This window comes from Listeria goaensis (genome assembly GCF_900186125.1).
GTDB lineage: Bacteria > Bacillota > Bacilli > Lactobacillales > Listeriaceae > Listeria > Listeria goaensis.
In genome coordinates, this window is record NZ_FYBQ01000013.1 from 1 (window position 1) to 57671 (window position 57671).

General features: G+C 40.9%; 56 protein-coding genes, 1 rRNA gene and 2 other annotated features (1 of these 59 running past the window's edge). Of the genes, 54 read left to right on the forward strand and 3 right to left on the reverse strand.

The genetic code is table 11. The features are described 5' to 3' along the window. The first annotated feature begins 23 nt into the window (after positions 1–23). The 20 genes from rrf (at position 24) to CFT42_RS12720 (ending at position 19687) form a co-directional block, all read left to right on the forward strand. Positions 24–139, forward strand: a 5S ribosomal RNA gene (gene rrf / locus CFT42_RS12625). A gap of 148 nt (positions 140–287) precedes the next feature. Further along, a complete protein-coding gene (locus CFT42_RS12630; RefSeq protein ID WP_088811022.1) occupies positions 288–746 on the forward strand; it encodes a CtsR family transcriptional regulator in 459 nt (152 codons plus the stop codon). 16 nt (positions 747–762) lie between these two features. Beyond that, on the forward strand, positions 763–1263 hold the full coding sequence (locus CFT42_RS12635) for a UvrB/UvrC motif-containing protein (protein ID WP_088811021.1): 501 nt from the start codon (positions 763–765) through the stop codon (positions 1261–1263). Next, entirely contained in the window at positions 1247–2281 is a 1035-nt protein-coding gene (locus CFT42_RS12640) for a protein arginine kinase (protein WP_088811020.1), read from the forward strand. Before CFT42_RS12635 ends, CFT42_RS12640 begins: the two co-directional genes overlap by 17 nt. A gap of 28 nt (positions 2282–2309) precedes the next feature. Next, positions 2310–4772, forward strand: a complete 2463-nt coding sequence (locus CFT42_RS12645) for an ATP-dependent Clp protease ATP-binding subunit (RefSeq protein WP_088816277.1) — start codon at positions 2310–2312, stop codon at positions 4770–4772. 141 nt (positions 4773–4913) lie between these two features. Continuing rightward, on the forward strand, positions 4914–6293 hold the full coding sequence (gene radA, locus CFT42_RS12650) for a DNA repair protein RadA (protein WP_088816278.1): 1380 nt from the start codon (positions 4914–4916) through the stop codon (positions 6291–6293). Between the two features lie 101 nt (positions 6294–6394). Next, positions 6395–7474: a PIN/TRAM domain-containing protein gene (locus CFT42_RS12655; protein WP_088811017.1), complete on the forward strand. Its 1080-nt coding sequence runs from the start codon at positions 6395–6397 to the stop codon at positions 7472–7474. A 30-nt stretch (positions 7475–7504) separates the two neighbouring features. Next, on the forward strand, positions 7505–8200 hold the full coding sequence (ispD, locus tag CFT42_RS12660; protein ID WP_088811016.1) for a 2-C-methyl-D-erythritol 4-phosphate cytidylyltransferase: 696 nt from the start codon (positions 7505–7507) through the stop codon (positions 8198–8200). After that, positions 8197–8670, forward strand: a complete 474-nt coding sequence (gene ispF, locus CFT42_RS12665; RefSeq protein ID WP_088816279.1) for a 2-C-methyl-D-erythritol 2,4-cyclodiphosphate synthase — start codon at positions 8197–8199, stop codon at positions 8668–8670. The genes ispD and ispF overlap by 4 nt, the downstream gene beginning before the upstream one ends. Positions 8671–8685: 15 nt before the next feature. Then, entirely contained in the window at positions 8686–10158 is a 1473-nt protein-coding gene (gene gltX, locus CFT42_RS12670) for a glutamate--tRNA ligase (protein ID WP_088816280.1), read from the forward strand. A 112-nt stretch (positions 10159–10270) separates the two neighbouring features. Next, positions 10271–10490: a binding site (T-box leader), on the forward strand. Positions 10491–10760: 270 nt separating this feature from the next. Next, a complete protein-coding gene (gene epsC, locus CFT42_RS12675; protein ID WP_088811013.1) occupies positions 10761–11378 on the forward strand; it encodes a serine O-acetyltransferase EpsC in 618 nt (205 codons plus the stop codon). A gap of 1 nt (position 11379) precedes the next feature. Next, entirely contained in the window at positions 11380–12795 is a 1416-nt protein-coding gene (gene cysS / locus CFT42_RS12680; protein WP_088811012.1) for a cysteine--tRNA ligase, read from the forward strand. A 3-nt stretch (positions 12796–12798) separates the two neighbouring features. Next, positions 12799–13200, forward strand: a complete 402-nt coding sequence (locus CFT42_RS12685) for a Mini-ribonuclease 3 (protein WP_088811011.1) — start codon at positions 12799–12801, stop codon at positions 13198–13200. Position 13201: 1 nt separating this feature from the next. Continuing rightward, positions 13202–13948: a 23S rRNA (guanosine(2251)-2'-O)-methyltransferase RlmB gene (gene rlmB / locus CFT42_RS12690; protein ID WP_088811010.1), complete on the forward strand. Its 747-nt coding sequence runs from the start codon at positions 13202–13204 to the stop codon at positions 13946–13948. After that, a complete protein-coding gene (locus tag CFT42_RS12695) occupies positions 13945–14457 on the forward strand; it encodes an NYN domain-containing protein (protein WP_088816281.1) in 513 nt (170 codons plus the stop codon). The genes rlmB and CFT42_RS12695 overlap by 4 nt, the downstream gene beginning before the upstream one ends. 91 nt (positions 14458–14548) lie before the next feature. Further along, positions 14549–15127 carry an RNA polymerase factor sigma-70 gene (locus CFT42_RS12700; protein WP_088811024.1) on the forward strand — a complete coding sequence of 193 codons (579 nt, stop codon included), beginning with the start codon at positions 14549–14551 and terminating at the stop codon, positions 15125–15127. 127 nt (positions 15128–15254) lie between these two features. Continuing rightward, positions 15255–15404, forward strand: a complete 150-nt coding sequence (gene rpmG, locus CFT42_RS12705) for a 50S ribosomal protein L33 (RefSeq protein WP_007471971.1) — start codon at positions 15255–15257, stop codon at positions 15402–15404. A 20-nt stretch (positions 15405–15424) separates the two neighbouring features. Beyond that, positions 15425–15604 carry a preprotein translocase subunit SecE gene (gene secE / locus CFT42_RS12710; RefSeq protein WP_088811008.1) on the forward strand — a complete coding sequence of 60 codons (180 nt, stop codon included), beginning with the start codon at positions 15425–15427 and terminating at the stop codon, positions 15602–15604. A gap of 128 nt (positions 15605–15732) precedes the next feature. Then, positions 15733–16266: a transcription termination/antitermination protein NusG gene (nusG, locus tag CFT42_RS12715; protein WP_088811007.1), complete on the forward strand. Its 534-nt coding sequence runs from the start codon at positions 15733–15735 to the stop codon at positions 16264–16266. Between the two features lie 235 nt (positions 16267–16501). Beyond that, on the forward strand, positions 16502–19687 hold the full coding sequence (locus CFT42_RS12720) for an Ig-like domain-containing protein (protein ID WP_088816282.1): 3186 nt from the start codon (positions 16502–16504) through the stop codon (positions 19685–19687). A 49-nt stretch (positions 19688–19736) separates the two neighbouring features. On the opposite strand, the gene CFT42_RS12725 is transcribed toward CFT42_RS12720, so the two are convergent. Together CFT42_RS12725 and CFT42_RS12730 are read right to left on the reverse strand one after the other, a co-directional pair. Then, positions 19737–21053, reverse strand: a complete 1317-nt coding sequence (locus tag CFT42_RS12725; RefSeq protein WP_088816283.1) for a GHKL domain-containing protein — start codon at positions 21051–21053, stop codon at positions 19737–19739. Positions 21054–21066: 13 nt separating this feature from the next. Continuing rightward, complete coding sequence (locus CFT42_RS12730; protein ID WP_244169973.1) at positions 21067–21819, reverse strand: LytR/AlgR family response regulator transcription factor; 753 nt, start codon at positions 21817–21819, stop codon at positions 21067–21069. 374 nt (positions 21820–22193) lie between these two features. On the opposite strand from CFT42_RS12730, the gene CFT42_RS12735 reads away from it, so the two are divergent. The 24 genes from CFT42_RS12735 (at position 22194) to CFT42_RS12850 (ending at position 43090) form a co-directional block, all read left to right on the forward strand. Continuing rightward, on the forward strand, positions 22194–22844 hold the full coding sequence (locus CFT42_RS12735) for a cyclic nucleotide-binding domain-containing protein (RefSeq protein WP_088816284.1): 651 nt from the start codon (positions 22194–22196) through the stop codon (positions 22842–22844). A gap of 15 nt (positions 22845–22859) precedes the next feature. After that, on the forward strand, positions 22860–23294 hold the full coding sequence (locus CFT42_RS12740; protein ID WP_088816285.1) for a DUF4352 domain-containing protein: 435 nt from the start codon (positions 22860–22862) through the stop codon (positions 23292–23294). A 23-nt stretch (positions 23295–23317) separates the two neighbouring features. Further along, positions 23318–24568: a glycosyltransferase family 4 protein gene (locus CFT42_RS12745; protein WP_159458170.1), complete on the forward strand. Its 1251-nt coding sequence runs from the start codon at positions 23318–23320 to the stop codon at positions 24566–24568. Further along, complete coding sequence (locus tag CFT42_RS12750; RefSeq protein WP_088816287.1) at positions 24565–25878, forward strand: UDP-glucose dehydrogenase family protein; 1314 nt, start codon at positions 24565–24567, stop codon at positions 25876–25878. The genes CFT42_RS12745 and CFT42_RS12750 overlap by 4 nt, the downstream gene beginning before the upstream one ends. 14 nt (positions 25879–25892) lie before the next feature. Beyond that, positions 25893–26495 carry a sugar transferase gene (locus tag CFT42_RS12755; RefSeq protein WP_088816288.1) on the forward strand — a complete coding sequence of 201 codons (603 nt, stop codon included), beginning with the start codon at positions 25893–25895 and terminating at the stop codon, positions 26493–26495. Next, positions 26461–27156 (forward strand): acetyltransferase, encoded by a 696-nt coding sequence (locus CFT42_RS12760; protein ID WP_088816289.1) that lies wholly within the window; start codon positions 26461–26463, stop codon positions 27154–27156. The genes CFT42_RS12755 and CFT42_RS12760 overlap by 35 nt, the downstream gene beginning before the upstream one ends. Before the next feature lie 23 nt (positions 27157–27179). Beyond that, positions 27180–28691: a murein biosynthesis integral membrane protein MurJ gene (gene murJ / locus CFT42_RS12765; RefSeq protein WP_088816290.1), complete on the forward strand. Its 1512-nt coding sequence runs from the start codon at positions 27180–27182 to the stop codon at positions 28689–28691. After that, positions 28692–29327 (forward strand): CatB-related O-acetyltransferase, encoded by a 636-nt coding sequence (locus tag CFT42_RS12770; RefSeq protein WP_244169974.1) that lies wholly within the window; start codon positions 28692–28694, stop codon positions 29325–29327. It begins immediately after the preceding gene. After that, a complete protein-coding gene (locus CFT42_RS12775) occupies positions 29324–30550 on the forward strand; it encodes a glycosyltransferase (protein ID WP_088816291.1) in 1227 nt (408 codons plus the stop codon). The genes CFT42_RS12770 and CFT42_RS12775 overlap by 4 nt, the downstream gene beginning before the upstream one ends. Further along, complete coding sequence (locus CFT42_RS12780) at positions 30547–31695, forward strand: glycosyltransferase family 4 protein (protein WP_088816292.1); 1149 nt, start codon at positions 30547–30549, stop codon at positions 31693–31695. Before CFT42_RS12775 ends, CFT42_RS12780 begins: the two co-directional genes overlap by 4 nt. Before the next feature lie 12 nt (positions 31696–31707). Further along, on the forward strand, positions 31708–32373 hold the full coding sequence (locus CFT42_RS12785; protein WP_088816293.1) for a YveK family protein: 666 nt from the start codon (positions 31708–31710) through the stop codon (positions 32371–32373). A 14-nt stretch (positions 32374–32387) separates the two neighbouring features. Beyond that, a complete protein-coding gene (locus tag CFT42_RS12790) occupies positions 32388–33053 on the forward strand; it encodes a CpsD/CapB family tyrosine-protein kinase (RefSeq protein ID WP_088816294.1) in 666 nt (221 codons plus the stop codon). Then, positions 33010–34395 carry an O-antigen ligase family protein gene (locus CFT42_RS12795; RefSeq protein ID WP_088816295.1) on the forward strand — a complete coding sequence of 462 codons (1386 nt, stop codon included), beginning with the start codon at positions 33010–33012 and terminating at the stop codon, positions 34393–34395. The genes CFT42_RS12790 and CFT42_RS12795 overlap by 44 nt, the downstream gene beginning before the upstream one ends. Next, positions 34392–35150, forward strand: a complete 759-nt coding sequence (locus tag CFT42_RS12800) for an accessory Sec system protein Asp2 (protein WP_088816296.1) — start codon at positions 34392–34394, stop codon at positions 35148–35150. The genes CFT42_RS12795 and CFT42_RS12800 overlap by 4 nt, the downstream gene beginning before the upstream one ends. A 6-nt stretch (positions 35151–35156) precedes the next feature. Beyond that, a complete protein-coding gene (locus CFT42_RS12805) occupies positions 35157–35924 on the forward strand; it encodes a DUF6270 domain-containing protein (RefSeq protein WP_088816297.1) in 768 nt (255 codons plus the stop codon). Next, the gene (locus CFT42_RS12810) at positions 35921–36943 is read left to right on the forward strand and encodes a CgeB family protein (RefSeq protein WP_088816298.1); all 1023 of its coding nucleotides are present in this window, start codon (positions 35921–35923) and stop codon (positions 36941–36943) included. Before CFT42_RS12805 ends, CFT42_RS12810 begins: the two co-directional genes overlap by 4 nt. A gap of 133 nt (positions 36944–37076) precedes the next feature. Further along, positions 37077–37502, forward strand: a complete 426-nt coding sequence (gene rplK / locus CFT42_RS12815) for a 50S ribosomal protein L11 (protein ID WP_007471922.1) — start codon at positions 37077–37079, stop codon at positions 37500–37502. A 35-nt stretch (positions 37503–37537) separates the two neighbouring features. After that, positions 37538–38227 (forward strand): 50S ribosomal protein L1, encoded by a 690-nt coding sequence (gene rplA, locus CFT42_RS12820; protein WP_088811006.1) that lies wholly within the window; start codon positions 37538–37540, stop codon positions 38225–38227. 47 nt (positions 38228–38274) lie between these two features. Next, positions 38275–38415, forward strand: a sequence feature (ribosomal protein L10 leader region). A 35-nt stretch (positions 38416–38450) separates the two neighbouring features. Beyond that, on the forward strand, positions 38451–38951 hold the full coding sequence (gene rplJ, locus CFT42_RS12825) for a 50S ribosomal protein L10 (protein ID WP_088811005.1): 501 nt from the start codon (positions 38451–38453) through the stop codon (positions 38949–38951). A 54-nt stretch (positions 38952–39005) separates the two neighbouring features. After that, positions 39006–39374: a 50S ribosomal protein L7/L12 gene (gene rplL, locus CFT42_RS12830; protein WP_088811004.1), complete on the forward strand. Its 369-nt coding sequence runs from the start codon at positions 39006–39008 to the stop codon at positions 39372–39374. A 132-nt stretch (positions 39375–39506) separates the two neighbouring features. Continuing rightward, positions 39507–39887: a BlaI/MecI/CopY family transcriptional regulator gene (locus CFT42_RS12835; protein ID WP_088816299.1), complete on the forward strand. Its 381-nt coding sequence runs from the start codon at positions 39507–39509 to the stop codon at positions 39885–39887. Then, positions 39884–41815: a M56 family metallopeptidase gene (locus tag CFT42_RS12840; RefSeq protein WP_088816300.1), complete on the forward strand. Its 1932-nt coding sequence runs from the start codon at positions 39884–39886 to the stop codon at positions 41813–41815. The genes CFT42_RS12835 and CFT42_RS12840 overlap by 4 nt, the downstream gene beginning before the upstream one ends. 111 nt (positions 41816–41926) lie before the next feature. Further along, positions 41927–42592: a DUF1266 domain-containing protein gene (locus tag CFT42_RS12845; RefSeq protein ID WP_088811001.1), complete on the forward strand. Its 666-nt coding sequence runs from the start codon at positions 41927–41929 to the stop codon at positions 42590–42592. Positions 42593–42607: 15 nt separating this feature from the next. Further along, positions 42608–43090 carry a DUF1307 domain-containing protein gene (locus CFT42_RS12850; protein ID WP_088811000.1) on the forward strand — a complete coding sequence of 161 codons (483 nt, stop codon included), beginning with the start codon at positions 42608–42610 and terminating at the stop codon, positions 43088–43090. A gap of 65 nt (positions 43091–43155) precedes the next feature. On the opposite strand, the gene CFT42_RS12855 is transcribed toward CFT42_RS12850, so the two are convergent. Then, a complete protein-coding gene (locus CFT42_RS12855; RefSeq protein ID WP_088816301.1) occupies positions 43156–45633 on the reverse strand; it encodes a GH39 family glycosyl hydrolase in 2478 nt (825 codons plus the stop codon). A 205-nt stretch (positions 45634–45838) separates the two neighbouring features. Between CFT42_RS12855 and CFT42_RS12860 the strand changes: the two genes are divergently transcribed. The 10 genes from CFT42_RS12860 to CFT42_RS12905 form a co-directional block, all read left to right on the forward strand. Beyond that, the gene (locus tag CFT42_RS12860; RefSeq protein WP_088810998.1) at positions 45839–47236 is read left to right on the forward strand and encodes a glycoside-pentoside-hexuronide (GPH):cation symporter; all 1398 of its coding nucleotides are present in this window, start codon (positions 45839–45841) and stop codon (positions 47234–47236) included. Continuing rightward, a complete protein-coding gene (locus CFT42_RS12865) occupies positions 47229–48920 on the forward strand; it encodes a glycoside hydrolase family 3 protein (RefSeq protein ID WP_244169975.1) in 1692 nt (563 codons plus the stop codon). The genes CFT42_RS12860 and CFT42_RS12865 overlap by 8 nt, the downstream gene beginning before the upstream one ends. A 14-nt stretch (positions 48921–48934) precedes the next feature. Further along, entirely contained in the window at positions 48935–50053 is a 1119-nt protein-coding gene (locus CFT42_RS12870; RefSeq protein WP_088816302.1) for an alpha/beta hydrolase, read from the forward strand. A gap of 60 nt (positions 50054–50113) precedes the next feature. After that, positions 50114–50713 carry a class I SAM-dependent methyltransferase gene (locus CFT42_RS12875; RefSeq protein WP_088816303.1) on the forward strand — a complete coding sequence of 200 codons (600 nt, stop codon included), beginning with the start codon at positions 50114–50116 and terminating at the stop codon, positions 50711–50713. A gap of 205 nt (positions 50714–50918) precedes the next feature. After that, entirely contained in the window at positions 50919–51848 is a 930-nt protein-coding gene (locus tag CFT42_RS12880; RefSeq protein ID WP_088810995.1) for an ABC transporter permease, read from the forward strand. A gap of 13 nt (positions 51849–51861) precedes the next feature. Continuing rightward, the gene (locus CFT42_RS12885; RefSeq protein WP_088810994.1) at positions 51862–52785 is read left to right on the forward strand and encodes a carbohydrate ABC transporter permease; all 924 of its coding nucleotides are present in this window, start codon (positions 51862–51864) and stop codon (positions 52783–52785) included. A 61-nt stretch (positions 52786–52846) separates the two neighbouring features. Next, positions 52847–53458 carry a YesL family protein gene (locus CFT42_RS12890; RefSeq protein ID WP_088816304.1) on the forward strand — a complete coding sequence of 204 codons (612 nt, stop codon included), beginning with the start codon at positions 52847–52849 and terminating at the stop codon, positions 53456–53458. 17 nt (positions 53459–53475) lie between these two features. Then, on the forward strand, positions 53476–55188 hold the full coding sequence (locus CFT42_RS12895) for a sensor histidine kinase (protein WP_088816305.1): 1713 nt from the start codon (positions 53476–53478) through the stop codon (positions 55186–55188). Then, positions 55188–56672, forward strand: coding sequence for a response regulator transcription factor (locus tag CFT42_RS12900; protein WP_088816306.1), 1485 nt, complete (start codon positions 55188–55190; stop codon positions 56670–56672). Before CFT42_RS12895 ends, CFT42_RS12900 begins: the two co-directional genes overlap by 1 nt. Before the next feature lie 11 nt (positions 56673–56683). Next, on the forward strand, positions 56684–57671 hold the 5' portion of the coding sequence (locus CFT42_RS12905) for a beta-N-acetylglucosaminidase domain-containing protein (protein ID WP_088816307.1). It continues 614 nt past the right edge of the window; 988 of the gene's 1602 nt are visible here — the first part of the coding sequence; its start codon is at positions 56684–56686; its stop codon lies off the right edge, out of view.

The following is a 57671-nucleotide window of genomic DNA, read 5'->3' on the forward strand; positions in this document are numbered from 1 at the left end:
GAACAACGTTCTTTCTTTCATTGTCTGGTAGTTATGGCGAGAAGGTCACACCCGTTCCCATCCCGAACACGGTAGTTAAGCTTCTCTGCGCCGATGGTAGTTGGGGGCTTCCCCCTGTGAGAGTAGGTCGCTGCCGGGCAATTTGGAAGCACTTGGAATTATATTCCAAGTGCTTTTTGTTTGTAAACTTATTTGGGCGTGGAGCTTGCTAGAAGGGGCATTTTTCGTGTATAATTAAAGTCAATTATAGTCAAAGTCAATTTGGACGGCTGGGAAGGAGTATTCGGATGAGAAATATTTCTGATATTATTGAGGCCTACTTGAAGCAAGTTTTAGAATCGAATGAAGCTGTGGAGATTAAGCGGAGTGAAATTGCGAGTAAATTTGAATGTGTTCCTTCGCAAATTAATTATGTTATAAATACGCGTTTTACGATGGAACGTGGCTATATTGTTGAAAGCAAACGTGGCGGAGGCGGCTATATTCGGATTATTAAGGTTCGGATGAATGATAAGGTGCAGCTTTTGGATGCGATTATCGGGATGCTTCGAGATAAGAAGGTGTCACAGGCTTTTTCGGAGGATGTCATTTTACGGCTGTTGGAAGAGGATGTTGTGACGAAAAAAGAAGCGCGTATGATGGTTGCTGCTCTTGATCGCGAGGTTTTAATTATTCCACTACCAGATCGGGATATTTTACGGAGTCGTATTTTGGAAGCGATGCTAGTGGCGTTAAAATACGATTGATTGGGGCGGATGTTGAATGCTATGTGAGAAGTGTGGCAAGAATGAGGCGGTTACGCGAATTCAGGAGTTGCATGCTGATGGGACGATGAGTGTGTATTACTTGTGTGAAGACTGTGCGATTGAAGGTGAAATGGGGCAGTTGGATACTATTAATGATCTTGCATTAGAGTTTTTATCCCTACTGGAGGAAGTTGCTTCTAAGCATTGTGCGCATTGTGGTTTGGAGTATGCGGCTTTTCAGGAGTCGAAACGTCTTGGTTGTGCGGAATGTTATGAGAGTTTTGCGGAACAGTTGGCTCCGACTTTGAGACGGGTGCAAAATGGGCATGTGCGGCATATTGGGAAGGTTCCGAAGATTTTTCAGGAGGAGATGGATACGGCGGCTGTGCTATCTGAACTTTCTGAGCAGCTCCAGAAGATGGTTGAGATGGAACGGTTTGAGGAGGCTGCTAGGCTGCGGGATCAGATTCGAGATTTGAAGTCGAGGAGGGAGAATTTGAATGGGGAAAGCGAATAAGATACTTTTGCCGGTTCTGAGTTCTTGGCTTGACTTGGATGGGGATGATTCGGATGTTGTGATGAGTTCGCGAATTCGAATTGCTCGCAATTTGGCGGAGGAGAAATTTCCTGCTGCGTTTGAAAGTGAGGCGCTTATATCACAGGTTGCTGGTGTTTTAGATGATGATTATGCGCTTTTTAAAATGGCGGACTTGTCGCTTTTGGAACGGGCGCTGCTTGTTGAAAAACATTTGATTAGTCCGTATTTGATGAACAAGAGTAAACTAGGCGCGGTTTTCATAAATGAAGCGGAAAATACAAGTGTGATGATAAATGAGGAGGACCATTTGCGAATTCAATGTATGGAACCGGGGCTTAGGCTTTTTGATGCTCTTGAACGGGCTATGCGTATTGAATCCGAAGTGGAGGACGTGGTGCCCTTTGCGTTTAATCCGGAACTTGGGTTTTTAACCAGTTGTGTGACAAATGTTGGTACTGGGCTGCGTGCTTCGGTTATGGTGCATTTGCCGGGACTTGTTTTGACGAAGCGATTTGGGAAAATGGCGGAAGCGATTAGAAGTGTTGGTTTTGTGGTAAGAGGAATATACGGGGAAGGTAGTGGCTCTCTCGGGCACATTTTTCAGATTTCGAATCAGGTGACACTTGGTAAAACGGAAGAAGAAATTGTGATGGATTTGACGCAGATGATGGAGCAGGTCATTATGCAGGAGCGTGTGAGCAGGACTCATTTGAAGCAGAAATTCCATATTACACTGGAAGACCGTATTTTTAGATCTTTTGGTTTGTTGAAAAATGCGCGTATGCTTACCATGCTGGAAAGTGCGAGTGCCATTTCTGATTTGCATTTAGGTATGGAGCTTGGTATTTTTGAGCATATTACTCGCCAAAAGATAAATGAATTGATACTATTTTCCCAACCAGCTTTCTTACGAAGGGCTGCAGGGCAAGATATGTTAGAGTTAGAAGAAAAAGTTATTCGTGCTTCTGTTATTCGTGACATTTTGCAAGACGTCTAACGGGAAGTGCCTTAAGGAGGAAAACGATATGATGTTTGGCCGGTTTACACAAAGAGCACAAAAAGTACTTGCTTTGTCACAAGAAGAAGCTATGCGTCTAAATCATAACAATTTAGGCACTGAGCATATTTTGCTTGGGCTTGTTCGTGAAGGTGAAGGTATTGCTGCGAAAGCGTTATATGAACTAGGCATTAGTGCTGAAAAGGTTCAACAAGAAGTAGAAGGTTTAATTGGTCAAGGTGAAAAAACAGTGACGACCATTCAATATACACCGCGTGCTAAAAAGGTTATCGAATTATCGATGGATGAAGCGCGCAAACTTGGACACACTTATGTAGGAACAGAACATATTTTACTTGGTTTAATTCGTGAAGGTGAGGGCGTTGCGGCGCGTGTACTTAGCAATTTAGGTGTGAGTTTGAATAAAGCGCGTCAGCAAGTCTTGCAACTTTTAGGCGGCGGGGATAGTGCGGCGTCTGGACGGCAGACGAATACACAGGCGACGCCGACACTTGATAGCTTGGCGCGTGATTTAACAGTGATTGCTCGGGAAGAGAACTTGGATCCGGTTATTGGTCGCGCGAAGGAAATTCAGCGTGTGATTGAAGTATTATCAAGACGGACAAAGAATAATCCCGTTTTAATTGGAGAGCCGGGGGTTGGTAAAACAGCGATTGCTGAGGGGTTGGCGCAGCAAATTGTGCGAAATGAAGTTCCGGAAACACTTCGCGGAAAGCGTGTGATGACGCTTGATATGGGGACTGTTGTTGCGGGTACGAAATATCGTGGTGAGTTTGAAGATCGTTTGAAAAAAGTGATGGATGAGATTCGTCAAGCTGGCAATGTGATTTTATTCATTGATGAGTTGCACACACTGATTGGTGCTGGTGGAGCGGAAGGCGCGATTGATGCTTCGAACATTTTGAAGCCGCCTCTTGCTCGTGGGGAGCTCCAATGTATTGGGGCGACGACACTTGATGAGTATCGTAAATATATTGAAAAGGATGCGGCACTTGAAAGACGTTTCCAACCGATTAAAGTGGATGAGCCGAGTGTTGAAGAATCGATTCAAATTTTACACGGCTTGCGGGACCGTTATGAGGCACACCACCGTGTTGCAATTACGGATGAGGCGCTTGATGCGGCTGTTCGCTTGTCGAATCGCTATATTTCCGACCGTTTCTTGCCGGATAAGGCGATTGACGTGATTGATGAAGCAGGTTCGAAAGTGCGTTTAAAAGCGTATACGACACCTTCTGATTTGAAAGAGATGGAGCTTGAACTTGCGGAGCTGAAGAAGGAGAAAGACGCCGCTGTCCAAGGTCAAGAGTTTGAAAAAGCGGCATCATTCCGCGACCGTGAGCATAAACTTCGGAAAGCTTTGGAAGAAGAAAAGCTTAGTTGGAAGGAAAAACAAGGCCGAGATAACAGTCAAGTAACAGAAGATGTGGTGGCGGAAGTTGTAGCGAGCTGGACTGGAATTCCGGTTATGAAACTAGCGGAAACGGAAACAGATAAGCTGCTAAACATGGAAAAATTACTGCATGAACGTGTGATTGGGCAAGACGAAGCGGTTAAAGCTGTGTCACTTGCGGTTAGACGTGCTCGTGCAGGGTTAAAAGATCCGAAACGCCCAATTGGGTCATTTATTTTCCTAGGTCCGACTGGGGTTGGGAAGACGGAATTAGCACGCGCGCTTGCTGAATCGATGTTTGGTGATGAGGATGCGATGATTCGCGTGGATATGTCGGAATACATGGAGAAATTCTCGACGGCACGATTAGTTGGGGCACCGCCTGGCTATGTCGGCTATGAGGAAGGCGGACAATTGACGGAAAAAGTTCGTCAAAAACCGTATTCTGTTGTTCTTTTAGATGAAATTGAAAAAGCGCATCCAGATGTATTCAATATGTTATTGCAAGTTTTGGATGATGGTCGTTTAACAGATTCGAAAGGTAGAGTTGTTGATTTTCGTAATACGGTTATCATTATGACTTCCAATATTGGAGCGCAAGAAATGAAAGTGGATAAATCGATGGGCTTTAACGTTACTGATGTGACGAAGGATCATAAGGCAATGGAACATCGGGTCTTGCAGGAACTTAAAAAGGCGTTTCGCCCAGAGTTTATTAATAGGATTGATGAAACCATTGTCTTCCATTCGCTAACAGAAAAAGAATTGAAGCAAATTGTAACGCTGTTAACTGGGCAGCTTACAAGCCGGTTAGCGGAGCGTGACATCCACGTAAAACTGACAGACGGTGCGAAGTCTAAGATTGCGAAGGAAGGCTATGATCCGGAATACGGGGCGCGGCCGTTAAAACGTGCGATTCAAAAAAGTATCGAGGACCGCCTTTCAGAAGAGCTTTTGCGCGGCAATGTTCAGGTTGGGGATACAATTGAGATTGGCGTAAAAGATGGTGAGTTTGAGGTTCGTAAAAAGGATGCTAAAAAGCAGAAGGTAACAGCTAAAAAAGCAAAAGTAAAATAAGGCGTAAAGGCTTTTTTCGCGGGGAATCCGTGAGAAAAGCCTTTTTTTGAGGTGTCACAAACTTGAAAATACTTTTTTCACCAAAAAGAATATGCGTTCGTTTGTTCTATGTTACAATGGATTAGGTGGAGGGTGAGAATTATGGCAAAAGCGAGAAGAACAACTAAATTTGTCTGTGGCTCTTGTGGTTACGAGTCGCCAAAATGGATGGGGAAATGCCCAAATTGCGGAGAATGGAACCAAATGGTGGAGGCGCTCGAACCATCGAAGAAAGCGACAAGACAGACGTTTACACATACGGGTGAGGTGTCTAAGGCGACTAAAATTACGGATGTTGTGAGTGAACTGGAGAAACGTGTGCAAACGAATATGCCAGAGCTAAATCGTGTGCTTGGCGGCGGTGTGGTCGTTGGCTCGATGGTTTTAGTTGGCGGGGACCCTGGAATTGGGAAATCAACGCTTCTTTTGCAAGTTTCGGCGGCACTAACTTTGGCTGGAAAACGCGTGCTTTATATTTCTGGTGAGGAATCAGTTAAGCAGACGAAGCTTCGTGCAGAACGGCTCCATGTTTCAGGCGACAATTTATATGTATACGCGGAAACGAACTTGGAAGCTATTCAAGAAACGATTAATTTTATTGAACCGGATTTTGTTATTATTGATTCCATTCAAACGGTGTATCATCCGGATGTTACGAGTGCGGCGGGTAGCGTGTCACAAGTAAGAGAATCAACGGCCGCATTAATGCGGGTTGCGAAATTGCAAAATATTACAGTGTTTATTGTGGGGCACGTTACGAAAGAAGGCGCGATAGCTGGGCCTAGACTTCTTGAACATATGGTAGATACGGTGCTTTATTTTGAAGGTGAACGTCATCACGCTTACCGAATTTTACGCGCGGTCAAAAACCGGTTTGGCTCTACGAATGAAATTGGGATTTTTGAGATGCGTGATGTGGGGCTTGTTGAGGTTCAGAATCCTTCTGAAGTGTTTTTGGAGGAGCGGCTTGAGAATGCTTCTGGCTCTACAGTTGTGGCTTCCATGGAGGGAACAAGGCCGGTTCTTGTGGAAATTCAAGCACTTGTGTCTCCAACGATGTTTGGGAACGCGAAACGAATGGCAACGGGGCTTGATTACAATAAAGTGTCACTTATTATGGCGGTTCTTGAAAAACGAGTTGGTTTGCTTTTGCAAAATCAAGATGCGTATTTAAAAGCGGCGGGTGGCGTTAAATTAGATGAGCCAGCTGTAGATTTAGCTATTGCGGTAAGTATCGCTTCAAGCTATCATGATCGTCCGACAAACAGTACGGACTGCTTTATTGGGGAGCTTGGACTTACGGGTGAAGTGCGCCGTGTTGCACGAATTGAGGAACGTGTGAAGGAAGCGGCGAAGCTTGGATTTAAACGCATTTTTGTGCCAGCGAATAACCGTTTGGAAATTAAAATGCCGAGTGGTGTTTCAATTATTGCAGTTGAAACGATTGCAGAAGCGTTAAAGAAAGCCTTGCCGAAATCTTAAGCTTTCTTTTAAGGAGAAAATTTGCGGGTTGTCTGTTTCATAGTGTAAAATGAAAGGTGTATGAAGCAACGCACAAATATGAAATGAAGGGAGGAAAAAAGATGCTGAAATGGGTAATTAGAGCTTGTTTTGTTTTACTTGGTGGTACAGCGGGTGTTTTTATTTTGCCAGCCGTTTACGCGAAAATGGGTTTGGCAGACCACTTATGGCTTAATAATCCTTATGCCAATGCTTTTGTTGGTGCAATTATATTTTATCTTATTACTTTTTGGGCGGTGAAATATATAGAAGCCGCACTTAATTGGCTTGAGGAAAGATTAACAAAGATTTCGAGTGTGACCATTGTATACGGGGGACTAGGCCTGATTATTGGGCTGGTTATTGCATTTTTTGCAGGCAATGCGTTCAGTCAAACAAGGATTCCAATTATCAATTCGGTTGTGCCGATCGTTTTAACGCTTGTTTTGGGCTACCTTGGTTTTCGTGTGGGGATTAGTCGGCGGAATGAGCTAGGGACGCTGTTTTCTGGGAAAAATGTACGTAAGAAAGCGGCGGATTCGGCTGGTAGAGAAACTCAAAATAGCGACTCGATGGACTATAAAATTCTAGATACGAGTGTTATAATTGATGGGCGCATCGCGGATATTTTAATGACAGGATTTTTAAATGGCGTGATTGTGATACCGCTGTTTGTTTTGGCAGAACTGCAACATATTGCTGACTCTTCGGATACGTTAAAACGGACTCGTGGTCGCCGTGGGCTGGATATTTTAAATCGTATTCAGAAGGAAGATAAGATTAAAGTTGAAATGTATGAAGGCGACTTTGAAGAAATTCCGGAAGTGGACAGTAAACTGGTTAAGCTGGCTAAAATAATGGGTGGCACCGTTGTAACGAATGATTACAATTTGAATAAGGTTTGCGAATTTCAGAATGTACCGGTGTTAAATATTAATGATTTGGCGAATGCGGTTAAACCGGTTGTTTTACCAGGCGAAAAAATGACAGTTCTTGTCGTGAAAGATGGCAAGGAGCATAATCAAGGCGTGGCGTATTTAGATGATGGCACGATGATTGTTGTGGAAGACGGGCGTAAATTTATGAATGAAACGATTGAAGTTGAGGTTACAAGTGTACTTCAGACGTCGGCAGGAAGAATGATTTTTGCAAAACCAAATTGATATTTGGATATTAGGCAGGAGTTAGTGTGAATGAACTATGAACTGATTTTTTTAGCGGCTGGGCAAGGAAAACGGATGAATGCCAAGCGAAATAAAATGTGGCTAGAGTTATTTGATGAGCCGATTTTTGTGCATGCTTTAAAGCCGTTTTTGGCTGATAGCCGCTGTAGTCATATTGTAATTGTTTGTCAGGCGGAGGAAACGGGTTTGGTGAGCGCGGCGCTTGGAAATCTTGAGTTAGCTGATACGTTTGTTGAAGTTGTGGCTGGGGGAACTGAACGGCAGTATAGTGTCAGGAATGGGTTAGCCAAATGTGACGCGGAGCAAATTGTTCTTGTCCATGATGGTGCTAGACCTTTTGTGACGCTTGATATTGTGGACCGGTTGCTTGATGCAGTTTCTGAAAAAGATGCTAGCATTTGTGCGGTGAAGGTGAAAGATACGGTGAAACGTGTTTCGCTTGGCCTAGTTCGAGAGACGGTTGATCGGGAAAATCTTTGGCAAATTCAGACGCCGCAAGCTTTTAAGTCATCGCTTTTAAAAGAGGCGCACGAGAAGGCGTTCGCGGAAGGCTTTCTTGGAACAGATGAAGCGAGTCTTGTTGAGCGTCTTTCTGCCCCGATAAGTGTTGTGGAAGGTAGTTATTACAACATTAAGTTGACAACACCTGAGGATATGCCGCTTGCGAAGGCGATTTTTGGTGAGATGGGAGGGAATGTTAGATGATTCGAATTGGTCAGGGCTATGATGTGCATCAGCTTGTGGCGGGTAGGAAGCTGATTATTGGTGGGATTGAGATTCCATATGAGAAGGGCTTACTTGGGCATAGTGATGCGGATGTGTTGCTTCATACGGTGACGGATGCGATTATTGGTGCTGTGGCTAGGCGTGATATTGGGCATTTCTTCCCGGATACGGATATGGCTTATAAGGATGCGGATTCGGCTGAGCTTTTGCTTAAAGTGTGGCAAGAGGTTAAGGCGGAAGGATACAAGTTATCCAATTTAGATTGTACGATTATTGCTGAGAAGCCAAAAATGGCGCCTTATGTGGATGCTATGAAAATGCGGATTGCGGAGCTTTTAGATGCTTCGCCGTCAGAAGTGAATGTGAAAGCGACGACGACGGAAAAATTAGGTTTTACGGGTCGTGGCGAAGGAATAGCGAGTTTAGCGGTTGTACTGCTTGAAAAGTAAAAGGAGTGAATAGTTTTGGTTGAAAATAAGAAGGTTCGTGTACGGTATGCGCCAAGTCCAACTGGTTTTTTGCATATTGGGAATGCGCGTACGGCACTTTTTAATTATTTATTTGCAAGACATAATGATGGGGACTTTGTGATTCGTATTGAGGATACGGATTTAAAGCGTAACGTCTGGGACGGCGAGGAAAGCCAACTTAGAAATTTGAAATGGCTTGGGATTGACTGGGATGAAGGCATTGATAAGCCAGGTAAGTACGGACCGTATCGCCAGTCGGAACGTAAAGCGATTTATGATCCACTTTTGGAACAGCTTTTAGAAGAAGGTAAGGCGTATAAGTGTTACTGTACGGAGGAAGAACTCGAGGCGGAACGTGAGGCGCAAAAAGCACGTGGTGAAATGCCACGTTACGGCGGGAAATGTCGCCATCTAACTGATGCTGAACGTGCTGAAAAAGAAGCAGCAGGGCTAAAACCGAGCATTCGTTTTGCTGTGCCAGAAAATGAGACGATTACATTTAATGATATGGTAAAAGATGATGTTTCTTTTGATACGAATGGCATTGGCGACTTTGTTATTGGGAAAAAAGATGGTATGCCAACGTATAATTTTGCGGTGGCTGTGGATGACCACTTGATGGAAATGACGCATGTTCTTCGCGGTGATGACCATATTTCCAATACGCCGAAACAAATTATGATTTATGATGCGTTTGGTTGGGAAGCACCAATTTTTGGTCATATGACGCTGATTGTTAATGAAAGTAGACGCAAACTCAGCAAGCGTGATGGTTCAATCATTCAGTTCATTGAGCAGTATCGCGACTTAGGCTATCTTCCAGAAGCGCTATTTAACTTTATTGCGATGCTTGGATGGTCGCCAGAGGGTGAGGAAGAAATTTTCTCGAAGGAAGAATTTATTAAAATTTTCGACCCGAATCGGCTTTCGAAATCGCCGGCACTCTTTGATACAAACAAATTGACGTGGGTGAACAACCAATACGTGAAGAAGCTACCGCTAAACGATGTGGTCGAACTTTCTTTACCACACTTGCAAAAAGCGGGCGTGGTGCCTGAGCAATTGGATGCGGAAGAACTAGAATGGATACACAAATTGGTGTCGCTATATCATGAACAAATGAGTTATGGCGCGGAAATCGTGGGCTTGACGGAAATGTTCTTTGCGGATGCTGGCCAATTGAATTTCGACGAGGAAGAACAGGCGGTGCTAGCTGAGGATACGGTGCCGGTTGTCATTCGTGCCTTCGCAAATGAGGTGGCAAGTTTGGATCCGTTCGTGGCGGATGAAGTCAAAGCGGCCATCAAACGCGTGCAAAAGGAAACTGGTGTGAAAGGAAAAGGCCTCTTCATGCCGATTCGTATTGTCGCAACTGGTGAGATGCACGGCCCTGAATTGCCGCTTGCGATTGAAGTTTTGGGCAAGGAAAAGGTTTTAAGTCGTCTAAATGGCTGGCTGAAAAAATAAACTGAAAGGACGTTGTGAGGCAGAAGCGCCTCCGCGTTCTTTTTGCTTTATTCCCAAATAATAATGGTTGCGATTCTCGTTTTTGTTGTTATAATAGAAGTACTATAGTTGTCCGAAAACGGTGATGGGAAGAAGTACGGAGTTGCGCGCTTACAGAGAGAGCCATGTTGCTGCGATTGGCTTAGCTCAACAACTCCTGAAATGCATCCCTGAGTTCTAGTGGGAAATGCGAAGAGTATCACTAGACGTCAACAGGTCGTTACCCCTGTATACAAGGTGGGGCTTGATATTTCAAGCCCAATCAGAGTGGAACCGCGCAAGACGTCTCTGTATGGGGGTGTCTTTTTGTTTGGGCTCTTACGGGCTAAGCCCGTTAGAGCCCAAATATAAGAACGAGCAAAGCGAGTTGTTAATCCAAGGTTTTAACCTTACGGGCTAAGCCCGTTAGAGCCCAAATATAAGAACGAGCAAAGCGAGTTGTTAATCCATGCAGTGAAACTAAAAGGGCTAAGCCCGCATGAAGACTACACGTGCATGAGCGAAAGCGAGTTCAGACCCACAAACGCCCCCAAAAAAATCCCAACCCAATGGAGGAACTGAAAATGGCAAGGAAATTTATAGAGGATTTAGATACTGTCATCAAAAATGACCCGGCGACGCGCAAACGAATCGATGCTTTTTTCACAAATGCAGGGGTCCACGCTATCTGGATTTACCGTGTGGCACATTTTTTCTATCAACATAATATGATTGTGTTGTCGAAGATGCTATCACAATTTGCGCGGTTTATGACAAATATTGAAATTCACCCTGGGGCTGTGATTGGCAGACGCTTGTTTATTGACCACGGGGCGGGGGTTGTCATTGGGGAGACGGCTGAACTTGGAACGGACGTGATTTTGTTTCATGGTGTTACACTTGGCGGGACGGGAAAAGATACAGGGAAGCGGCATCCGACGGTTCGAAACGGGGTGCTGATTTCAGCGGGCGTTAAAATACTTGGGCCTGTTGAAGTTGGTACGGAAGCAAAAATAGGGGCTGGAGCTGTTGTTTTAAAGGATGTTCCACCGTGTGCGACAGTAGTCGGAATTCCTGCAAAAGTGGTGCGGCTAAACGGGCGCACAGTGGCGCATACAGAGCCAAACTTGGAAAGCCTTTTTGAAAGAATCGAACAGTTAGAAGAAAAAATAGCGAAATTTGAACGAGGAGCTGGTGAATAAGATGTCTTTGCAAATTTATAATACGTTGACGCGTGAAAAGGAGATTTTCAAACCGATAAATGATGGGAAAGTAAAAATGTATGTCTGCGGACCGACTGTGTACAACTATATCCACATTGGGAATGCGCGGCCGATTATTGTGTTTGACACGGTGCGCCGGTATTTCACGTATCGCGGGTATGATGTGCAGTTTGTATCGAATTTCACGGATGTGGATGATAAGTTGATTCGCGCGGCGGAGGAGCTCAAGCTTACGGTTCCGGAAGTGGCGGATAAATTTATTGGCGCGTATTTTGATGATGTCGACCAGCTAAACGTGGCGAAAGCGACGGTGAATCCTCGTGTGACGGAAAATATGGATGAAATTATTGATTTTATTTCGGCACTCATTGAAAAGGGCTTTGCGTATAAGTCTGGCGGGGACGTGTATTACCGCACGAAAAAATTTGATGGCTACGGGAAATTATCGCATCAGCCGCTGACGGAGCTTCAGATGGGCGCGCGAATTGAGGCGAATGAATTGAAAGAAGACCAGCTTGATTTTGTTCTTTGGAAAAGTGCGAAACCAGGCGAGATTTTTTGGGAGAGTCCGTTTGGCAAGGGGCGTCCGGGCTGGCATATTGAGTGCTCGACGCTTGCACGCAAATATTTAGGCGACACGATTGATATCCACGCAGGCGGTCAAGATTTGATTTTCCCACATCACGAGGATGAAATTGCGCAATCGGAAGCGTTAACGGGCAAAACTTTTGCGAATTACTGGATGCATAACGGCTTTTTAAACATTGATGGGGAAAAAATGTCGAAGTCGCTTGGGAATTTTATTACGCTACATGACGTTTTAGAGGACCATGACCCGAATGTGATTCGGTTTTTCATGCTTTCTGTTCATTACCGCAGACCGATTTCGCTTAGCGATGCGACACTAAATGATGCGGAAAATGGGCTCGAACGCCTGCGGACGACGTATCACAATTTGGACTACCGGATTCAGTCGGTGGAGGAAGATTTTAGCGACGCGGAGCACAAAGAAGAATGGCTTGAGCAACTTACGGAGCTAAAAATGCAATTTGAAGATGAAATGGATGATGATTTTAATACGGCGAATGCGATTACAGCTTTTCATGAGCTTGCTAAACGCGCGAATATTTATTTGACACGTGACCACGTTTCGGTGACTGTTTTACGTGAGTTTTATAGCATGATGCGTTTGTTTGCAGAAGTTTTAGGGGTTCGCCTTGCGGGAACTTCGGCAGCCACGCTTGATGACGCTGAAATTGATGCCCTCATTGAGGAACGCTTACAAGCACGAAATGAGCGAAACTTCGCGCGCGCCGATGAAATTCGTGATTTGCTCAAAGAAAAAGAGATTATTTTGGAAGACACAGCACACGGTACGCGCTGGAAACGAGGGTAAGAAATGGCGAAGGTGAAAGACTACAAACAGCTGAACGGCCTTGCGCTCGCGTACATGGGCGATGCGGTTTACGAGCAACATATTCGGCTCTACTTATTAAAACTAGGGAAAACAAAACCCAATCAGTTGCAAAAAAAAGCGACGGAATTTGTTTCGGCGAAAGGGCAGGCAAAAGTTTTAAACACGCTCTTAGAACGCGGCTTTTTAACGGAAGACGAAACGGCTGTTTATAAACGCGGTCGCAATGCGAAATCCTACTCGCTACCTAAAAACACAGATGCGGCGACATACAATTTATCGAGCGCATTTGAGGCGGTCATTGGTTATTTGTATTTGGGTGAGGAAGAAAATCGGCTTATGGAATGGCTAGATGCGGCAGTTCAGATTATCGAGGAGGGGAACTAATATGGAACAAAATGAAGAATGGATTGGCGGCAGAAACCCTGTACTCGAAGTGCTCCGTTCAGGTCGCGACATTCATAAAATTATTATTTCAGAAGGCTCGCAAAAAGGAGTCATGAAACAAATTATTGGCCTTGCCAAAGAGCGACACGTGGAAGTGCGTTTTGTCCCAAAAGCAAAGGTTGATAAAGTAGTACCGGGTTCAAATCAAGGTGTGGCGGCGCAAATTGCGGCGTATCGCTACTTTGAGTTAGAAGATTTATTTCGCGCAGCGGAACAAAAAGATGAGTTGCCATTTTTCATTATTCTTGATGAACTGGAAGATCCACATAACTTGGGCTCGATTATGCGTACAGCTGATTCTGTAGGGGCGCACGGGATTATTATTCCGAAACGCCGTTCAGTAAGCTTGACGCAAACAGTGGCGAAGGCTTCAACAGGTGCGATTGAATATGTTCCCGTTGTGCGCGTGACGAACATTACGAAAACGATGGAAGACTTGCAAAAAAGAGGTTTATGGATTTTTGGTACGGATGCGTCTGGCAGCAGTGACTACCGCACGATGGATGCGGATTTGCCGCTCGCGCTTGTGATAGGCAGTGAAGGCCGCGGAATGAGTCGCCTTGTGCGCGAAAAATGTGACTTCCTGATTCACTTGCCAATGGTCGGAAAAGTAACGTCTTTAAATGCATCGGTCGCAGCTAGTATTTTGCTCTATGAAGTTTATAGGAAGAGAAATCCACTGGAATGAACCGCGTTTTGCTGGTTGATGGCTATAATGTAATCGGTGCATGGCCTGAACTTGCTCGTCTAAAAGATTATGACCTCGAAGCAGCGAGAAATACTCTTATCGCCTGGATGGCAGAATACAAAAGTTATACAGGCTACCGCGTAGTAATCGTATTTGATGCACAATATGTGCGCAAAGTGGAGCGGAAAATAACACGAAATAAAGTAGAAATTGTTTTTACAAAAGAAGATGAGACTGCGGACGAATATATTGAACGAAAAGCAATTGAATGGAAAAACGCTAAAACGCAAATTATGGTCGCAACAAGTGATTATACGGAGCAGTGGGCGATTTTTGGGCAAGGCGCGTTACGAATTTCCTCACGCGAATTGCTTTTTGAAATTCAAGAAATGAGCCGTACAATTGACCGGAAAATGAAACGGATTCGTGCCGAAATGCCAAAATCAAAGCTGGATTTAGATTCTGAAACAATAAAACGCTTAGAAATGTGGCGCAGAGGCGAAAAATAAAGGTTGACGATGCGGGAGTGAACTCTGTATAATAAAGCAAAATCTTTAGCAAAGGAGCCAAATCGAATTGACGAAAGAACAAAATCAGGAAATGGATTTGCTGACACTTGCTAGAGGAGGAAACACGGAAGCGCTTGAATATTTCTTTGATAAGTATCAAAGCGTGGTTTACTGGAAAGCGACCCAATATTTTTTGCAGGGTGCCGACCGTGAAGATTTAATTCAAGAAGGCATGATTGGGCTTTTTAAAGCTATTCGGGATTACAATCCGGAGAAAGCGGCTTCGTTTAAATCATTTGCAGAAATTTGTATTAATAGGCAGCTTTTATCGGCGGTCAAGCGCGGGGCACGAAAGAAAAATAATCCGCTTAATCAATCGATTTCTCTTGACACACCAATGAGCTCGGACGATGAGCTAGACTGGACGCTCATCGATGTCATCTCGGAAAAGCAAGCGGAAACCCCGGAAGATTTTTTAATCAAAAATGAAGATTTTACAAATGTTGCAAAGAAGCTCGAGGCGCTCACGAGTGAATTCGAGCGAAATGTTTTGAAGCAGTATTTAGAGGGAAAAAGTTATCATGAAATGGCGGTAGCTTTTAAGGTGAAGGAGAAAGCAATCGATAATGCTTTGCAGCGCATCAAACGAAAGATGACGAAAGACTTATGAACGGCTTTATGGCAGTTTTGTCACAAAAATTCGTTTGACTTGAACTTTATGAGATGATATATTTATAGAGATGCAAAGTCTTCTAATAAGACTACGCAAATGAGAGTAGCGGAGTTGACGGAAGCATATGAAGAAAAAAACATCACTTGCTTGTAGCGAGTGCGGTTCAAGAAATTATTCAATTAGTGCCAGTGGTTCGCATAAACAAGTTCGTTTAGAGGTTAAGAAATTTTGCCGGCACTGTAATAAACACACTTTACATCGAGAAACAAAATAGTTTTAATTGGAGGTTTAAACATGTCTGCGATTTCAAGATTTTTTAAAAACGTGACGTCTGAAATGCGAAAAGTGACTTGGCCAACTAGAAAAGAATTGACAAGTTACACGGTAACAGTTGTCATTACGGTTATTTTATTTGCTGTATTCTTTATGCTGTTAGACTTTGGAATTGAACAGCTTATTCAACTTATTCTGTAATGCTGGGCAATTTTAAAAATTAATGGTATAATACTACTTGTGATGAAACCCGAGTGAATCCGGGTTTTTTGTTTTGGCTGAATCGAAAACAAAGGAGGATGGTGACAAAAGGTGTCGCCAACTAACAAATGGAAAAAAATTGGTATGTCGTCCACACTTACTCGGGCTATGAAAATAAAGTAAAAGCTAACTTGGAAAAACGTGTTGAATCAATGGGCATGTCGGATAAAATCTTCCGCGTTATTGTCCCAGAAGAAGATGAAACAGAAGTGAAAAATGGTAAAACAAAAACGATTAAACGTAAAGTATTCCCAGGTTATGTGCTTGTTGAAATCGTGATGACAGATGACTCTTGGTACGTTGTTCGTAATACACCGGGCGTTACGGGATTCGTTGGTTCCGCTGGTTCAGGCTCAAAACCAACAGCCCTTTTACCTGAAGAAGCTGATCGCATTCTGAAGAGCATGGGCATGATGGATAAACTGCTTGATGCTGACTTTGAAATTGGTGAAACGGTTATGGTTAAAGAAGGTCCGTTTGCTGATTACTCTGGTAAAGTCGACGAAATGGATATGGATAAAGGTAAAGCAAAAGTTATGGTCAACATGTTCGGTCGGGAAACTCCGGTTGAAGTTGATTTCAATCAGATTGAGAAAATTTAATTGGAAGGCGCAGTTCCGTTTTGGAGCTGTGTTTTTTTGTTAAAAAATAATGTTTTTGACGTAACCGTGAAAATTTATGAAAAAATTTTCTAAACTGTAGTTTTTTTATCGAAAATTAGCTAAAAAAGTTTTTGCAATCCGTTGTAAGATTATTTGTGAAGGTAGTGAATGAAAAAGGAGGGAAATAAGTTTTAAAGGAGTTCACTAAATAATTTTTCGCAATCAGGAGGAGAAAATGAAAAAGAAACAAATTTTGAAAAAAGGTGCTGTGGCGCTTGTTGCATTTAATGTATTAGCGTCTACAGCTTTAACAGCAATACCAGCAACTGTAAGTGCGGCGGAATCTACTAGCCCGCAAGTACGCTCGACAGTTGTTACACCAGTGAATATTCTTAAAAACCCAACTTTTACAGCGAATGCAATAGGATTTGATGACTGGACGCCTGCGTATAATGATCAAGTTATTACAGGTGGCATGAGTAAAGATAGCTCAGGATCATTTATTTTTGAATCTGGACAATCGACAGTAAAACAAATTACTGGTGGATTACGCTTTTGGTCGTATGGAGGTAAGGGAACACTTACACAGAAAGTTCATGTTATTAAAGGTGAAACATATCGTTTAAGTGCAATTGTTAAAGATACTGGTAGCATACTAGATGCAGGAGCTGACTTTTATTATAAAGTTGGTGAAACAGAAGTTCATAAAGCAGCTAAAGAAATCGGGACATTTAATTATGACTATACTGCACCTGCAACAGGTGACATTGACGTGATGATTGGGATGGCACGTGGTGGAAATATTGGTGTTAATACCGCAAGTATGTCATTGACTGATTTATCATTTAAAAATACAGATGTTACACCACCAGAAGTACCGACAATTAATCCGATTTATACAGATGCCAACCTTGCGACAGGTAAAGCAGAGCCAAATACAACAGTCATTTTAACAACGGAAGATAATCAAGTTGTTAAAGGTGATGTAGATGCAGATGGTAACTATTCCGTTCTGTTACCGCGCCAAATTATGGGACATGTTGTGACTGTTGCAAACCAAGATATTGCAGGGAATATTAGTGATGTAACGACTTCCTTACCTGTACGACAAGGGGAATTAAGTAAGCCAATCATTAATGCGGTGACAAATGATACTACGGTTGTTAGCGGGGAAGCTGATTTAGCTGTTAATGTAAATGTTAAAGTTATTAAAGAAGATGGTACTGAAAAAGCATACGTAGGAAATACAGATAATAGCGGACATTACTCAGTAGAAATTGCTAAACCTGAATATGGTGATAAAGTTCAAGTTGTGACTTCAGGAAATGGTAAAGTAAGTCCTGTAGGAGAAACGACTGTTATAGATGCGATTAAACCAGCCGCACCAATTGTAGAAGATGTTTATACAGATACTGTTGAAATTAAAGGTCAAGGAACTTATGGTAACAAAGTGGAAGTTACGTTACCAACAGGTGCACTAGATCCAGTTTCAGTTTCAGCTGATGGAACATTCAACATTGAAATTCCAGCACAAGCTGAAGGTGCTAAAATTAGTATTGCTCAAATTAAACCATCTGGACTAAAAGGTGATGCGACAGTTAAGACTGTTCAACCTGGTGATTTACCGCAACCTATCATTAGTGAAATTACAGATCAATCTACAAAAATCGAAGGAACAGCTACACCAAACGCTGATTTTAAAATTATTGTAAAAGATCAAGATGGTACTGCTGTTAAAAATCCGTACATTGGAACAGTGGATTCAACAGGTAAATTCTCAATTTTGGTAGATAAATTATTGCCGACATATACAGTTACAATGACATTATCGAAAGGTGAACAAGTCAGCAAAGAAAAAGTTGTACAAGTTAAAGATGTGACAGCTCCAGCTACTCCGGTAGTGAAAGACATTTCAGCAGATGATAAAACGATTACTGGTACTGGTGAGGCTGGTACGACAGCGATTGCTAAAGTGAATGGTCAAGAAATTGGACGTGCTACAGTTGCTGAAAATGGACAGTTCCAAATTGCAATCTCTCAACAAGCTGAAAATGCGGTTATTAGTGTAGTGCTTGAAGATGCAGCTAGTAATGTTTCGCAAGCAGTAACAAAAACAGTGACTCGTTCAACTAAATTTGATTTAACGGTTCCAGAAACACTAACTGTTGGAACAAGCACATTTAGCGGAACATACGGTGCTGGTATTTCTAAAGTGCGTCTATTTGTTAACGGCACAGTTGTTTCACAAGCTACGACAAGTAATGGTACTTATACGTTTAATAATATTGATAAATTTATTGTGTCTGCAACGGATATTGTGGAAGTAGTCGGCGTAGATAGTAAATATGCTCCAGTTAAAAAAGTACAGGTTGCACTAAAAGGAAACTTAATTAAAGTCCTTATACCGGATACTTACAGCTACGGGGCAAGTCAATTAACAGGTCAATATGATGACAGTGCTTATAAAATCCGTCTAATTGTTAACGGAGAAATTAAAGCGCAAGCGACAGTAGATGCTTCAACACATAAATTTACTTTTAATAATGCTTCAAGCTTAATTACAAGCCCATCTGATACTGTTGAAGTGGTGGCTGTGAATAAGCAGTATGCAGAAATTTATCGCGCGCCGGTCGATGTGGAAAATTCGACAGCGAATGCGCTGACTGTAGAATCTTACGAAATGGGAAGTACTACTTTAGCGGGAACATATGGTTCAGGAATTTCTAAAGTACGTCTTGCTATTGACGGGAAAATTGTTGCACAAGCTATTAACAATAATGGCACATACACATTCAATAATGTAGATAAACTGATTACTTCTAACCAAGCTAAAGTTGAAGTGGTAGCAGTCAACTCTCTTTATCAAGAGGTTAGCCGTAAACCAGTTGAACTAAAAGGGACATTATACACGTTAACAGCTAACACATACAATGCTGGTGATACAGTGTTAAGTGGAACATACGGGGAAGGCATTTTGAAAGTGCGTTTATTTGTGAACGGTGTAGTGAAGGCACAGGCAACAATGGATGAAGCAACACATAAGTTTACATTTAACAATGCAGGAAGCTTTATTGTAGGTCCATCTGATAAAGTTGAAATTGTAGCGGTTAATTCGCAATATGTTGAAGTGAAGCGACTAACAGTAAACGTTGTTAATGCGGCTGAATTAAATGCGCTAACAGTTGATAGTGCATATAAAATTGGTGCAGATACATTAACAGGAACATACGGGACATTAGGCTCTAAAGTACGTCTGTTTGTAAATGGAGTTGTGAAGCGCCAAGCGGATGTAGCGGACGGAAAATATACTTTTTCTAACCTAAAAGCCCTAGGAATTGCTTCTGCAGATAAAGTTGAAGTAGTTTTAGTGAATGCGGCTTATCAAGAAATTAATCGCGTTACAGTAAATGTTGTAGAATAAAAGAAGAAGGATTCCTTAACCCTTTTAAATCGGGGATGGGAATCCTTTTTTATTTGGAAATTATTAATGAAACGCTAAATGATTTTTCTTCATTTGAAATAGTGTAGTCCACATTGCTGTATTTGTGAGCAATCTTTTGGAAGATATATAGGCCTCGTCCTTGGTGGCCTTTTTTACTTGTTCTCCCTTTTTGAACCAATTGGCTTGTTTGGAGTATGTGCGTATCTGAAGTGGAATTTGTTAAATTAACTTCTAGCGCATCAGGCTGGGCAGCTAGACGGAGCTTGATTGTGGGATTTTCAGCATGTTCCGTCGCTTCGATGGCGTTATTGAATAGGATAGAGAGCACCCTAAGAAAATCGATTGTGTTTATGATGGTACGCTCGACTGGATAGGGAATATCTAGTTCGATGTGAATGTTTTTTTCTCGAGCTCGCGAAAGGTAATACATGATGGAGCTTTGTACGCTAGGAAGATAGATTTGCTGCACTTCTGTAAATTGTTGGTCGGGTGTATGACTTTTGATGTACGTATGCAGATTAGTCGTCATTTCTTTTACCTTGACCAAGTCGCCTTTTTCAGCGTGAATTTGAATAGTGAGCAGCAGTGCTTCGAAATCGTGGATAAAATCAAGTGCGAATTCGGTTTTTCGATGTTGTTCTTCGAGGTAAGCTAAATGTTGCGTTAAGAATTGGTAATCTCGGGCGGTTTTCGTTAGTTGAATTAAGAACAGCAGCAAGATTACGAAAAAAATCGAATTGATTAAGCCGAATATGGCAAAGAGGAGGCGGTTGTCTCCGAAAAAAACAAGACGAATTGTGTTAATGATAAAAAGTGCAGGAATAACAATTATTACGGACAACTGTGTTAAGCGGCTTTGCTTATTATTGACTAATATGTCAATCCAGTGAAACTTTTTATTTAAATATAAAAGGAGTAGGTCTATAGCGATAATGATGATGATGAAACTAATGCTTAAAAGTAAAAAATATTTTTCTTCCCATAAACCAGCAAACGTCATGATTTTAACCTTAATAAAATCGAGCGATAGGGAAAAAGACAGTATGATGGTGAGAAAATTAATGGCGATAATAATCGCAGCTGCGAACAAATTATTTAGACGGCGGTAAGCGAAATAACAATGTGGGAGTGTGAGTAGAAATGGAACAAGCCACATTGCTGAAAGTGTAACTAAGGTGTGATTTGAAATAATAAAAAACATGCCAAGAATCATGAGAATCATAAAGCCGACCAATTTGAAAGCATCGCGGTAGCTTATAAATAAAGGAGCATTAAGCAGCAATAAATTAACAAGTAGTCCTGAATAACCAGCAATTAGAATAATGTAATCAGATAAAATAAACATGGAGTGGCTCCCCCTAAGAATTCAAATGTTTAAGTAGTTTATCGATGATTTTTTTACTGGCATATAGTTCATAACCATAATTGAAGTGAATAATACCGAGCTTTCGATCAATGGAATTTATTTCATTTGTATTAATAATGAATGATTTTAAATTGGTATAAAAATTATTGTCCTCACATAGTAATTTTAAAGCACTAATTGGATAGCGTACGGAAAGACTACGGTTTTTACAATTGATTTCGGAATAGTTTTTACTACCCGTTAATGTTTGAATAAAAACAATATCTTTTTTTCTTAAAAAAAGTCGTTCTGACCCATTTTTTAAAATAATATCGCCTGTCAAAGCTTTTTTGGCTTCTTTTTCTTTAATGTCCTCGAAAATTTTTTGAATTTGCGCTGGAATGGAATCTAAACTATCAGATTTTTTGATGAGGTAACCGGAAGGGAGAATATGTCGATTGATAATTTCTAAACTTTTATTCTGATAAGATGTGATGAAGTAAAGATAGCAGTGGGCGTTTTTGTGGCGAATTAATTCAGCGATGTCAATGCCAGACATGGCTTCCTTTAAAGCGATATCAAGAAAATAAATGTCGTTATCCATAATGGGAAGTGTTTCAAGCTGATTTATAAAGGAATTGATATTGGAAATGATATGCATATCGGAAACAATGTCAAGTTCTTGAGTGGAAGTCAAGATGCAATTTTCGATGAATTCTCTATGGAGAAAATCATCCTCAACCAGGAAAATATTCATTTTATCCATACTCCTTCCTCCAAAGTGCCAAAAATAGGTCACAAAGGAGTTAAAAAAACTATTAATTGCTTTATCATTATATTTGTAACACGTTAAATGTTGAAAAACAATAGCTAAGATCAAGTTTACATTAATTTTAAAGAATAAGATAGATGTAGAACGAATATTCTTTATTATGTTCAAAAATCCGCATGTATATAAAATATACATTTTTGTAGCAAAAAACAAAGCGAAACCATAAAATTTCACGAAAAAAAGCGTATATTTGCACTAAAGTTGACATTTTCGTAAAAAATTGACCGTATCTGCAACTTTTATTACACTTTGGCCTATTCTTCCTTGAAAAGATTTTAGATACAATAAATTGGGAGAGGAGGGGCGTCATGGACTTTCTAAGTCTGCATGAGAAAATAACTGAGCATCAAAATTTATCGTTATTTCTGTTAAGTAAGTTCAAATATAAGAAGACAGAGTTGAAAAAGAATATGGAATATCGTGTAAAAGAAAATGAATTTATTATTGTGCTAAACGGATTATCGATAAAAAAAATTAACAATCGGATTACAGGGGAATATCAGTATAGCTTTAATTCAGAAGGCGATTTTATTTTTATGGTAGAGGATGATGAAACTTATTATTTAAGCAATATAAAAAAATGTCATATTGCAATCCTAAATAAAGACGCTATTTTTGACACACTCGAAGAAGACGGCTTACTTGTACATCTTTTTTTGGAACAATATTTGAAAGTTGAAGAAGAAATGCATTTCTTAAATTTACAGCTTTTAAACTCAAATAAGCGGATTATTCACTATATATTACAAATTTCTAGACTCAATCAACAAGCTTTTAAATTGCCATATCTGTTGTTTCCTAAAGAAATTACTGTAACAAGCTTAGCGAAATACTGCAATTGCAATCGAATAACGGCTTCAAGGCTGTTAAGTAAATTAAAAGAGAAAAAGTACATTTTTCCAGAAGAAGAGGGCTTTATGATTCCTGAGGAAAATGTGGAGTATCTTTTAAATATGTAAGAAGGAGAGAATTTTATGAAAAAAGTTGGACTTATAATGAGCTTAACGCTCATGCTGCTTAGTCTAATGGCCTGTGGCAATAATGCGGAAACGACAAAGTTGGAACAGAGAAAAACGGCATCATGGCAAATCACACCCACAAAAATTGTGCAGCAAGATAGTTCGGAAAAAGGTAAAAAAGAATTGGTGATTTCATACAAAGTAAAAAATATCTCGAAAAAAGAGCAAGGAATTGTGGCTGCTGACTTTTTCTTAACTGACAATGATGAACATTATTTTTATGCAAAAGGTAGTTTGAAAAACATAAATGAAGTTGTGAAACCGGGTGACGAGAAAGAAGGAAAAGGATATTACATTATTCCAAAAGACTTGAAAAAAGCAGACTTAATCTATAGCCCAATTAATTCAGAAGAAAAAACTACTTGGAAAAATCTATCTATTCAAAACTAAGTATGGAAAAGGATGACGGGCTATTGAATATCTTGTATTTGCATCAATATTTTGCAACACTATCTTCCTCGACCTCCATTAGAAGCTTTATTTTTTCACAGAAATTGGTCGAAAATGGACATCAAGTTACCGTTATAACGACAGATGCGTTCATGAAGCAGGAAGAACCTTACAAAATTACAGGTGATGTGAAATATTATCATATCGAAGGCGTAGAAATTTTGGCGGTTCATAGCGATTATAGTAATTTTTTAGGGAAAAAAGCTCGGATTATAGAGTTCTTAAAATTTATGCGGAAAGCTGAACGCGTTGGTAAGACGTTGCCCAATATTGATTTAATATTTGCTACTTCTACACCACTTACAATTGGTATTACCGCGATGGGATTAAGTAAAAAACTGAAGGTGCCTTTCGTATTTGAAGTTCGTGATCTATGGCCAGAAGCGCCAATTCAAATGGGCTACATAAAATCTAAGCCCCTTCAACATATATTACGACGAATGGAAAAACGGATTTATGAAAAAGCCGCACATATTGTCTGTTTATCACCAGGCATGGCGGACGGCGTGCGACTAAGTGGCATTTCAGAAGATAAAATTTCGGTCATTCCTAATTTGGCAGATTTAGAACTATTCACTGATGAAAATATTAATTATTCGCTGAAACAGGAAATTAAAGAAAAATGGAATTTGGAAAATCAATTTATTATTTCGCACATTGGCGCTATGGGAGAGGCAAATGGCTTACACTATTTGTTAGACGCGGCGGAACGAATTAGCAAGCAAAATGTGCCGGACATTCAGTTTCTTATCGTAGGCAGTGGGAAAACAAAACCAGAACTTGTTTCTGAATGTGAAAGGCGGAATATTCAAAATGTTATTTTTTTAGATATGATTGAAAAAAGAGATGTGCCAACATATTTAGATTTGGCGCATATCACAATAACGAGCTTTTTACCTAAACCGATATTAGCTACAAATTCGCCAAATAAATTTTTTGATGCATTAGCAGCTGGAAAACCAATCATCGTGAATTCTGATGGCTGGACGAGAGAGATTGTTGAAAAGCATAAAATAGGTTACTACGTTGATGCTAGAAACCCGCAACAATTAGCTGATTTGTTAATAGAGCTAAAAGATAACAAAGAAACTTTACGAGGTTTGAAAAAAGAAATTAAGGCTGTGGCGGAAGCTGAATTTAGCGCTAGACGTGCAGCTAAAGACTTACTTGGAATTTTAGAACAAGTTGCGATGAAGAGGGGGCAGAAATATTGAATATTGCGATTGTAGGAACAGGGTACGTTGGATTAGTGACAGGTGTTGGTTTGGCAGCAATTGGTCATAATGTGACCTGCATTGATATTGATCAAACGAAAATTCAGAAGTTAAACAATGGGGTTTCGCCGATTTATGAACCGGGCATTGAGTCGCTCATTTTAAAAAATATTGCGGAAGGAAGACTAAGTTTTACATCGTCTTTTGCTGAAGGTGTTTACTTGGCAGATGCTGTTTATTTAGCGGTTGGAACGCCTACTGGAAGTGATGGGCAAATTGATATGACTTATTTTAATCAGGCTGCTAGCGCAATTGCTGAGGCTATTACAAAGCCAACTGCTGTGGTCATCAAAAGTACTGTGCCCGTTGGGACAAATAAGGAATTACAATGCTTGATGGATCAACAAGCGGGTTGCAAAGTTACGGTAGTTTCAAATCCGGAATTTTTACGTGAAGGAATGGCGCTTCATGACATGTTTCACGGGGACCGAATTGTGATTGGCGCGACTGATGAAAAAGTGATTCAAATGATGGAGGAAATTAATTCACCTTTTGAAATTCCAATTGTGACAACGACACCGAAAAGTGCGGAATTAATTAAGTATGCGTCGAATGCTTTTTTAGCTACTAAAATTAGTTTTATTAACGAAATTGCTAATTTATGCGACCGAGTTGGTGCTGACGTGCAGGAAGTTAGTTTCGGAATGGGGCTCGATAAACGGATTGGAAAGAAATTTTTACAAGCAGGTATTGGTTACGGGGGCTCGTGCTTTCCGAAAGATACACTTGGTTTATTGCAAATTGCGCATGAAGCGGGTATGACATTTCCATTACTTCAGGAGGTTATTCAGACGAATGCCGAGCAGCAGCGAGTGCTTGTAAGTAAATTGCTTGAAAAAATGGGAGCAATTCGGGGTAAGAAAATCGCGATTCTAGGAATCGCTTTTAAACCAAATACGGATGATGTTCGTGAAGCGCCAGCGCTTAGAATTATAGATGAGCTTGCGAGTTACGGGGCGCTTATTTCTGCGTTTGACCCGGTTGTGAAGGCGGAAGATGTGGCAATGCCTGAGAACGCTAAGCTTTCTAGTTCTATTCGGGAGACACTTGAGCAAGCGGATGCGGCGCTAGTTGTGACGGAATGGGATGAAATTAAAGCGATTCGAGCGGAGGATTTTAAAGAATGGATGAGTCAGGCGCATGTGTTTGACGGTAGAAATTGTTTTAATCCAGACGAAATGTCTAAGCTAGGCGTTTATTATGAAGCGATTGGTCGCGGAGGAGAAATTAAAGAGTTGGTTGCGAAATAAAGGAGGGGAGCGTCATGGAAGGCAGGCGTTATTTGCGGCTAAAAGCGCTGCTGGATTGTCTAATGGCAACAATTGCTTTGCTAGTAGTAGTCATTCCCTTTATAATACTTACTTTATTTTTAGCTTGTTATTATCGGGGGAATCCATTTTACATTTGTGAGCGTGCGGGGCTCTTTGGACGACCGTTTAAACAATATAAATTCAAATCGATGTTTGATGAAACGCCAGGAATAGAAACGGGGGAACAAAATCGGATTAGTCCAGTCGGGAAATTTCTGCGGGAGTGGAGTATTGATGAAATTCCGCAACTCATCAATATTTTAAAGGGTGATATTAGTTTTATCGGCCCGCGTCCACTTACTTGTGATTACATCGCTTTTTATAATGACAATGAAAAAAGGCGGCTTGAGGTTAAACCGGGTCTAACGGGGCTTGCACAAGTGAACGGGAGAAATACAATTAGTTGGACGGAAAAATTCAAGTTGGATGTGGCATATGTCGATCGCTTTTCCTTAAAGCTTGATATGAAAATTTTGCTTCGAACGGTCCGAGTTGTTCTCACACGAGAGGGGGTTAATCAAAATGAATCGATTACAGCAGAGCGTTTCAAAAGATGAGCGGCCATTAGTGATTATCGGGTGTGGCTCGCAAGGTCGAATGTTGCGCAATATCGTGGAACATCATAATCTAGGCTACAAATTTGTCGGCTTTTTAGACGATCAAATTACGGATTTCAGAGGAATAGACGGTGGATTTGAAGCGCCTGTTAGTTATAGTCAATCACTCCTAAGCGAAGAAGTATTTTTCATTTTAGCAATTGGGAATGTGGATGATCGGTATAACGTGGCTAAAAGGTTAACGCATATTCCAGAAAATCGCTATGCTACGATTATTCATCCGCATGCTTACGTGGATCATACTGTTGAAATTGGCTACGGGACATATATTTCCGCGAGCGTAGCGATTATGCACGGGGTAACGGTTGGCAGTCATACGAGCATTTTGACAGGGAGTGTCATTGAATACGAGTCCCAAATTGGCTCATTTGTAAACATTTCGCCGAACGCTACTTTATGCGGGAATGTTCGTGTCAACGATATCTCTTTTGTGGGTGCTGGGGCATCGATTATTCAAGGCATTACACTTGGGGAAAGAAATCTGATTGGTGCAGGTGCTACAGTGATTCATGATGTTGCTGCAGACTCCCTTGCCCTCGGTACCCCTGCGGTAGTAAAGCCGCGTAAAAAAGAAATGACACTATCCAATGTGTTTATGTAAACGAGGAGATTGTGATTCGATTGATGAGAAATAAATTAACGAATATCTTCTATGGCGTCATTATTTTCACAATGAGTATTCAAATTTTGTCGATGTTACGGACCGCGTTATTAGCTAAACAATTTGGAGTTTCGAGCGAAATGGATGCGTTCAATCTTGCGAATTTAATGATGGTCGCCATTGTGAACATTGGCGGGGCCGCAATACCTACAGTTGTCATTCCTTTTTTAACGACAATGCCAGAAAATCAAATGGCGAATGCAAAGCGGATTTTAAATTCCTATGTAGTCACGATTATGTCAGCAAGTCTATTTTTTCTTATTGTTGTCTATATAGCAGGGTTTGTTGGGATGGAACATTTTCAGTGGCAAACAAATCGTCCTTTTTATTACATGACGTATTTGCTCACCTTTATTATGGGGGCTGGTCAGCTATTTAGAATGTATTCATGGCTTCAAACTTCATATTTGGAAGTAGAAGGAAAATTTATTTGGATAAAAATTGCGGGCTTAGTTGCGGCACTTTTAAACTTCTTGTTTCTCCTATTCTTTATTACGCACTTAACGATTTATCAAGTGGCGCTTTCTGTAGCGGTTTCCTTTCTCATTGAAACTTGCGTGCTTGCCGTCTTTAACCGGAAGTGGTCCTTTCGCTTTTCCTTTGATTTTCATTCTCCTGAGTATTTGCGTTTAGTTCGGTTGACGATTCCTTCGCTTTTAGGGGCCATCATTTATCAAGTGACGATTTTACTTCCGGGGATGCTTGGCAGCTATTTTGGGACAGGCTACATTTCGACAATGACTTACGCCAATCAAATTGTAAGTATTTTTCAGGTGTTGCTCATTACGAACTTGCTTTCCATGGTATACCCCAATTTAAGCAGAAGCTTTCATGAATCAATGCAATATGGTCGCGAGAAATTTGTGCAATATTTGAAGCTGTTTTTTATGCTCGTCATGCCAGTTGTTGCGGGTATGATTGTGCTCGGGCGAGAGGTGATTGCGCTGCTATTTGAACGCGGGAATTTCGATAGCGCTTCTAGCAATCAAGTTTTCATCTTTCTGCTGTTCCTGTTGCTCGCGCTACCGTTTACTGTGTTTAAAGAGCTCACATTTAAAATATTTTACAGCATAGGTGACACTGTTACCCCGGTCGTGAATAGTACTTTAAGTATCGCGTTCCAAATTTTATTTTTGATTGTAGGTGTTTTTCAATTAGGCGTCATCACGCTCATGATTTCGCCGCTCGTTGTTGCACTTTTTGCCGCCATATTAGCGATTTTTACTTTAGTTAGAAAGCTAAGTTTTAAACGCGAATTTATTCTCATCGCTAAAGAACTAGCCAAAGCGGTAATAAATGCTGCTCTAATGGCCTGTATTGTTTATCTCGAAAAAATCACCATCGTGACCCCATCCGAAATTGTTAGTTTGCTGCTTTACATTATAACAGGTGTTGTTGTGTATGGCTTGCTTACAGTAATAACGGATTATAAATATGTGCGGGGTTTCTTGCCAAATAAAAGAAGGAGGGACTAAATGATGTCTATTAAAAGATGGATTCCACCACAGTTCAGCAAGTATTTAGCATTACAAAAAGTGCGACGGAAATTTCCAAACAACCGTATTATGTCTGGTTCCGTATCTACAGAAGTTGAATTAGGACGTGGGTGTTGGATTAACTATGATGTCCATGTTGGAAAAGGCGTGAAGCTAGGCGACTACTCATATGTTAATAAAGGCGCGATTATCGCTTCTGGTGAAATTGGCAAATATTGTTCGATTGGTGCTTACAGTTTTATTGGCTTAGATGAACATCCACTTGACCACTTTTCAACCTCTCCTTTTACGTATCAAAAAGGGGACTTGTTTGGCACGAATCAGCCGTGGAATTCTTTTTCAGCGCCGCCAATTATTGGGCATGATGTGTGGATTGGCAGTACGGCCGTTGTACTTCAAGGCGTTAAAGTTGGAACAGGCGCCGTTGTTGGAGCGGGAGCAATTGTGACAAAAGACGTGCCGCCATATGCGATTGTAGGTGGAAATCCAGCAAAAATAATTCGTTATCGCTTTCCAGAAGTGACTCGCGGGAAACTTTTAGAACAAGAATGGTGGAACGTGCCACCAGAGGAAATGCCTACTTTTATCCGAAAATTTGAAGGAGGAGATCCATGAAAGTATTATTTTTTATCTCAAGTTTCCCGAAACTGTCTGAAACCTTTATTTTGAACCAAATTACAGGGTTTATAGATAGGGGGATGGATGTTGAAATTCTTGCCTGGAATCAGGCGGTAAATGAAGCGGATCATCAGGCGGTTGCTAAGTATGATTTGCTTGCGAAAACAACTTTCATTCGCATTCCGAACAGCAAGATAAAGCGATTCCTGAAAGCCATTTTCTTATTTGGTAAATTATACCGACAAAATCGGCAAGTCGCGATTGAAACAATGAAGTGGCGCAAATATGGCCAGATGTCATCCTCGCTGCGGTTGCTCTACAGCGCATCCTACTTTTTATCCAGAGAGAAAGCGAATGCGGTCGTCGTTCATTACGGGCCAAATGGAAATATCGCCAATTTTTATAAGAATTTAGGGCTCTTGCCAGAGCGAACAATGGTGTTTTTCCACGGTCAAGACATTACCTCTTTTGTGAAAAAATGGGGAAAGGACGTTTATCGCGATTTATTTGCAAGCGAAATCAGTTTGCTCCCAATTAGCGACTATTTTGCTACAAAGTTAGTTGAATATGGTGCAAATGAAAAATGTGTTTCCGTCCATCATATGGGGATTGACACTAAGGAATTTAGTTACCAGCCGTCGAAACAACAACCAATCATCCGTTTCTTAACAATTGGAAGATTAACGGAGAAAAAAGGGATTGAAACGACTATCGAAGCAATGGCGCTTTTGAAATCCCGCCTAGATATGCCTTTCCACTTAGATATACTTGGGGACGGCGAACGAAAAGAAACGCTTTTAAAACTAATTGCTAGTTTGGACGTTCAAGATGTCGTGACGCTTCATGGCGCTAGGACACAAGAGGAGGTAAAACGCGCTGTTAAGAAAGCGACGATGGTTATCCAATTAAGTAAGACTGCTGAAAATGGTGATATGGAAGGGATTCCGATGGTGCTTATGGAAGCTATGTCTCGTGGGAAAATTGTCGTTTCAACCTATCACAGCGGTATTCCAGAGCTGATTGAAAATGGTAAAAATGGCTTTCTAGTGCCAGAGAATAATCCTATGCAAGCGGCGGATATTATCGAAACGGTGTTGAAAAACAAGCTCATTTCTTGGCCGCGAATTTCTGCATCAGCTCGCGAGACGATTACGCGCGATTTCAGTTTAGATACATGGAACGATACTTTAGTAAAACGGTGTAAAGGAGAAAAAATTTGAAGAGAAGAGATCCGAATAAAATTTTTATGTGTAGCTCTGTGCACGTTTGGTCTGACACGCGGATTTATTTTAAGGAAGCTAAATCACTTGCTGCTGCGGGCTTTCAAGTTGAGTTTTATGCACTGAACTTCGGCGGAGAAAAAGAAGAAATTCCTAATTTGATGATGCACTATCTTCCTGTTTTGTCGCGCAAAAAACGGTTTCGCCATATACAAACTTTGCTGGAAGCTTTTGCTGAATCAGACGCGAGAAATTTTCATTTCCATGACCCAGAACTCCTTTTTTTAGCCAAAAAAATAAAGAAAAAATACGGTGATGAAGTAAAAGTGGTTTATGATATGCACGAACATTTGCCGGCAGCGATTTTAACGAAGCAATGGATTCCGCGTTTTAGTCGTCCGTTTGTGTCGAAAGCTGTTGCGACTGTTGAGAAGTCCTTTTTAAAGTGGGTGGATGCGGTCGTTTTTGCGGAAATTTCGTACAAAGAAAATTATCGTGCGATGGACTTAAAAACGGTGGATGTGTTAAATTATCCCGTCATGCCACCTGAAAGAAATGAGATGGTTTCAAAAGTATTCACGCTAATTTATGTGGGTGTGTTGACGGAACAGCGCGGTTTGTTCAATATGTTGGAGCTCGCAAAAAAGCTGCGTGAGAAAGGTTGCGACAATTTTAAATTAAAATTAATTGGACCAGTTTTTACAAATGAAGAAGCATTTACGGAATTTATTATCAAGAATCAGCTTGAAAATTATGTGGAGCATTTGGACCGAATGCAGTATAAAGATATTTGGCGGCATTATTATCAGAGTCATGTTGGTTTGTGTTTGCTTCATCCGACGCCGAACAATTTAAATTCACATTCGACGAAGTTGTTTGAATATATGGCGGCCAAATTGCCAGTGGTGGCGTCTAATTTTCCAGATTTTGAACGGATTATTTCAGAAGCTGGTTGCGGCTATACGGCTGACCCATTTGACTGCGAAGAAATCGCTCACTTAGTCATCAGGTTGAAAGAAAACCGCGATGAAATTTGGGAACTAGGGCAAAATGGTTTTGAAGCCTTCCAAAAATTATATAGTTGGCAGCATGAAGCGGAAAAATTACTGACATTATACGAAAGTTTCGGGAAATCGAAAAATTGAGGTTGGGAATTTATGAATATAAAAAATATAACAGTGCGCAGTTTGCTGCAAACGGTCAGAAAAAATGTGCTGTGGATTGTGTGCATCATTTTTATCGCACAAGCTGGTGTGTGGATTTTTCAAAATTACATTCATAACGATGAATACCAAGCAGAAACATCACTGTTAATTAACGTTGAACAAAAAGAAAATAACCTTTATACGCAAGAGGGCATACGGAATAGCATTCAACTGATTACTACCTACTCTTCTGTTTTAAAAAGTAGTAAGATTATGGATTTAGTAAGCGTAGACGAAAAAATAGGTGGACAAAGCAGCAAGACGCTAGCTAATCAGTTAGTTATTAGTTCAGATCAAAACTCATTAGTTTTTCATATTTCCTACACGGATCAAAATAAGAAACAAGCGGAGCGTGTCAGTAAAGCATATGTTAAAACTGTCGAAAAAGAAATCCCAAGACTGTTTAAAGGCAGCACGGTAATTGTCCTAGAGCAACCAAGTGTTCAACTCGTTACGCAAGGTTTGTCCATGAATTTGATTGCGTTTTTTGTCAGCCTCCTGCTAGTCGCATTATTTATTATGCTTATGACTTTTACGGATAAGACGATTAAAACGAAAGAGCAAATTATGAATTTAAATATTACTTATTTAGGGGATGTCCCCGTTATGAAAGAGTAAGGAGCTACTTTATAATGGAAAAAAATTCGAACGAGAACCAGATGTCCATGAACCGTATTGTTCAGGAAAAGTTTTCAGCCATTCAAACGAATGTTCAATATATGCATAGTCAAGACGATGTGTTTCGAACGATAGCGATTACTTCTTCTAATAAAGGCGAAGGAAAAACCTTCTTTAGTACAAATTTCGCCAAGACCTACGCGAATTTTAAACAAAAAGTGCTGCTCATTGATGCGGATTTTTATTCGCCAAGTTTGACTAGGCAATATCAATTGAAGGGACGGAGCGGTCTGTCAAACGTTTTAACAGGACGTGCTACGCTACAAGATGCGATGTACCATTTTACGGACAATCTAGATATTTTAGCTGTTGGCGCGATTCCGCCAAATCCACTCGAATTGCTTCGCGTTCAGGGGCTCTCTAAACTTATTGAAGAAGCAACTAGGCTTAACTATGACTATATTATTTTTGATTGCCCACCGATTAACTTGTTTACGGACTCGCGAATTGTCGCTTCTGCGTGCGACCTAGGAATTTTAGTTGTCAATAACAATAAAACAAAAGAAGAAGAACTCGCTGTTGCCAAAAATCTGTTGGATAATTCAGGCGTGAAAGCGGTTGGAGCGGTGTTAAACAATGTTAAATACAATAAAAAGAAATACGACTACTATGGCTATTAAAAAAGCTTTTTTAGGCGCATCATTTATTTTAATTAGTCTTATTGCGGCTATTTACCCACTCATCATTGTCCCCGTTTTCATCATCAGTGTTTGCGTCATGCTCATGGATATCCCACTTAGTCGGCTGACGCATTTTTTATTCTACGTTATTTTAGTTAGCGCGATACTAGGCCCCTACTTAAGTATTCCCGGACTCGGTGGTTTGTTTTTGTTCCGTATCGCGTTACTACTCCATTTTTCTTTCTTTTTGTTTGAAAAAAAGGATTGGTCCGAGTTTTCGTTGCTGAAAATCCCGCTTATGGGTTTTGCTTTATGGATTTTAGTAGCCACTCTGACGTTGATTTGGAGCGGAGACCTCAGTTTAAGTATGCGCGCCATCTACTTTCAGCTAGAAAGTTTCTATGTGATTTTCCTTTGCGTTTATTACGTTCGAAGCATTGCTGACATTAGAAAAATGTTCATGTGGATTATGCCGCCATTTATTTTATCAGTTGGTGTCGGTTGCTATGAAATGTTAACCGGCAAGCATTTATGGTATTCCAGTTTAAAAGAAAGCGGCTATTTAGACTATCGTCCGACTGGTTTTCTTACAAATACAAATGATTTTAGTTCTTATTTATCTATCTATTTTCCAGTATTTATTTACTTGGTGCTCCAAAAAAAGACAATGTGGCGAACTTTAATCGCTTTAAGTAGCGCTATCGTTCTATTTTTGCTCGTCATCGCAACGGAATCCAGAACGGGGTTACTGGCATTTTTAATGACAGTCGTTTTCATGGTTTGGAAGCTTTACTCCAAGCAAATAGCGAGTTTTATAATGTTTGTCGGGGGATGCTTAGGCGGGATTTATTTCTTGACGATGAAGTTTTTTGAGACGCAGGAATTTAGTTACTTTTTTGGCAAGCAAACTTCGACGGATCAGCGGCTATTCATTTATGAAACAGTATTAAATGTGGCGAAGGAAAGCCATTTTTTAGGTGTCGGCATCGGTGTCATTCCGAAATTTGTTTTTGAAGCGTTGTACGGAACCGTTAATATTCCAACAGATTTGCAGCAAACGATGAGTGCGCATAATTTCTGGCTTGCCACTTTAGCTGATGTAGGAATTATTGGTTTGGGCTGTTTCGCACTCTTTTTTGGCTGGCTTTCTTTTCAAGCCATCAAGCTGTTTTTGACAGAAAAAGGGATGTTAGCAGGGTTGCCATTATGTATTATTATTGCTTTTATTGCGATTTCAATTGGTAGCAGTAGCATTTTTGAAATGCGTGTTGTTTGGCTAGGCATAGGCCTAGCGCTGGCAATCATCCATTTAAACTTAAAGGAAAAGGAGGGGAATTTATGAAAAAAAAGCTGGTTGGGCTTTACTTCAAAATGATGAGCAAAACATTCCGAGCAAGTGCCGGTGTGAGCGTTCGTTATGCGTTAAAAAAGAAGCGCGCACACGACACATTAGTTATTGTATTTAGCGCGTTTTCACGACCAGGGATTCCTGCGACTTACAATTATATGGCGACAACAAAAGAGATACCAGCTGACCGTCTTTTCATTTTAGACGACTTTGGGTACAACAAACAAGGCGGCTACTACTTGTTTCACGAGGGATCTAGGGCGCCCGAGCAAGCTGTCACTGAACTGATTGAACATGTCATGGAGCGGGAAAAATATCGCCAAATTGTTTGTGTTGGAACGAGTAAAGGGGGCTATGCAGCGCTATATTATGGCTTGAAAATGAAGGCGAATGCGGTCGTTGCTGGGGCGCCGCAATACTTCTTAGGTAACTATTTAACGGATATTCCTGAAAAGAAACCGACCTTTGAAGGTATGGTAGGGGGAAAAGAGAAATATTCTGTCGCCTATTTAAATCGCCTATTGACGGAAAAAATCAAGGAAAAACCTCGATTTCCCATCCAATTTTATGTCCACTATTCGAGAAATGAGCACACGTATGAAGAGCATATTACCGATTTAATTAAGGATTTAAAAGCGGGTGGGTACAAGGTAATTTTAGATGAGCAGAAGTATTTGAAACACCAAGAAGTGGCGTATTATTTTCCGCCATTTTTACAAAAAACGTTGAAAGAAATCGTGAAGGGGTGAAGGGGTATGGTGAAAAAAATTGGTGTATTAGGGACTTGTTTTAGTCGTAACTTCTTAAATTCTAGCACGTATTTTAATCCGGATTATAAGTCGCATTATGAAGTTGTATTTACGCAATTTCACTCCTCATTTATCGCGCTGATGACGGATTCATTTTCCTTCCCAATTGCAGACTACGAAGATATTCCTGTTGAAAAAAAGCAATTTGTTGTGACTGACTTTGAAAAGACTTTTTTTCAGGCGTTAAAAAAGGAGCGACCAGACTTTTTGCTCATCGATTTATATGCGGATGCGCTTAAGGAAACTGCTTTCGTTGGGCACAATCAGGCGATTACTATATCTCCCATCATTGAGCAAAGCGTGATTCGTAAAAATTTGCCCGTTACGAAAATTATTAGCCAAACAAATTGGCCGCTTTTTTTGGCTCACTGGACAGACGCCGTACAGCGCTTTAAGGAAGCCATTTCGCCATATTTGCGTGAGGAACAACTGGTTTTAAATCGCTGCCAACTCACAACACGTTATTTGGATGAAAAAGGGGATGTGCGATGTTATGCTAATGTGCCGAAACTTGAACAGTACAATGGGATTTGGCGCGAGCTAGATCGCTGTTTTTTAGCTATTTTTCCAAAAGCAAAGGTTGTGAATATGTTGGAAGAAAAGTATGTTGGGGATGTGCGCTACCCGTTCGGGCATTCTGTTTCGCATTATGAGTCAGGTTATTATAAAACGTTATACACTAAGTTTAAAGAAGTGACGGAGGGTGGAGGATGATAAAGTCAGTTTTATGTGTGGGTGCAACGTTTCCCGGGGCAAATAGTTTATCTTTGTTTCACGGTTTTCGTGCGCTTGGTTTCCAAGTGATGACGGTTGCGACGGATATTCCGTTTTATAAATATTCGCTTGCCGAACGTGCATATATGCGTCTAGCTGGAAAACCATATCCACATAAATATCAGCAATTTAATGATGAAATTATCCGAATTTTAAAATCGCAAACGCCACAAATCTTGTTCGTTGTAAAAGGATTGTGGGTTAGTGTGGAAACGATTGAATACGCAAAAAAACTTGGTGTAAAAACGATTCACTTCCATCCGGATTTTTTATTCGATGACCGGTACCATACTTCAAAAGTGTTAAATGATGCGATTACTGCGTATGATGTGGCTGTTACACCAAAAATGACGGAAGTTGCGAAGTATCGCCAGCATGGTTGTGCGCATGTTTTGCAAGTTCAATACGCATTTGATCCAGCTATCCATCGCCCGGTGACACTAAGTGATGCGGATAAAAGTCGTTACGGGGCAGAATTTACTTTTGTTGGGCGCATGGAAGAGCAGCGCGCCTTCTGGTTAAATGAAATGGCTAAGCAAGATTACGATTTGAAAGTGTGGGGGACAAATTGGCAGAAAATCCCCTCTAATGCGGAGTTAAGGAACTATTGTACTTTTCAAGGCGTCTATACGGAAGATATGGCTAAAGTATTTGGCGCAAGCGGTGTGGCGCTTGGTTTTTTAACACATTTATCAAGTGAACAACATACGGCTCGGACATTTGAAATTCCAGCTTGTCGTGGCTTTTTGCTAACGGAACGAACGGAAGAACAGCAAGCCTTATTTAAAGAAGGAATAGAAGCTGATTTTTTTTCAGATACAGAGGAACTGCTAGAAAAAGTCGTGTTTTATCATGCTAAGCCAGAACTAAGGGAATCAATTCGGCAAAAAGGATATGAAAAGGTGCTGCAGCTCGACGCCACTTATGCGCGCCGTATACAGGAAATCTTAGCTTTTTAACAAAAGAAAATGGTCTTGCAATTGTGTTTTTAAAGTGGTATTATGTATAAGTACGTTTTTGCGTATGTTTCACGTGGGAGGGGAAATCTTAATCCCCATTTAACCACAGCACGGACTTAAGGAGGTATGTCTCGTGGCTAAAAAAGTTATTAAAGAAGTTAAACTTCAAATTCCAGCAGGGAAAGCAAATCCTGCACCTCCAGTTGGACCTGCACTAGGTCAAGCTGGTGTTAATATCATGGGATTCTGTAAAGAGTTTAACGCTCGTACAGCCGATCAAGCTGGTCTTATCATTCCTGTTGTAATCAGTGTATTTGAAGACCGTTCGTTTACGTTCATCACGAAAACTCCACCAGCTGCAGTGTTGCTTAAAAAAGCTGCTAAAGTGGAAAAAGGTTCTGGTGAGCCTAACCGTAACAAAGTTGCAACTGTAACTCGTGCTCAAGTACAAGAAATTGCTGAGCTTAAAATGCCTGACCTAAATGCTGCAAACGTTGAGTCTGCAATGCGTATGGTTGAAGGTACAGCTCGTTCTATGGGATTCGTAGTAGAAGACTAAGAAAAAAGCAATTTGAACAATAAGGAGGAAAAGAAATGGCTAAGAAAGGTAAAAAGTATCAAGATGCTTTGAAAAAAGTAGATACAACAAAAGCGTATTCTGTTGAAGAAGCAGTAGCGCTTGCTAAAGAAATTGATTTCGCCGGTTTCGATGCAACTGTTGAAGTAGCATTTCGTCTTGGCGTAGACCCTAAAAAAGCGGACCAACAAATCCGTGGTGCCGTAGTATTACCAAACGGTACTGGTAAAACACAACGCGTTTTAGTTTTCGCTAAAGGAGAAAAAGCAAAAGAAGCTGAAGCTGCTGGCGCTGACTTCGTTGGAGATGCTGAATTTGTTGAAAAAATCAACCAAGGTTGGTTTGACTTTGATGTTATCGTAGCTACACCTGATATGATGGGGGAAGTTGGTAAATTAGGTCGTGTCTTAGGACCAAAAGGCTTAATGCCAAACCCTAAAACGGGTACAGTTACTATGGACGTAACAAAAGCTGTTAATGAAATTAAAGCTGGTAAAGTGGAATACCGTGTTGATAAAGCTGGTAACATTCACACTGCTATTGGTAAAGTTTCGTTTGACACTGATAAATTAATTGAAAACTTCCGTACTGTAAATGATGTATTACAAAAAGCGAAACCAGCTGCTGCCAAAGGTACTTACGTGAAAAACTTAAGCGTAACAACTACTTTTGGACCTGGTATCCAAGTTGATCCATCTTCTTTATAAAACGTACTTGACGACCTAACGAATCTTTGATAAGATATGATAGGCTTAAAAAGTGAATATCCTTACCGTAGACAGCAGGTACGCATTTGCGTTTAAATATGCCCGCCGAGGATTTTAGATGAACAGGACATTTTTGTCTTGTGATTTAACCCTTGCTGTTACGGTGGCAAGGGTTTTATTATGTAGCCATTTTGGCGTTTAGACTATGGACGGAGGTGTAAAAATGAGTAAAATTTTAGAAGCTAAACAAAGTGCAGTTGATGAAATTTCAGCTAAACTTGCAGATAGCGTATCTACAGTTATCGTGGACTATCGTGGACTAAATGTATCTGAGATTACTGAATTACGTAAGCAATTACGTGAAGCAGGCGTAGAATTTAAAGTATACAAAAACACATTAGTACGTCGTGCAGTAGAAGCTAAAGGTTTTGAAGGACTTCAAGAAGTGCTTACTGGACCAAACGCTATTGCTTTCAGTAACGAAGACGTTGTTCTTCCAGCTAAAATTTTGAATGACTTCGCGAAAGATCACGAAGCGCTTGAAATTAAAGCAGGTATCATTGAAGGGAATGTTTCTTCTCTTGATGAAATCAAAGCTCTTGCAACACTTCCATCTCGCGAAGGTTTGCTATCTATGCTTTGCAACGTATTACAAGCTCCTGTTCGCAACCTTGCTCTTGCTACAAAAGCAGTTGCGGATCAAAAAGCTGAACAAGAAGCTTAATTACCGGGTGTTAGCCCAATAAAAAAATTAAAACAATAATGGAGGAATTTTAAAATGGCTTTAAACATTGAAGAAATCATTGCTTCTGTAAAAGAAGCGTCTGTATTAGAACTTAACGATTTAGTAAAAGCAATCGAAGAAGAATTTGGCGTAACTGCTGCTGCTCCTGTAGCTGTAGCTGCTGCTGGTGCTGCTGGTGGCGCTGCTGAACAAACTGAATTCACAGTTGAATTAGCATCTGCTGGCGATTCTAAAATCAAGGTTATCAAAGTGGTTCGTGAAATCACTGGTCTTGGCTTAAAAGAAGCGAAAGAATTAGTTGATAACGCTCCTAAAGCAATCAAAGAAGGCGCTTCTAAAGAAGAAGCTGAAGAAATCAAAGCGAAACTTGAAGAAGTTGGCGCTGGCGTAGAATTCAAATAATTAATCGAAAGAGGCTGATTTGATTATCGGCCTCTTTTTTAGCTTGTTTTTAGGAATAAGCTTTTTTTAATTGTATTTTGTAAGTAAGCCGTGCTACTATTGAAAAGTAGAAAGTTTTTTGGAGGGCTATGTATGCATAAAAGTGTGTCTAAATCTGAGCTAGAGGTCATGAAGGTAGTATGGAGTTTTGGTCGAGCAGTTCAGTATGCTGATGTTGCCGAAAAACTGGGAGAGCAAGGTTTTGAATGGAAGAAAAATACCATTTTAACCTTTCTAGCACGATTAGTGGAGAAAAAAATAGTCGGTGTGAAAAAAGTCGGTAGAAAAAATGAATATTATGCACTTATGAGTGAGGAAGAATATTTAGGGAATCAAACGGAAGCGTTTTTAGAAAATGTTTATGAAGGCGACGTAAGAGGTTTAATTACGAATCTCGTCCAAAAGGATTTAATTTCGCCAGACGAAATCGATAATTTACAACAATTTTGGAAAAGGAAAAAATCAGACGAATGAGTGAATTACTTAAAATAATTTTGTCCATGTCAATAACATCAATCGTTTTAATACCTCTGGTTTGGCTTTTTAAAAAAGTATTCGGCCAATTTTTAACTAAAAGAAAGAGCTATTACGTTTGGCTCGTTGTGTTTTTCTTTTTGGTAGTGCCGTTTGCTTTTTTCTTTGTGCAAAAAAGTAGCGACTTTTTGTGGGCGACGCCTGGTGAGTTTGACGGGCTGACGTCCATGGTGATTGGGGAAGATGGTATTACGGTGGGGCGCGACACAAAAACAATAGTCATCCGTTTTATTTTGAATTATCTATGGGTGGCTTGGCTTATTGTTGCAGTCATCTTTTTAGTTTACCGGATTGCCTCTTATCGGAATTTTAAGAAATATGTTATGTCGGGTGCGCGTTTTCTTGATGATCCGGAGAAACTTGATATTCTTTCGGAAGCGATGGAGGAAGTTCAGATTACAACGCCGGTTGAAGTAGTGGTGAATCCAATTATTTCGTCGCCTATTTTTTTCGGGATTCGTCGGGGAACAATTGTGCTGCCGGGGACCTCGTTTTCTGACAAAGAGTTGTGGCATATATTTTTGCATGAATTGATTCATTGTAAGCGTCGGGATATGCTTTTTGTGTGGATTACGCAAGTTTTCACTTGTTTGTATTGGTTTAATCCTTTGATGTACTTTATGAATAAGCAAATGGAGCGGGACCGGGAGCTGGCCTGTGATGAGGGTGTTTTGGCTTGTTTGGCTGAGGATGAATATTTAGCCTACGGGGACACTTTGCTTCGATCGGTTGTCAAATCGGGAAAGTATAAGGAATCTTATGCGGCGGTTTCTTTGCACGAAAATGCGAAGACGCTTAAAGAACGACTTATTTCGATTGCGGCGTACAAAAAAGAGCGCGCTAGTTGGCTAGCATTTCTTTGCTTGGTTGGCACATTGTGCGTTGTTGGTTTGCTCGCTGATACTTTTCAGGCGAAGGTTTTTGCTTACGCGAAGGATAGTGGCATTGAAATCACGCGTAAAGATACTTCTGAAAAGGGCACGTTTTCTGCGATTGATTTGCAAGAGGCCGAGCAAAATGTCACGATTAAGAGCGGGGACGAGGAGTCTTTTGATGTGAGGGATTATGATGACGAGGCAGAATTAGTTGTGAAAAATGGCACATTAACTTATAAAAAGCCGAATCCTGAAACGCATGCGGATATTGAAATTACTTTAAAAAAAGATAAGGTTTATAATGGGATTCACGTTAAAACTTCTGGAAATACTGTGAAAATTTCGGATGTTCAGGCAAAAAAGATTAACGTTGAGGGGGCTGGCCTGTTAAATGAGTTTGATAATGTAAAAGCGGACACTCTTTTAGCGACAACTGATTCTGCAAACGTGAAGATAATGGGGGGACAGATCAAGGAGACTGTGCGCGTCCAGAGTAATCGTTCTTTTGTTCAAATTGGGAAATCACATGTAGGAAATCTTGACTTGTCGACTTTTTCAAACGCTGAATTAAATGAAACGGATATTACAGGTAAGTTTGCCATTAGTGGTGGAACCTTACTAGATGTTCAGAATGTAACGGCGAATGAGCTTGAGTTGACTACTAAGAGCGGCGGGAAAATGGGATTCCGAAATATGGTAGTTGAGAATGCGGCAAAAATAACGAATAATGAAAGTGCGCTCTTGGATTTTAATGGTGTCTTAAACGGGGATACTGTCATCTCTGTTGTGAGCCCTTTTGATACGAAAATTACGATTCAAGGAAGTATAAATGATTATGCGATAAAAGCTCAGGCGAGTCAGGCGGATACGTTTATTTTGAACGGCAGTCCGGTGAGCTATCCTTTTGAAAGCAATTTGGCGGCGCGAAATAAGATGCAAATCACGAATGATTCGAGCATTAGCAATCAATTTAAGTTGTTTTTTGCGAAATAAGTTTTCCACCTAGCAAATTTGTTAGGTGGATTTTTCTTTTTGGGTATTGACAAATTAAACTACGGATTGTAGAATTATAAATGTTCATAAAATCAAAAGAGGGTGTGCAGAATGGGATTATTTAGTAGAAAAGCAATAGTTGTTCCAGAAGAGTATGTAACTTTCAACAAATTCTCAGCAGACAAGGAAAAATTATTATGCGTAGGAGGCGCGACTACGGAGTGTAAGCACAAGGTGGAAACGAAATTAAGTGGTTGCAACAAAGATTTAAAGCTGTACTATCCAAAAAATCAAGCTGCGAAAATAATCAAATATTGGTTACCGATGTTTGAGATTTATGATGGTCATTCAGCGATGAGTCTCATTTCTAACTGGATTGAGAAAAATAACTATGTGAACACGGTTTCGGATAAGACAACTTTAGCTGTAAAAAAGGATATAAATCGAGCGGCGCAAAAGTTTAATTTCGATGCGACTTCGCTACTTCAATCCGCTGATAAAGTTAAAATATACGGAGCTTTTGATTTAGAGCGTCTTGGCTATATTGTGCGTGTTTGTTTTTCGGTAGGGTTTTTAACGGAAGATCAAGCATGGAACTGTCTGGAGCAATTATGGGAAGATGCGACGGAACATTTTGAAAATTGGGATGATTATATGGTGAGTTTTCTAAATGGGCAAGAAGAACTTGATACAAACTGGTATAGCGATACAATTGTATCATATGTTGAATTAAAACAGAATCAAGCAAGTTTAATAAATCGCTACAAACTAACATAAAAGAGGAGAACAAACATGAAGAAAATTTTAAGCTTTTTAACAGTATTATTAGTAGCTCTGGCGCTATCCGCTTGTGGTAGTGGAGATAAAAAAGCAAATTTGGAGAAAGATACATATGTTGCTGAAGTTAGTGGAGCCAATCTAGAGGCGACATTTACTCATGATGGAGATAAGTTGAAGAAAGTCGAACAAACAATGGAATATCCGCTTAGCTATTTCGGCCTTGCTGAAGGTGAGAAACTAGATGATGCAACGAAAAAAGAGTATGAAGAGAAAGCGAAAGAGCAGTATAAAGAATATGAAGACGGAAAAGGTACTTCTTTAAAAGCAACATTTACGGATGAGGCACTTAAACTTGAAATGTCTATTGACTTAGATAAAGTTGATGCAGATAAAGTAGGCGCATTACTCGGTGGAACAACTAATCCGAAAAATGTGAGTTATAAAGATACAGTTGAACAATTTGAAGCGCAAGGTTTTAAGAAAAAGGACGCGTAAATATCGCTCGTTTTGTATGAATAGATAAGTTTTAAGCCCGAAAGAGTAGATCTTTCGGGCTTTCTTTATACTAAAAATTCCATTTCGATTAGCCTCACTTCATGTGGTTTTAAGGCTTGCTGGACGATGTAAGTGTCTGTGACTTTCGCTGTATATTGAATGACTTTTGGGCGAGTAGAAAGTTTCAATTCATCAATTTGTCGCTCGGTTAAGTCTTTTTGCGCGCCGTTTTGAAGCCAAATATCCATTGCAGAGCCGTATTCGCGAGAAAGAATATGTTCGGTCACGCGATATGAGCCAGCCTTTAAATTTTGCAGTTCCAGATGAATAGCTGCCATTTTTTCTTCGGGGAAAGCTTGGTACGGGTCGTCAAACGCGATTTGTCCTTCTTGAAGGAAAATAGAATGGAAATGCTGATAATGATAAGTTAAAATCTGGTAACCGGTTTGGCTTTTCGTGACAATATAACGTTCGCCTTGCGATAAAATTCTAGAACCGAGTTTCTTTAAAAAGGAGAAGGCGAAAAAACCGCTTTTTTTAATGCCATTTCTTGTAAATAAGCCGAGCCCGCCGTGAAATTCCTGTTTAGGGGCGCGAAATTCTTCGTGGAAATCGCTTAAAAGCCAGTAACCGAAACTGTCGATGTGGACGTTGTTTTCAAGAATGTTTTTAATAATAAAAGGCGCTTTATAGGCGGAATCATTCGTTAAGTCGGCGTGACTAGGCGTGCTGTTCCACTCGGTTAGATGCCATTCTTTTATAGAGAGGTCAGAAAAAAGCGTTTTAACCATTTGAATCATAGCGCTTAAATAATGCAAATTGCCGCTCGAATAGGCAGGAAGCTGGGCGGACTGAGCATGATTAGTTGGCAGATTATCTGTGTAATAGCAGTGAAAGGAAACGAAATCAGGCGTTATTTTTTTGTTTTTTAGAAAATCGGCGAATTTTTTCACCGTGGGATTTTCAGGTTGGCTTGGGAAAGGAAAGATGCCCGGCGTCCCAATTTTGTAGTGCGGATTGATTTCGCGAATGGTTTGATAAGTTTCGGCGTAAAAGCAATTGAATGCCTCTATGGAATCCTGCCAGAAAATCGCAATATCAGGCTCATTCCAAATTTCAAAATACCAGCTAGCGACTTCTTTTTTGCCGTAGCGTTTTTCGATATGTAGGAAAAAATTTTTGACGAGAAAAAGCCATTTTTGCATGTCATTTGGGTAGGAAAGATAGCTTTTCTTGTGAAAATGATGATGCTCACTAGAACGTAGCTTTTCCGGCATGAAACCAATTTCGATAAAAGGTTTTAACTGATTCTTCAGCAGGAAATCAATGAGCATGTCGACATACGCAAAATTTAGTAGGGGCTCGCCTGCCGAATTTTCATCATAAACGTGCATCGCGTCATCGAAAATCCCGTGAAAACGGATGTACTCAAAACCAATTTCCTGCTGCGTTTCTTTCAACTGCTCTTGAACGGGGGCTAAAAAAAGTTCTTTTGCTTTGCTCACGGTAATGAGTTTTTGAAAACACCAATTGGCGGTTCGGCCGGGTTTGTTCATGGCAATTTGCGTAGCGGGAAGGGTTGTGTGGATAATGGAATCTTGTGGGTTGATGGTCTGATTTAAAAAGGGTGCTAAATGCTGATAAATCTCGTTCATATCAATTTCAATGTACTGCTTTTCGATGCTGTTGTTAGTAAAGGAAAATGCGGGTGTGCTTGTGTCGTTTTTCCGGTGTTCAGTTGGTGAAGCAGAATAAATTTCTTTGAAGGCTTTTACAAAGGCGGTTTCGCTTGGGAAGCCCGTATCAATTGCAATATTTTTAACAGAGTGATTGGTTGTCATGAGTTCTTTTGTTGCGGCGTTTAACCGAATTGAAGTTAGGAGCTGTTTGAAGGATTGTCCGGTTTGCTGGCGAATAAACTTGGAGAGATGGTCTTTGGACAGAAACACATGGCGCGCGAGTTCTTCGAGTGTTAGGTTCGTTTGGAAATTTGTGTTCATATAATTTAAAACGTCGGTTAGCCTAGCGATATGTTTTTCTTTTGGCTGGTTGGAAAGATTCTCAATTGGTGCAGAAAATTGATGGACAAGTGTGAAAAGGAGTTTATAGTATAAGCTTGTCAAATTTAAATAGCTGTCACTGCCTTCTTTGCACACTTCTTGAATCATTTCGGCAAAAATTTGCCGAATCTGGTCAAATGAAGCTTGTTCTTCACTTGAAAATTGGGAAGATTGGCAGTGAAATGTAAGGTGGTCGATATTTGGTATGCTTTTTTTTGCTTCGGCGAGAGGGATTTGTAGGACGAGCAACGTGTTGGATTCATGACCATGCAGTGCATGAATTTGGTTAGCATTAACGAGGAAAATGTCGTTTTCAGATAGCTGGTGCGATTTCAAATTGGTATAAAGCGAAATGCTCCCCTTTAAAACAAAAATAATCTCGATGCTGTCGTGCCAGTGGCTTGAAGTAGCAGTTAGACGGTGAATTAGGAGTCGAAAAGGAAGTTTGTCCTCGGTTTGAATCATCTCATATGCTTGTATCAAGCGGCTCACCTCAATAAATTTAGTTAATTTCTTAATTATTATAGCATATTTCTTTTTTTGAGAAAGCGTTATCTTTCTATGAAAAAGAAAATTCTGACTACTTTGATTTAAAACTGGATTATGGTCACTTTCGACTTCAATATGACTGTTCGTTCTGATTGGCGTTCTCTATAATGAAAGCGTAACCAAGTGAGGAGGGAAGACAATGGAATTAACTGAAGAGAAATTGCCGCAAAGTACGACGAGTGTGAAGCTCTCTGTTCGGGAAAAAGTAAGTTATGGCTTGGGCGACACGGCGAGTAATTTAGTTTTTAGCATGATTACGATGTACTTAATGTTCTATTATACAGATGTGGCGGGAATTAATATCGCCGCTGTTGGAACATTAATGCTTGTCGCAAGAGTTATTGATGCTTTTGACAGCCCAATTTTTGGTATACTAATTGATAAGACGAATACGAAATGGGGGAAATCTAGGCCGTGGTTTTTATGGCTTTGTGTGCCATTTGGGATTTTTGCCGTCTTGGCGTTTTCTGTACCCGACATGGGGGACTCTAGCAAGCTGATATACGCCTATGTGACGTACATCGTTCTTGGAATTTTATACGCGGGAATTAACCTTCCGCTCGGCTCGCTTTTGCCGAGTTTAACGACGGATCCGCAAGAGCGAACCGTTGCCAATACATGCCGCATGATGGGTGGACAGTTCGGTGCCCTCATCGTCGCTTTTGGTGGCTTATTTTTAGTGCAACTTTTGGGCGGGGGAAATGCGCAACGAGGATTTACCTTAACGATGGTTCTGTTTGCAAGCGCTGCCATTTTGATGTTCCTCACTACATTCGCGAATACTAGAGAACGTGTCAACATAAACAATGGTGCAGCGGTGCCGTTTAAGCAAAGTATTAAAGCACTCGTTCCGAATAAGCCGTGGTGGATTATTACGGCGCTTATGTTTATTACATGGACTTGTACATCGGCGAAAATGGCGAATACGGTTTATTTCTTAAAATATAATCTAGGAAATGAACAAATTGCGGGGATTGTGAATGGTTTAGGTACAATTGGGATTTTAGCTGGCCTTTTCATGGTGCCGATGATTTCTCAGAAAATGAAAACGCGTGATATTGTGATTTTAGGAAGTGGCATTGCCATTTTCGGACAGCTCATTCTATACATTTCGTCGCTATATAGTTCTATTCCAATTGTAATAATTGGGACGATTATCGGTTCCATTGGGAGCGGTTTGCCGGCGGGAATTATGGGCGTTATGTTGTCTGACACAATTGATTACGGGGAAGTGAAGTTTGGCGTTCGGGCCCAAGGACTCCTTTCAAGCGCGGTTGCTTTTGGCGTGAAATTTGGAATGGGTATCGGGGCAGCAATTAGTAGTTTGATACTTGGTATGGCGGGCTATACGGCCAATCAGGCGCAGGCAGGTGGGGCACTCCGGGCGATTGAAATGAATTTCGTTTGGCTGCCGGCAATTGGGTTCATTCTCATCATTTTAATCGTATTCTTCTATAAATTGGATGATGAACGAGATGCGATTCGAATGCAAATTGAGGAAAATCGACAACAGGAAGGATTGAAGGATATTGAATAGAGAAGTGGATTTAAGGAAGGCACCGTATTCGTTAACAGAGGAGGCCATCAATTGGGTGGAGGAAACGCTCGCGAATATGGACGAGGATACGAAAATTAAGCATTTATTTGCGCCCATTGCGATGAGTACGGATCAGGCGGAACTTACGGCGTGGGTGCAGGAATTTAAACCGGCTGGAATTATGTATCGCCCTTCGGCTGCGGCAGATATTCAGGCGGCGCATCGCATTTTGCAAGAGAATAGCGACATTCCACTTTTAATAGGTGCCAACGTGGAAGCAGGTGGAAATGGCTTGGCGTTTGAAGGTACATATGTTGGAAAACAGCTCCAAATTGCGGCTACAGATAATGTGGATTATGCTTATCAGCTTGGGAAAATATCAGGCGTGGAAGCTCGAGCGCTTGGATGCAATTGGGCGTTTGCGCCAATATTAGATGTTGACTATAATTTTAGAAATCCAATTACAAATGTACGGACGTTTGGTTCTGACCCGGAGCGCGTCGCAAAAATGGCGAAAGCCTACCAAGCAGGATTTGAGTCGGAGGGTGGTGCGGTTTCAATTAAACATTTCCCAGGTGATGGCGTGGACGAGCGCGACCAGCACTTGCACTTAACGCACAACTCGCTTTCTATCGAAGAATGGTGGAAGAGCTACGGCAAAATTTATCGCACGCTTATTGAGTCGGGCGCGCACACGGTGATGGCGGGGCATATTTCATTCCCGGAATACAGCCGCTCGAAAGGGCTCGCGGACGAAGAAATCATGCCGGCTACGCTGTCAAAAGAGTTGCTTTCGGACCTGCTGCGAGATGAACTTGGTTTTAACGGCATGATTGTTACGGACGCAAGCGTTATGGGCGGGTTTACGATGATGCACGAGCGCGCTTTCTCGGTGCCTTACTCGATTGCCTGCGGTGCGGATTTGTTCCTGTTCAATCGCGATTACGCCGAGGATATTGCTTACATGAAGGCTGGGATTAAAGCGGGTATTCTGACGATGGAACGCGTCCATGATGCCGTAAAACGCACGCTAGGTGTAAAGGCGTCAATTGGGTTGCACAAACAAAAAGCTGAAGGTCGTTTAGTTCCGAGCGCTGCGGCACTAGCCACAATTGGTACGGCAGAACACGAGGAAATAGCGCGCGAAATAGCTGACCAAGCTATCACACTCGTGAAAAATAAGGAAGCCATTTTGCCGATTAATCCGCAGAAGCGAAAACGAGTTTACTTGCAGGCGCTTGGCGTAACAGAGGAAACTGAAATTTACCGATATTTTATCCAAAAGTTAGAAGAAGTTGGTTTTATTGTTGATGTGAAGCCAATTGAGGGCTGGGGCTTTAAAGATATGAGCATTTCGGTTGAACAGGTGAAGGCGGACTACGATTTAGCGATTTTTTATGCGAACGAGGCGACGATGAGTAATCGCACGCAAGTTAGGTTGAACTGGGGCATGCTTGGATTTAATATTCCGTGGTTCTTGAAGGAGCTGCCAACGATTGTTATTTCAACGTCGAATCCGTACCACCTAATTGATGTCCCGCAAGTGAAAACGCTGATTAACGGCTACTCAGACAGTAAATATGTTATTGATGCAATTATTCAGAAGCTCATTGGCGAAAGCGAATTTGTTGGCATTAACCCTGTAGATCCGTTTTGCGGTGACCGTTGGGATTTAAAACTATAAGAGGTGAGAAAGTGATGTCAGACTACAGAAAAGATTTACAGTTTCTAGGTAAATATACAGATTTGGAAAAAGAAGATGGAATTGAAGTTTATTTTAAGAAAACAAGAAATCAAAATCCCGGAGAACTAAATCCGTATCTTGCAGCGGATATGCGTAAGGCACAAGAAGGCGGGACGAATCAGGCGGTGGGCGAAATGCCGCAAGATGTGGACTTGTCAAACGTTGAGGCAGCATCGATGGCGGCGCTTGCGATGCGCCAAATGATGGGGAGCGCCAATGTGGACTTGTCAAACAATATCGAGGTCGCTGAGCATACGATTAAAACTGCAGAAGGAAGTTTCCCTGTCCGTGTATACCGTCACATGAATCAGAAAGACAAAGCGCCCGCAATTATTTTCTATCACGGCGGCGGCTTTATTGGTGGAAAAATGGACGTTGTAGAAAACTTCTGCAAAGGGCTATCGGAAAAGCTTCCAGCCGTCGTCATTAACGTGGGCTATCATTTGGCACCGGAACATCCCGCCCCTGCCGCGACAAATGATGCGTATCAGGCGGTGCTTTGGGTCGTACAAAATGCCGACATGTTACACGCAGATGCTTCGAAAATTGTCGTTTCAGGAGATAGTGCAGGTGGCACACTTGCCGCAGCCGCCTCCTTCATCGACCGTGAAAAGGGCACTAACTACATCGGCATGCAGGCGCTACTCTACCCATCGCTCACACTTTTAGATGAGGAAAATCAAAAATATGCATGGCCAATCGAACGCTTTCACTTTGAAAAAAATTTAGAAAAACAAATGGGCGACGCGTTTAATTCAATGGGAGGCGCCAATGTTATTTTGCGGACGGCTTACGTGAGAGACCAAGATCCAGCGAGCCCAATTTATTCGCCGCTCTCGGCAAAAGACAAATCAGTCTATCCGCCAACACTCCTTGTAAGCGCCGAATTTGACTATTTAAGACCATTTGCAAATGTGTTTGCCAAAGAACTAGAAGAAGCCGGCGTGAAGACGAAATCAATTTGCTACGTGGGAATGATGCACGCCTTTATTGATAAGTATGGTATTTTCCCGCAAGCAGAAGATTGTGCAGAAGAAGTCATAAAAATGATGCAAGAAGTTTTCCAAGACTGACCTTTCCAGAATTTCTTCCCCTATGTTATATTTAATGGTGAGAGAAATGGGGGAAGAAATTTGACAAAGCATTATTTTTCTAATAACGATGATTTAAAACATGCGCGGAAATATTTGAATTTTGTTCTTCGGGGAAATGAATTTAAATTTATAAGTGATGCAGGTGTTTTTTCAAAAAATGCGGTAGACTTTGGTTCGCGTGTTTTAATAGAGGCGTTCCAGTTAAACAAGACAACAGGACGCATTTTAGATGTCGGTTGCGGTTACGGGCCAATTGGCCTCGCTATCGCGAAAAGCTTTCCAGAAGCTACGATTGATATGGTGGATGTCAATTTACGCGCGCTAGAACTTGCGAAGGAAAACGCGGCTTTAAACCACATTCAAAATGTGCAAATTTTTGAAAGCTCCGTGTATGAAAATGTTTCTAAAACAGACTATCAGGCGATTTTAAGCAACCCGCCGATTCGTGCCGGAAAAAAAGTGGTCCATGCGATTTTGGAAGAAGCTCATGGCTATTTAGCGGACTTCGGGGAGCTATGGATTGTAATTCAGAAAAAACAAGGCGGCCCTTCGGCGGCAAAGAAAATGGAAGAAGTTTTCGGAAACGTCGAAACGGTTGTGAAAGAGAAAGGTTATTTCATTTTTAAAAGCACAAAATAAAGCGTAGTGCCTGTTTATAGCGTTTCTTGGTGAAGGATTCTTGTCTGTATGATGGCGAGAATCCTTTTTTATCCGTGTAGACTTGAGTAGCTAAATTATATATTTCGTCCTTTTTTATCTATGTTTTGTATCTTTTGAGAAATTTTTTCTTTCGCTAAAATAAAAGTACACGAGAAACTGTTTTTCAGAAGAAAGGGAGAGAGTCATGAAGAAATTGGGACGCGAATTTATGAAAAATAAAGCTTTTCTGGCAATGTGCTTGCCGGGATTTGCTTGGCTAATTGTGTTCTTTTATATTCCAGTTTTCGGAAACGTTGTCGCGTTTAAAGACTTCCAGTATGCAGCTGGCGGCTTTATTGACAGCTTGAAAGCAAGCCCTTGGGTCGGCTTTGATAACTTTAAATTTCTATTTAGTTCGGACAATGCTTATTTGATTACACGAAATACCGTGCTATACAATTTAGCGTTTATTGTGCTAGGACTTATTGTGGCAGTAATGATTGCGATTATAATGAGCGAATTGCGTTCGAAAAAACTTGTTAAAGTCTATCAAACGTCGATGCTATTGCCTTACTTTTTATCATGGGTTGTTATTAGCTATTTTGTTTACGCTTTCTTGAGCCCAGACAAAGGGCTTTTAAACAGCATCATCGTTGCAAACGGCGGCGAAGCGATTAGCTGGTATACAGAACCAAAATACTGGCCGTACATTTTGGTGTTCATGGGAATATGGAAAGGCGTCGGTTACAACAGTATTATTTATTTTGCAACGATTATGGGAATCGACCCGACTTATTATGAAGCAGCACAAATGGACGGTGCAAGCAAGTGGCAGCAAGTAAAAAACGTTACGTTACCACAGCTTGTCCCACTCATTACCATCTTATCCATTTTAGCAGTCGGGAATATCTTCCGAGCAGACTTCGGTTTATTCTACCAAGTTCCGCGAAATTCAGGCGCACTTTATGAAGTAACTTCCGTACTTGATACATATATTTATAACGGTTTAACAAGTACCGGAGATATTGGAATGGCCGCCGCGGCAGGGCTTTACCAATCATTAGTTGGATTTATTCTCGTAGTTGGAACAAATCTGATTGTCCGCAAATATGATCCGGAATCCGCACTTTTCTAGGAGGGAGTAAACAATGGCAGAGAAAAAAATCAAAATTACAGAAGTAAGGCACCGCACTTTTGGGAAAAAAACGAATTTACTCTTCTCCATTTTAATAGGTTTATTCGCCTTTACGTGTGTGTTTCCGCTCGTTTTTGTTATCATTATTTCTTTGACGGGCGAGAATGCCCTTGTAACAGAAGGGTATCAACTTATTCCTTCTGAGTGGAGTTTCGATGGTTATCGCTATCTCTATGAAATGAAAGACCAAATTTTGCAATCGCTATTCGTAACCGTCTTTGTAACGGTTTTCGGAACAATCATCAATGTAAGTTTCACATCTACATATGCGTACGCGATTTCAAGACCGAATTTTAAATGGCGCCGTTTCTTAACCATTTTTGCGCTAATTACGATGTTATTTAGCCCAGGAATGGTACCAAACTATATCATCATGACAAACTTACTCCAACTTAAAGACACAGTTTGGGCACTAATTTTACCAATGGCATTAAGTCCATTTAATATTATTGTCATGCGAACGTTCTTTAATCGTTCTGTATCAAATTCAATTATTGAATCCGCACGAATTGACGGGGCAAGTGAAATTCGTATCTTCGTTAAAATCGTATTACCACTTGCCGTTCCCGGAATTGCGACAATTAGTTTATTTGCCGCATTAGGTTATTGGAATGACTGGTTTAACGCCTTGCTTTATATTCAAAGCGACAATCTAGTCCCATTACAATATCTACTTATGAAGATTCAATCAAATATCGATTATATGGCTCAAAATGCCGGAATGAGCGGCAACATGGCAGGTGGCCTTGCGACAATTCCACGTGAAGCAACTCGAATGGCGATGGTCGTTATTTCCACACTACCAATTGCCCTAAGCTATCCATTCTTCCAAAAATATTTCGTCAGAGGAATGACAATCGGTGGCGTAAAAGAATAAGGCCTTTCAGGGAGCAGTTTATTCTGCTTCCTTTCTGGCGTTTTTAAAAGGAGAGAGAAGCATGATTGGACGCGCGATAGAACAAATCTTTATACGGTGCTACACCGTCATTAAATTAAACCTCATTTTTGTCGGCCTAATGTTTTGCGGCGGCATTATTTTAGGAGTCGGCCCAGCGTGGTCGGCCATCACACAACTCGCTTTTGAGCAAGGATTTTCCTACAAAGAAATAACTTGGAAAAGAGCTTTTGCACAGTTTAAAGCAAGTTTTAAACGTGGGAATGCATTGTTTTACTTGTTTGCAGGCGCATTTGCACTCCTTGCCTACAATTTATTTCTAGTCGTCCAAATGAAGGGCCTCGTTTTCTTTATCATTACTTTCGTACTCGCGTTTTGCCTATGCGTGCTTTTTTTAGGCTACTTCTTCGTACTCATAACCGATGCGCGCTACGAAACAACTGTGAGAAATATTTTAAATCTATCTGTCATGGCGTTTTTCAGCAATTTTTTCACGCTCATTAAAATGGCCTTAGGCTTTTTCGTTGTCGGTTTTTTGACCTTTAAATATCCTGCACTACTATTATTCGGTGTGGAAGCAATCGCAATCTTTTTTGCCCTATTTATTACCCGTGGAGTTTATGAGATGATAAACAAGAAGTTTGAACTGGAATAAGAGGATGTGGGAGTTTTGTGAAAAAGAAAAATGTTTTCATGTATTTGTTAAAGTGGTATGCCGTCATCTTAATTGTTGGCATCACTATTTTTTCAGCGTTTGTAAGTTACTTTATTTTTGAGCGCGACGAAAAGATTGCGCAAACTGCAACGAATCAATCCGCCGGACATGTAGCAGACATTATCTCGGGGAAAAATTCTAAATTAGAGTTGATTACACGTGATTTACTCAGCAATCAAGCAAAAGTAGATAGCATGCATCATTTTTTTGATATGAATAGCGAAGATTATTTGAATTACAGCCTGCATGCCGAAACGAGTACAGAATATAATTATTTACCACTGCGACTGCGCGAAATTTATTATGATGATGAAAGCGTTCAGTCCATTGCCATTTCGCTCGAAGACGAAAAGCAAGTGCTCTACTCCGATTTAACGAATAAAAACGGCTACTTAGTCGATGCTGTCCCAAAAGAAGAAAACGGTATTCGTTTGCAGAAAAATTTGTTAAATCCGGCGACACTTGAAAAAATGGGCGACTTCTATTTAACGCTCCGCCCAGACGAGTTTAAGGAAACGCTCTCGACATATGGAGAGGACTTGCCAGTTTCGCTCTATATTTTAACCGAACAAGGAAACCTTGTATTTAATTATCAAATGGATAAAAACGATCAAAGTAAGGAAACTTTAGATGCCCAACTACCAAATGGCATCGATAAAACTTTAAGCGAACTAAACAAAAAATATATCGTCAAGCACGTGACATTAGCAAACGGCTATCAAGTCATCACGCTGATTTCCAATCAAAATGTATGGTACTCCATGCAAAGTTCACTTATCTTTTTATGGGTAGGCGTATTTTTACTTAATTTATTACTTATTTCAGCACTCTATAAAATTTTTTCAAAATATAATAGGCAAGTAAAAGGCATTCTTTATTCCATTCAAGATGTTTCAAATGGGGAGCTCGCAGCACGAATTGATGAGGGCAGTAAAGAAGGGGAACTATACGCGATTTCACACGGGATAAACGCAATGCTCTACAGTATTAATCAATACATTACCGATATTTATGAACTAGAAATTGCGCAAAAAGATGCCAATATGCGGGCGCTCCAGTCGCAAATTAATCCGCATTTCTTGTACAACACGCTCGAGTATATTCGTATGTATGCGGTAAGCCTTGAAGCAGATGAACTTGCAGAAGTCGTATACGCGTTTGCTGCGCTACTTAGAAATAATATTTCACAAGAGAAAACAACGACGGTCGCCGCTGAACTCGATTTTTGTGAAAAATATTTTTACTTGTATCAGATGCGTTATCCCGATCGTCTGGCGTATTCTTTTTCGGTCGCGCAAGAAGTGCGAGATGTGCGAATTCCGAAATTTATTATTCAGCCGTTACTTGAGAATTATTTTGTTCACGGCGTCGACTACACGCGAATTGATAATGCCGGTAGCATAAAAGCCTTTTTGGAAGAGGAAATGGTCGTCATTATTGTGAAGGATAATGGCATGGGCATGTCGCCTGAGAAGCTAGTCGAATTGGAGGAAGATTTACTTAAAGATAATTCTCTTGAAGAAGGAAAATCAATTGGCATTAAAAACGTAAATGAAAGAATGCGCGGTTTTTTTGGAAGTTTGTATCGTATGCGAATTATGCAAAACGAAACGGGTGGCGTAACGATTGAAATTCGTTTTCCTTTAAAAAAAGAGAGGAGTGAATCCTAGTGTACCGAGTTCTTTTAGTAGACGATGAATATATGATTGTAAATGGACTGAAAAAGCTAATTTCTTGGCAGGAGTATGGCTATGAAGTTGTGGGAACTGCTGCCAATGGAGAAGAAGCGCTCAACTACGTTCGCAAAAACCCAATTGATTTAGTCGTTGTTGATGTCAACATGCCAGTTCTTTCGGGAATTGAATTTGTTGCGAAAGCGAGAGAGGAAGGGATTCCATTTCGCTTCATCATGCTTTCTGGTTATCAGGAATTTCAATATGTGAAAGATACGCTGAAACTTGGCACGGAAAATTATTTGCTGAAACCGGTGAATAAAGCGGAGATGATTGAAACGCTACATGCCGTAACGAAAGCGCTAAAACAAGATGAACAAGACGAACGCGATCAAGGGTATCTGGCGGAATATTTCATTCTCAGTTGGATTCATGGCGATATCATTTATAGTGATTTAAGCACGTATTTACTAGAAAATAAGATTGACGTTTTAACGGAAAACTACACGGTTATTTTTATAAAACGCGGGCCAAATGAGACGCGGATTCAAGAGTATTTAATTCTAGAAAATCAGCCGCTCGTTCATTATGCGCTAGAAATTGATATGTGGTTGCTTATTTATCTGGGGGATAAAATGCCGCTTAAAATTTTTACTGGGAAGATGAAATCGGCGCTTGGTTTAAGTGATGCGGATTTAGTTGTCGGGGAAACGGTTGTCGATATGAAAGATGTGCCGTCAAGTTACGACAGCGCACTTAGTTCCAGTAGGCTACATGAATTCTACGATTTTAACGGTCTGAAAAATAGCGATGTGGGCGATGTGGATGCGCGCGGGGCGCTACCGAGTATTTCTTTTGTTGAATTTAATAAAGCTTTATCGCTGCGGGATTTTGAAACGATTCAAGGTGAAATTGAAATTATCTTTGCAAAATTACGTGCAGCAGCCGCAAAACCAGATTACACCCGGCATATCATTTTCCTGATTTTCATTGACCTATATCGCCAATTCGAAGGTTTAAGTGAAACATTTTACCAAAATCAGGCGGAAAAGATTACATCGGGCCTTAATTTTGAAGAACTTGAACCGGTCATTTGGGACACGATAGAAGAAATTAGAAGTAGTAAAGGTCGGAGAATGTATTCGCAGCACGTGCAAGACGTTATCGAAATCGTCCAAGAGGAATATCATCTTGCACTGTCGCTGAAGGAAATCGCTGGCAGGATTCACATGAACACGATGTACCTCGGTCAGCTTTTCAAAAAAGAAACGAACAAAAGTTTTTCCCAGTGTTTGCATCAATATCGCATTAAGCAGGCGCAAAGTTTCTTGGTGGATACGGGCATGACGATTAGCGAAATCGCGGAAAAAACGGGTTATACGAGCGCGGGCTACTTCTATAAAAGTTTTAAGAAGATTTGCGGCATCTCGCCAAAGGAGTTTCGTGAGGAATATCAAGCGAATTTCGACCCTATCGAATAGGAGGAAAAAGCGTGAAATACAAAGAAAAATATTTAACAGGCGAATATCTTTCGTTTAAAAAGGGCGCGTTTAAATTGCGCTTGGAAAGCCGCTTCATTCGCTTCGGCAAGCCAGTAGATGTGCCGTACGGAATGAAGAACCCGAGACACTTATTTGACATTTTGCCGGGTGACACGGAAGAAATGTGCGATTTAAGACTGCGTCACGTTTTTGACCGTGGGATTCTAGGCGATGGCTTTAGACTTGAGGTTGACCGGGAGCTAGTGACCATTCACGCGTCTTGTCGGCGCGGCCTGAGATATGGAATGGAAGCGTTTATGGAGCACATTGTGATGCGTGCGGATACGATTTTTGTGCCACTTGGGGCAATTAGTCACGCGGCGTCCTTGCCGATGCGCGGCATTGTTGAAGGTTTTTATGGCAGACCATGGCAGCACGAGGACAGGCTAGAAGCTCTCCGGTTCATTCGTGACCATAAGCTGAACACATATATGTACGCGCCAAAACATGATACGCTTTCTCGCATGAATTGGCGTGAGTTTTATCCCGAAAAGGAACTTGCTCTTTTTGAAGAATATGTGCATTTTTCGGCCGACTGGGACATTGATTTTTACTATATGATTAGCCCGGGAAATGATATTGATTATACGTCAGAGGCTGATTTAAAGGCCCTTTTTGCGAAATTAAAGCAGCTAATTGATGTTGGTGTGACGCGTTTTGGTTTGTTGCTCGATGATATTGACTATATTTTGAAAGGCGAAACAAAAAAGCGCTTTGCGACGCCGGGCGTGGCGCATGCCTATTTAGTTCGCGCGGTTGATGCGTTTTTGCGCGAGACGCTTGTTCATTACGAGCTTGTCGTCTGTCCGACCGAATATGACAATGGCTTTGATTCGCCGTATTTGGAAGAGCTCGAAAAACATACGCCGCCTGAAATTCCGTTCTTTTGGACGGGCCCCGAGACGCTCGCGCATGCGATTACAACGGCTGATATGCAGC

Excerpts from the sequence above, each read along its gene's own strand:
- rplJ (WP_088811005.1), top strand. The coding sequence starts at position 38,451 with ATGAGTAAAATTTTAGAAGCTAAACAAAGTGCAGTTGATGAAATTTCA.
- nusG (WP_088811007.1), top strand. The coding sequence starts at position 15,733 with ATGGAAAAAAATTGGTATGTCGTCCACACTTACTCGGGCTATGAAAAT.
- CFT42_RS12785 (WP_088816293.1), top strand. The coding sequence starts at position 31,708 with ATGAATATAAAAAATATAACAGTGCGCAGTTTGCTGCAAACGGTCAGA.
- secE (WP_088811008.1), top strand. The coding sequence starts at position 15,425 with ATGTCTGCGATTTCAAGATTTTTTAAAAACGTGACGTCTGAAATGCGA.
- CFT42_RS12880 (WP_088810995.1), top strand. The coding sequence starts at position 50,919 with ATGAAGAAATTGGGACGCGAATTTATGAAAAATAAAGCTTTTCTGGCA.
- CFT42_RS12840 (WP_088816300.1), top strand. The coding sequence starts at position 39,884 with ATGAGTGAATTACTTAAAATAATTTTGTCCATGTCAATAACATCAATC.
- CFT42_RS12630 (WP_088811022.1), top strand. The coding sequence starts at position 288 with ATGAGAAATATTTCTGATATTATTGAGGCCTACTTGAAGCAAGTTTTA.
- murJ (WP_088816290.1), top strand. The coding sequence starts at position 27,180 with ATGAGAAATAAATTAACGAATATCTTCTATGGCGTCATTATTTTCACA.
- CFT42_RS12685 (WP_088811011.1), top strand. The coding sequence starts at position 12,799 with ATGGCGAAGGTGAAAGACTACAAACAGCTGAACGGCCTTGCGCTCGCG.
- CFT42_RS12695 (WP_088816281.1), top strand. The coding sequence starts at position 13,945 with ATGAACCGCGTTTTGCTGGTTGATGGCTATAATGTAATCGGTGCATGG.
- CFT42_RS12640 (WP_088811020.1), top strand. The coding sequence starts at position 1,247 with ATGGGGAAAGCGAATAAGATACTTTTGCCGGTTCTGAGTTCTTGGCTT.
- CFT42_RS12890 (WP_088816304.1), top strand. The coding sequence starts at position 52,847 with ATGATTGGACGCGCGATAGAACAAATCTTTATACGGTGCTACACCGTC.
- CFT42_RS12740 (WP_088816285.1), top strand. The coding sequence starts at position 22,860 with ATGAAAAAAGTTGGACTTATAATGAGCTTAACGCTCATGCTGCTTAGT.
- ispD (WP_088811016.1), top strand. The coding sequence starts at position 7,505 with ATGAACTATGAACTGATTTTTTTAGCGGCTGGGCAAGGAAAACGGATG.
- CFT42_RS12760 (WP_088816289.1), top strand. The coding sequence starts at position 26,461 with ATGAATCGATTACAGCAGAGCGTTTCAAAAGATGAGCGGCCATTAGTG.
- CFT42_RS12810 (WP_088816298.1), top strand. The coding sequence starts at position 35,921 with ATGATAAAGTCAGTTTTATGTGTGGGTGCAACGTTTCCCGGGGCAAAT.
- CFT42_RS12850 (WP_088811000.1), top strand. The coding sequence starts at position 42,608 with ATGAAGAAAATTTTAAGCTTTTTAACAGTATTATTAGTAGCTCTGGCG.
- rpmG (WP_007471971.1), top strand. The coding sequence starts at position 15,255 with ATGAAGAAAAAAACATCACTTGCTTGTAGCGAGTGCGGTTCAAGAAAT.
- CFT42_RS12730 (WP_244169973.1), bottom strand. The coding sequence starts at position 21,819 with ATGGATAAAATGAATATTTTCCTGGTTGAGGATGATTTTCTCCATAGA.
- CFT42_RS12645 (WP_088816277.1), top strand. The coding sequence starts at position 2,310 with ATGATGTTTGGCCGGTTTACACAAAGAGCACAAAAAGTACTTGCTTTG.
- CFT42_RS12885 (WP_088810994.1), top strand. The coding sequence starts at position 51,862 with ATGGCAGAGAAAAAAATCAAAATTACAGAAGTAAGGCACCGCACTTTT.
- CFT42_RS12720 (WP_088816282.1), top strand. The coding sequence starts at position 16,502 with ATGAAAAAGAAACAAATTTTGAAAAAAGGTGCTGTGGCGCTTGTTGCA.
- cysS (WP_088811012.1), top strand. The coding sequence starts at position 11,380 with ATGTCTTTGCAAATTTATAATACGTTGACGCGTGAAAAGGAGATTTTC.
- rlmB (WP_088811010.1), top strand. The coding sequence starts at position 13,202 with ATGGAACAAAATGAAGAATGGATTGGCGGCAGAAACCCTGTACTCGAA.
- CFT42_RS12735 (WP_088816284.1), top strand. The coding sequence starts at position 22,194 with ATGGACTTTCTAAGTCTGCATGAGAAAATAACTGAGCATCAAAATTTA.
- CFT42_RS12725 (WP_088816283.1), bottom strand. The coding sequence starts at position 21,053 with ATGTTTATTTTATCTGATTACATTATTCTAATTGCTGGTTATTCAGGA.
- CFT42_RS12870 (WP_088816302.1), top strand. The coding sequence starts at position 48,935 with ATGTCAGACTACAGAAAAGATTTACAGTTTCTAGGTAAATATACAGAT.
- ispF (WP_088816279.1), top strand. The coding sequence starts at position 8,197 with ATGATTCGAATTGGTCAGGGCTATGATGTGCATCAGCTTGTGGCGGGT.
- CFT42_RS12775 (WP_088816291.1), top strand. The coding sequence starts at position 29,324 with ATGAAAGTATTATTTTTTATCTCAAGTTTCCCGAAACTGTCTGAAACC.
- CFT42_RS12790 (WP_088816294.1), top strand. The coding sequence starts at position 32,388 with ATGGAAAAAAATTCGAACGAGAACCAGATGTCCATGAACCGTATTGTT.
- rplA (WP_088811006.1), top strand. The coding sequence starts at position 37,538 with ATGGCTAAGAAAGGTAAAAAGTATCAAGATGCTTTGAAAAAAGTAGAT.
- CFT42_RS12635 (WP_088811021.1), top strand. The coding sequence starts at position 763 with ATGCTATGTGAGAAGTGTGGCAAGAATGAGGCGGTTACGCGAATTCAG.
- CFT42_RS12755 (WP_088816288.1), top strand. The coding sequence starts at position 25,893 with ATGGAAGGCAGGCGTTATTTGCGGCTAAAAGCGCTGCTGGATTGTCTA.
- CFT42_RS12655 (WP_088811017.1), top strand. The coding sequence starts at position 6,395 with ATGCTGAAATGGGTAATTAGAGCTTGTTTTGTTTTACTTGGTGGTACA.
- CFT42_RS12700 (WP_088811024.1), top strand. The coding sequence starts at position 14,549 with ATGGATTTGCTGACACTTGCTAGAGGAGGAAACACGGAAGCGCTTGAA.
- epsC (WP_088811013.1), top strand. The coding sequence starts at position 10,761 with ATGGCAAGGAAATTTATAGAGGATTTAGATACTGTCATCAAAAATGAC.
- CFT42_RS12800 (WP_088816296.1), top strand. The coding sequence starts at position 34,392 with ATGAAAAAAAAGCTGGTTGGGCTTTACTTCAAAATGATGAGCAAAACA.
- radA (WP_088816278.1), top strand. The coding sequence starts at position 4,914 with ATGGCAAAAGCGAGAAGAACAACTAAATTTGTCTGTGGCTCTTGTGGT.
- CFT42_RS12805 (WP_088816297.1), top strand. The coding sequence starts at position 35,157 with ATGGTGAAAAAAATTGGTGTATTAGGGACTTGTTTTAGTCGTAACTTC.
- CFT42_RS12860 (WP_088810998.1), top strand. The coding sequence starts at position 45,839 with ATGGAATTAACTGAAGAGAAATTGCCGCAAAGTACGACGAGTGTGAAG.
- CFT42_RS12795 (WP_088816295.1), top strand. The coding sequence starts at position 33,010 with ATGTTAAATACAATAAAAAGAAATACGACTACTATGGCTATTAAAAAA.
- CFT42_RS12845 (WP_088811001.1), top strand. The coding sequence starts at position 41,927 with ATGGGATTATTTAGTAGAAAAGCAATAGTTGTTCCAGAAGAGTATGTA.
- rplL (WP_088811004.1), top strand. The coding sequence starts at position 39,006 with ATGGCTTTAAACATTGAAGAAATCATTGCTTCTGTAAAAGAAGCGTCT.
- CFT42_RS12835 (WP_088816299.1), top strand. The coding sequence starts at position 39,507 with ATGCATAAAAGTGTGTCTAAATCTGAGCTAGAGGTCATGAAGGTAGTA.
- CFT42_RS12770 (WP_244169974.1), top strand. The coding sequence starts at position 28,692 with ATGATGTCTATTAAAAGATGGATTCCACCACAGTTCAGCAAGTATTTA.